General features: G+C 71.1%; 55 protein-coding genes, 1 pseudogene and 1 riboswitch. Of the genes and pseudogenes, 22 read left to right on the top strand and 34 right to left on the bottom strand.

The annotated features are described in order from the left end of the window. Window positions 1–40: 40 nt before the first annotated feature. From Ari01nite_RS30890 to Ari01nite_RS30880, 3 genes are all read right to left on the bottom strand, one after another. A complete protein-coding gene (locus Ari01nite_RS30890) occupies window positions 41–466 on the bottom strand; it encodes a hypothetical protein (protein ID WP_203785875.1) in 426 nt (141 codons plus the stop codon). Between the two features lie 321 nt (window positions 467–787). Continuing rightward, the gene (locus Ari01nite_RS30885; RefSeq protein WP_203785743.1) at window positions 788–1,573 is read right to left on the bottom strand and encodes a TIM barrel protein; all 786 of its coding nucleotides are present in this window, start codon (window positions 1,571–1,573) and stop codon (window positions 788–790) included. Next, entirely contained in the window at window positions 1,570–2,568 is a 999-nt protein-coding gene (locus Ari01nite_RS30880; RefSeq protein ID WP_203785742.1) for a Gfo/Idh/MocA family oxidoreductase, read from the bottom strand. The genes Ari01nite_RS30885 and Ari01nite_RS30880 overlap by 4 nt, the downstream gene beginning before the upstream one ends. Window positions 2,569–2,642: 74 nt before the next feature. On the opposite strand from Ari01nite_RS30880, the gene Ari01nite_RS30875 reads away from it, so the two are divergent. Beyond that, on the top strand, window positions 2,643–3,644 hold the full coding sequence (locus Ari01nite_RS30875) for a LacI family DNA-binding transcriptional regulator (RefSeq protein ID WP_203785741.1): 1,002 nt from the start codon (window positions 2,643–2,645) through the stop codon (window positions 3,642–3,644). 248 nt (window positions 3,645–3,892) lie between these two features. Here the strand turns inward: Ari01nite_RS30875 and Ari01nite_RS30870 are convergent, their stop codons facing one another. From Ari01nite_RS30870 to Ari01nite_RS30850, 5 genes are all read right to left on the bottom strand, one after another. Beyond that, on the bottom strand, window positions 3,893–4,840 hold the full coding sequence (locus tag Ari01nite_RS30870) for a tyrosine-type recombinase/integrase (RefSeq protein WP_203785740.1): 948 nt from the start codon (window positions 4,838–4,840) through the stop codon (window positions 3,893–3,895). Window positions 4,841–5,103: 263 nt separating this feature from the next. After that, window positions 5,104–5,817 (bottom strand): SDR family oxidoreductase, encoded by a 714-nt coding sequence (locus Ari01nite_RS30865; RefSeq protein ID WP_203785739.1) that lies wholly within the window; start codon window positions 5,815–5,817, stop codon window positions 5,104–5,106. A gap of 64 nt (window positions 5,818–5,881) precedes the next feature. Further along, window positions 5,882–6,961, bottom strand: a complete 1,080-nt coding sequence (locus Ari01nite_RS30860; RefSeq protein WP_203785738.1) for an alkene reductase — start codon at window positions 6,959–6,961, stop codon at window positions 5,882–5,884. A 67-nt stretch (window positions 6,962–7,028) separates the two neighbouring features. Further along, window positions 7,029–7,787, bottom strand: a complete 759-nt coding sequence (locus Ari01nite_RS30855; RefSeq protein WP_203785737.1) for an alpha/beta fold hydrolase — start codon at window positions 7,785–7,787, stop codon at window positions 7,029–7,031. Between the two features lie 254 nt (window positions 7,788–8,041). Beyond that, window positions 8,042–8,626 carry a TetR/AcrR family transcriptional regulator gene (locus Ari01nite_RS30850; RefSeq protein WP_203785736.1) on the bottom strand — a complete coding sequence of 195 codons (585 nt, stop codon included), beginning with the start codon at window positions 8,624–8,626 and terminating at the stop codon, window positions 8,042–8,044. A 130-nt stretch (window positions 8,627–8,756) separates the two neighbouring features. Here Ari01nite_RS30850 and Ari01nite_RS30845 point away from each other — a divergent pair, with 130 nt between their 5' ends. Continuing rightward, the gene (locus Ari01nite_RS30845; protein WP_203785735.1) at window positions 8,757–9,758 is read left to right on the top strand and encodes an NADP-dependent oxidoreductase; all 1,002 of its coding nucleotides are present in this window, start codon (window positions 8,757–8,759) and stop codon (window positions 9,756–9,758) included. Window positions 9,759–9,856: 98 nt separating this feature from the next. Here Ari01nite_RS30845 and Ari01nite_RS30840 read toward each other — a convergent pair whose 3' ends face one another. From Ari01nite_RS30840 to Ari01nite_RS30800, 9 genes are all read right to left on the bottom strand, one after another. Further along, entirely contained in the window at window positions 9,857–12,901 is a 3,045-nt protein-coding gene (locus Ari01nite_RS30840; protein WP_203785734.1) for a Tn3 family transposase, read from the bottom strand. A 243-nt stretch (window positions 12,902–13,144) separates the two neighbouring features. After that, the gene (locus tag Ari01nite_RS30835; protein ID WP_203785733.1) at window positions 13,145–14,353 is read right to left on the bottom strand and encodes an ABC transporter permease; all 1,209 of its coding nucleotides are present in this window, start codon (window positions 14,351–14,353) and stop codon (window positions 13,145–13,147) included. Beyond that, complete coding sequence (locus tag Ari01nite_RS30830; protein WP_203785732.1) at window positions 14,350–15,030, bottom strand: ABC transporter ATP-binding protein; 681 nt, start codon at window positions 15,028–15,030, stop codon at window positions 14,350–14,352. Before Ari01nite_RS30830 ends, Ari01nite_RS30835 begins: the two co-directional genes overlap by 4 nt. Beyond that, window positions 15,020–16,327 (bottom strand): peptidoglycan-binding protein, encoded by a 1,308-nt coding sequence (locus Ari01nite_RS30825; RefSeq protein WP_203785731.1) that lies wholly within the window; start codon window positions 16,325–16,327, stop codon window positions 15,020–15,022. The genes Ari01nite_RS30830 and Ari01nite_RS30825 overlap by 11 nt, the downstream gene beginning before the upstream one ends. Then, window positions 16,317–17,300, bottom strand: coding sequence for a hypothetical protein (locus Ari01nite_RS30820; protein ID WP_203785730.1), 984 nt, complete (start codon window positions 17,298–17,300; stop codon window positions 16,317–16,319). The genes Ari01nite_RS30825 and Ari01nite_RS30820 overlap by 11 nt, the downstream gene beginning before the upstream one ends. A gap of 22 nt (window positions 17,301–17,322) precedes the next feature. Next, on the bottom strand, window positions 17,323–17,733 hold the full coding sequence (locus tag Ari01nite_RS30815; RefSeq protein WP_203785729.1) for a hypothetical protein: 411 nt from the start codon (window positions 17,731–17,733) through the stop codon (window positions 17,323–17,325). A gap of 97 nt (window positions 17,734–17,830) precedes the next feature. Next, window positions 17,831–18,589 (bottom strand): AfsR/SARP family transcriptional regulator, encoded by a 759-nt coding sequence (locus tag Ari01nite_RS30810; RefSeq protein ID WP_203785728.1) that lies wholly within the window; start codon window positions 18,587–18,589, stop codon window positions 17,831–17,833. Window positions 18,590–18,978: 389 nt separating this feature from the next. Next, window positions 18,979–20,184: a chymotrypsin family serine protease gene (locus Ari01nite_RS30805; protein WP_203785727.1), complete on the bottom strand. Its 1,206-nt coding sequence runs from the start codon at window positions 20,182–20,184 to the stop codon at window positions 18,979–18,981. A gap of 24 nt (window positions 20,185–20,208) precedes the next feature. Further along, window positions 20,209–21,066, bottom strand: coding sequence for a dihydrodipicolinate synthase family protein (locus tag Ari01nite_RS30800; protein ID WP_203785726.1), 858 nt, complete (start codon window positions 21,064–21,066; stop codon window positions 20,209–20,211). Between the two features lie 166 nt (window positions 21,067–21,232). On the opposite strand from Ari01nite_RS30800, the gene Ari01nite_RS30795 reads away from it, so the two are divergent. From Ari01nite_RS30795 to Ari01nite_RS30765, 7 genes are all read left to right on the top strand, one after another. Continuing rightward, window positions 21,233–22,237 carry a LacI family DNA-binding transcriptional regulator gene (locus Ari01nite_RS30795; protein WP_203785725.1) on the top strand — a complete coding sequence of 335 codons (1,005 nt, stop codon included), beginning with the start codon at window positions 21,233–21,235 and terminating at the stop codon, window positions 22,235–22,237. Next, on the top strand, window positions 22,234–23,481 hold the full coding sequence (locus tag Ari01nite_RS30790; protein ID WP_203785724.1) for an extracellular solute-binding protein: 1,248 nt from the start codon (window positions 22,234–22,236) through the stop codon (window positions 23,479–23,481). The genes Ari01nite_RS30795 and Ari01nite_RS30790 overlap by 4 nt, the downstream gene beginning before the upstream one ends. 1 nt (window position 23,482) lies before the next feature. Beyond that, window positions 23,483–24,370: a carbohydrate ABC transporter permease gene (locus Ari01nite_RS30785; protein WP_203785723.1), complete on the top strand. Its 888-nt coding sequence runs from the start codon at window positions 23,483–23,485 to the stop codon at window positions 24,368–24,370. Next, complete coding sequence (locus tag Ari01nite_RS30780) at window positions 24,357–25,184, top strand: carbohydrate ABC transporter permease (RefSeq protein ID WP_203785722.1); 828 nt, start codon at window positions 24,357–24,359, stop codon at window positions 25,182–25,184. The genes Ari01nite_RS30785 and Ari01nite_RS30780 overlap by 14 nt, the downstream gene beginning before the upstream one ends. A 10-nt stretch (window positions 25,185–25,194) precedes the next feature. Continuing rightward, window positions 25,195–26,700, top strand: a complete 1,506-nt coding sequence (locus tag Ari01nite_RS30775; RefSeq protein ID WP_239163175.1) for a glucoamylase family protein — start codon at window positions 25,195–25,197, stop codon at window positions 26,698–26,700. Further along, on the top strand, window positions 26,697–28,790 hold the full coding sequence (locus tag Ari01nite_RS30770) for a GH39 family glycosyl hydrolase (protein ID WP_239163174.1): 2,094 nt from the start codon (window positions 26,697–26,699) through the stop codon (window positions 28,788–28,790). The genes Ari01nite_RS30775 and Ari01nite_RS30770 overlap by 4 nt, the downstream gene beginning before the upstream one ends. A 143-nt stretch (window positions 28,791–28,933) precedes the next feature. Continuing rightward, window positions 28,934–29,341, top strand: coding sequence for a GNAT family N-acetyltransferase (locus tag Ari01nite_RS30765; RefSeq protein WP_203785721.1), 408 nt, complete (start codon window positions 28,934–28,936; stop codon window positions 29,339–29,341). A gap of 49 nt (window positions 29,342–29,390) precedes the next feature. Here the strand turns inward: Ari01nite_RS30765 and mycP are convergent, their stop codons facing one another. Beyond that, complete coding sequence (gene mycP, locus Ari01nite_RS30760) at window positions 29,391–30,587, bottom strand: type VII secretion-associated serine protease mycosin (protein ID WP_438872250.1); 1,197 nt, start codon at window positions 30,585–30,587, stop codon at window positions 29,391–29,393. Between the two features lie 113 nt (window positions 30,588–30,700). Continuing rightward, a riboswitch (adenosylcobalamin (AdoCbl) riboswitch) is annotated at window positions 30,701–30,847 on the top strand. 7 nt (window positions 30,848–30,854) lie between these two features. On the opposite strand from mycP, the gene Ari01nite_RS30755 reads away from it, so the two are divergent. From Ari01nite_RS30755 to Ari01nite_RS30745, 3 genes are all read left to right on the top strand, one after another. Next, a complete protein-coding gene (locus Ari01nite_RS30755; RefSeq protein WP_203785719.1) occupies window positions 30,855–31,058 on the top strand; it encodes a CbtB domain-containing protein in 204 nt (67 codons plus the stop codon). Further along, window positions 31,049–31,801, top strand: coding sequence for a CbtA family protein (locus tag Ari01nite_RS30750; protein ID WP_203785718.1), 753 nt, complete (start codon window positions 31,049–31,051; stop codon window positions 31,799–31,801). Before Ari01nite_RS30755 ends, Ari01nite_RS30750 begins: the two co-directional genes overlap by 10 nt. A 266-nt stretch (window positions 31,802–32,067) precedes the next feature. After that, on the top strand, window positions 32,068–32,226 hold the full coding sequence (locus Ari01nite_RS30745; protein ID WP_203785717.1) for a hypothetical protein: 159 nt from the start codon (window positions 32,068–32,070) through the stop codon (window positions 32,224–32,226). Here Ari01nite_RS30745 and Ari01nite_RS30740 read toward each other — a convergent pair. Beyond that, entirely contained in the window at window positions 32,213–32,350 is a 138-nt protein-coding gene (locus tag Ari01nite_RS30740) for a hypothetical protein (protein WP_203785716.1), read from the bottom strand. The genes Ari01nite_RS30745 and Ari01nite_RS30740 overlap by 14 nt on opposite strands. A gap of 254 nt (window positions 32,351–32,604) precedes the next feature. Between Ari01nite_RS30740 and Ari01nite_RS30735 the strand changes: the two genes are divergently transcribed. The 3 genes from Ari01nite_RS30735 to Ari01nite_RS30725 are packed head-to-tail and all read left to right on the top strand — an operon-like array spanning window position 32,605 to window position 34,675. Then, a complete protein-coding gene (locus Ari01nite_RS30735) occupies window positions 32,605–33,204 on the top strand; it encodes an ArsR/SmtB family transcription factor (RefSeq protein ID WP_203785715.1) in 600 nt (199 codons plus the stop codon). Between the two features lie 2 nt (window positions 33,205–33,206). Then, the gene (locus Ari01nite_RS30730) at window positions 33,207–33,848 is read left to right on the top strand and encodes an SRPBCC family protein (protein ID WP_203785714.1); all 642 of its coding nucleotides are present in this window, start codon (window positions 33,207–33,209) and stop codon (window positions 33,846–33,848) included. A 14-nt stretch (window positions 33,849–33,862) separates the two neighbouring features. Continuing rightward, window positions 33,863–34,675 (top strand): alpha/beta fold hydrolase, encoded by an 813-nt coding sequence (locus Ari01nite_RS30725; protein ID WP_203785713.1) that lies wholly within the window; start codon window positions 33,863–33,865, stop codon window positions 34,673–34,675. Here the strand turns inward: Ari01nite_RS30725 and Ari01nite_RS30720 are convergent. Further along, window positions 34,672–34,992, bottom strand: coding sequence for a class I SAM-dependent methyltransferase (locus Ari01nite_RS30720; protein ID WP_239163194.1), 321 nt, complete (start codon window positions 34,990–34,992; stop codon window positions 34,672–34,674). The genes Ari01nite_RS30725 and Ari01nite_RS30720 overlap by 4 nt on opposite strands. Before the next feature lie 297 nt (window positions 34,993–35,289). On the opposite strand from Ari01nite_RS30720, the gene Ari01nite_RS30715 reads away from it, so the two are divergent. The 3 genes from Ari01nite_RS30715 to Ari01nite_RS30705 all read left to right on the top strand — a co-directional run bounded on the left by Ari01nite_RS30715 (window position 35,290) and on the right by Ari01nite_RS30705 (window position 37,904). Continuing rightward, the gene (locus Ari01nite_RS30715; protein ID WP_239163173.1) at window positions 35,290–36,495 is read left to right on the top strand and encodes a coiled-coil domain-containing protein; all 1,206 of its coding nucleotides are present in this window, start codon (window positions 35,290–35,292) and stop codon (window positions 36,493–36,495) included. A gap of 513 nt (window positions 36,496–37,008) precedes the next feature. After that, window positions 37,009–37,194 carry a hypothetical protein gene (locus tag Ari01nite_RS30710; protein WP_203785712.1) on the top strand — a complete coding sequence of 62 codons (186 nt, stop codon included), beginning with the start codon at window positions 37,009–37,011 and terminating at the stop codon, window positions 37,192–37,194. 371 nt (window positions 37,195–37,565) lie between these two features. Then, a complete protein-coding gene (locus Ari01nite_RS30705; protein ID WP_020517072.1) occupies window positions 37,566–37,904 on the top strand; it encodes an RNA polymerase-binding protein RbpA in 339 nt (112 codons plus the stop codon). A 59-nt stretch (window positions 37,905–37,963) separates the two neighbouring features. Here the strand turns inward: Ari01nite_RS30705 and Ari01nite_RS30700 are convergent, their stop codons facing one another. The 9 genes from Ari01nite_RS30700 to kdd form a co-directional block, all read right to left on the bottom strand. Then, window positions 37,964–38,485, bottom strand: a complete 522-nt coding sequence (locus Ari01nite_RS30700) for an FxsA family protein (RefSeq protein ID WP_203785711.1) — start codon at window positions 38,483–38,485, stop codon at window positions 37,964–37,966. A gap of 55 nt (window positions 38,486–38,540) precedes the next feature. Then, a complete protein-coding gene (locus Ari01nite_RS30695) occupies window positions 38,541–39,329 on the bottom strand; it encodes a polyprenol monophosphomannose synthase (protein ID WP_203785710.1) in 789 nt (262 codons plus the stop codon). Continuing rightward, window positions 39,326–40,936, bottom strand: coding sequence for an apolipoprotein N-acyltransferase (lnt, locus tag Ari01nite_RS30690; RefSeq protein ID WP_438872249.1), 1,611 nt, complete (start codon window positions 40,934–40,936; stop codon window positions 39,326–39,328). Before lnt ends, Ari01nite_RS30695 begins: the two co-directional genes overlap by 4 nt. A 445-nt stretch (window positions 40,937–41,381) precedes the next feature. Continuing rightward, window positions 41,382–42,662 carry a glutamate mutase L gene (locus Ari01nite_RS30685; RefSeq protein WP_203785709.1) on the bottom strand — a complete coding sequence of 427 codons (1,281 nt, stop codon included), beginning with the start codon at window positions 42,660–42,662 and terminating at the stop codon, window positions 41,382–41,384. After that, window positions 42,659–43,024: a 3-aminobutyryl-CoA ammonia lyase gene (gene kal / locus Ari01nite_RS30680; RefSeq protein ID WP_203785708.1), complete on the bottom strand. Its 366-nt coding sequence runs from the start codon at window positions 43,022–43,024 to the stop codon at window positions 42,659–42,661. The genes Ari01nite_RS30685 and kal overlap by 4 nt, the downstream gene beginning before the upstream one ends. After that, complete coding sequence (gene kamE / locus Ari01nite_RS30675) at window positions 43,021–43,755, bottom strand: lysine 5,6-aminomutase subunit beta (RefSeq protein ID WP_203785707.1); 735 nt, start codon at window positions 43,753–43,755, stop codon at window positions 43,021–43,023. Before kamE ends, kal begins: the two co-directional genes overlap by 4 nt. Continuing rightward, window positions 43,752–45,314, bottom strand: a complete 1,563-nt coding sequence (gene kamD, locus Ari01nite_RS30670; RefSeq protein WP_203785857.1) for a lysine 5,6-aminomutase subunit alpha — start codon at window positions 45,312–45,314, stop codon at window positions 43,752–43,754. The genes kamE and kamD overlap by 4 nt, the downstream gene beginning before the upstream one ends. Before the next feature lie 14 nt (window positions 45,315–45,328). Continuing rightward, window positions 45,329–46,867, bottom strand: a complete 1,539-nt coding sequence (locus Ari01nite_RS30665; RefSeq protein WP_203785706.1) for an amidohydrolase — start codon at window positions 46,865–46,867, stop codon at window positions 45,329–45,331. A 5-nt stretch (window positions 46,868–46,872) separates the two neighbouring features. Then, window positions 46,873–47,901, bottom strand: coding sequence for an L-erythro-3,5-diaminohexanoate dehydrogenase (kdd, locus tag Ari01nite_RS30660; protein ID WP_203785705.1), 1,029 nt, complete (start codon window positions 47,899–47,901; stop codon window positions 46,873–46,875). A 117-nt stretch (window positions 47,902–48,018) separates the two neighbouring features. Here kdd and Ari01nite_RS30655 point away from each other — a divergent pair, with 117 nt between their 5' ends. Then, complete coding sequence (locus Ari01nite_RS30655; RefSeq protein ID WP_203785704.1) at window positions 48,019–49,374, top strand: KamA family radical SAM protein; 1,356 nt, start codon at window positions 48,019–48,021, stop codon at window positions 49,372–49,374. Between the two features lie 67 nt (window positions 49,375–49,441). On the opposite strand, the gene Ari01nite_RS30650 is transcribed toward Ari01nite_RS30655, so the two are convergent. Next, window positions 49,442–49,633 carry a CsbD family protein gene (locus tag Ari01nite_RS30650; protein WP_203785703.1) on the bottom strand — a complete coding sequence of 64 codons (192 nt, stop codon included), beginning with the start codon at window positions 49,631–49,633 and terminating at the stop codon, window positions 49,442–49,444. A gap of 128 nt (window positions 49,634–49,761) precedes the next feature. Here Ari01nite_RS30650 and Ari01nite_RS30645 point away from each other — a divergent pair, with 128 nt between their 5' ends. Further along, window positions 49,762–50,472 carry a class I SAM-dependent methyltransferase gene (locus Ari01nite_RS30645; protein WP_203785702.1) on the top strand — a complete coding sequence of 237 codons (711 nt, stop codon included), beginning with the start codon at window positions 49,762–49,764 and terminating at the stop codon, window positions 50,470–50,472. A gap of 609 nt (window positions 50,473–51,081) precedes the next feature. Here Ari01nite_RS30645 and Ari01nite_RS30640 read toward each other — a convergent pair. Both Ari01nite_RS30640 and Ari01nite_RS30635 read right to left on the bottom strand, forming a co-directional pair. Further along, window positions 51,082–51,522 (bottom strand): annotated as a pseudogene (locus tag Ari01nite_RS30640) (Lrp/AsnC family transcriptional regulator); the annotation flags it as partial. A gap of 28 nt (window positions 51,523–51,550) precedes the next feature. Next, on the bottom strand, window positions 51,551–52,684 hold the full coding sequence (locus Ari01nite_RS30635; protein WP_203785701.1) for an acyl-CoA dehydrogenase family protein: 1,134 nt from the start codon (window positions 52,682–52,684) through the stop codon (window positions 51,551–51,553). A 49-nt stretch (window positions 52,685–52,733) separates the two neighbouring features. Between Ari01nite_RS30635 and Ari01nite_RS30630 the strand changes: the two genes are divergently transcribed. Next, window positions 52,734–53,648 (top strand): 5'-3' exonuclease, encoded by a 915-nt coding sequence (locus tag Ari01nite_RS30630; protein ID WP_203785700.1) that lies wholly within the window; start codon window positions 52,734–52,736, stop codon window positions 53,646–53,648. On the opposite strand, the gene Ari01nite_RS30625 is transcribed toward Ari01nite_RS30630, so the two are convergent. Then, the gene (locus Ari01nite_RS30625; RefSeq protein ID WP_203785699.1) at window positions 53,637–54,494 is read right to left on the bottom strand and encodes an alpha/beta hydrolase; all 858 of its coding nucleotides are present in this window, start codon (window positions 54,492–54,494) and stop codon (window positions 53,637–53,639) included. The two genes, Ari01nite_RS30630 and Ari01nite_RS30625, sit on opposite strands and share 12 nt — an antisense overlap. A 19-nt stretch (window positions 54,495–54,513) precedes the next feature. After that, window positions 54,514–54,990: a GNAT family N-acetyltransferase gene (locus tag Ari01nite_RS30620; protein WP_203785698.1), complete on the bottom strand. Its 477-nt coding sequence runs from the start codon at window positions 54,988–54,990 to the stop codon at window positions 54,514–54,516. A 60-nt stretch (window positions 54,991–55,050) separates the two neighbouring features. Between Ari01nite_RS30620 and Ari01nite_RS30615 the strand changes: the two genes are divergently transcribed. After that, the coding region (locus Ari01nite_RS30615; RefSeq protein WP_203785697.1) for a TetR/AcrR family transcriptional regulator at window positions 55,051–55,590 on the top strand (540 nt) is incomplete at its 3' end.

Here is a 55,590-nt window from a genome sequence, read left to right as displayed (position 1 = left end):
GGGCACCGTAGCCCAGCGTGCGCGGCGCGGCAGCCGCTTTTCACCAGCGCTCACGTTGCCCGCTGAGGTTGCGGCTGGCCCATCGTGCTACCTGGCGGCGGCCTCGGAGCCGGACCACGACCACGTCGTGTCCTCGTTGTTCCAACAGCGCCGCCACCCGCTCTCCCGGTCCGCCCTGCGTACGCCACGCCCAGCGGACCACATGCTCAGGATCGGTGAACACGGTCCAGAGCGACGGCTCGACGTTGCCGTTCCACAGTTGCCGGCGCTGAATGCGCCGCGCGAGGCTGCGCCCGACGACCTGGCGCATCACCAGGCCGCGGGGATGGTCCAGCCACAACACGCAGTCGGCTCGGCTGTGCAGGATGTCGCCGAGCTTCGCGGTGTACTGCCACTCGGTGGTTCCCGCGACCAGCACCCGCCTGGGCCGGCCGGGCAAAGTGTCGTTCCACGTCAGCAGCGGCACGACGACAGCTTAGAGACCTTCCGGCTTCGAGATCTCCCGCCCAGGTGGCGCAGCAGGGCACTGTGGGCGCCGGCCATGTCGACAATCCCAACCGCGCTGGGACGGTGGTCCGTCCTCGGCAGCTGTTCGGGTCGCCGGGGCATAACAAATCGCTCATCGACAGTGAGAGACCGATCTGGGCCGCCCGTAGTTTCCAGCGAAAAAACAACGCTAAGAAGTCGACGCGTGGTGGGGTGTCTCGTTGGGTCGGTGCAGCGGTTGGCAGCAGTGTGAGTCTGTCCGTCATCCTGGATCGGCTTCGGTGGCCGGTCGGGTCGGTGCCTATTGGTACGGGTCGAAGGCTCCGCGGAATCGCTGGAGTGCGGTCTGGGTATCGGCGGAGGCCCAGCCTTCGAGCGCCACGACGCCGTGGTACCCGAGTCGTCGCAGAGCGGCGGCTATCGCCGGGTAGTGGATCTCGCCGGTGCCGGGCTCCTGCCGCCCAGGCACGTCAGCGACCTGGATTTCCCCCACGAACGGCAGGGCGCGTTCGACGAGCTGGATGAGGTTCCCTTCGCCAATCTGCGCGTGGTAAAGGTCGAGGTTCAGCCGTAGGTGCGGGCTGCCGACGGCTTCGACCAGGGCGACGGTGTCGGCGGTCCGAGCGAACGGTGTGCCGGGGTGATCGACGACGGTGTTGAGGTTCTCCAGCGTGAACATCCGGCCGGCGCGTTCGCCGAGCGCGGCGAGCCTGGTCAGGGTCCGGGCGGCGGTGAGCCACATCCGGGGTGTCACCACGGCCGCCGGCACGACCGGCAGGCCGCGGTCGTCCAGGCCGGTGCCGTGGATGTTCAGCCGCGGGCAGTTGAGGCGCTCGGCGACTTCGAGCGACTGTTGTGCGGTGCGCAGCAGCTCGTCGGCGCCGTCCGGGTCGGCGAGGGTGCCGGTGAGGTATCCGGTCATGGAGGAGATGGTGGCGCCAGACTTGACCAGCGCGTCGATGTCCTTGCCGGCCCAGCTCCACATCTCGGCCTCGAAGCCGAGCTGCGCGATGCGGGTGACCCGTTCGGGAAACGGCAGGTCGAGAAAGACCATCTCGGCGCAGACCGCCAGCCGGTAGCCGGTCACGCGGTCACCCGAACGGGCCGGCCGGTGCTGGCCGATTCCGCGGCGGCCAGCGCGATCGCGAGGGCGGCGCGGGCGTCCTCGCCGGTGACCGGCGCGGGTGTTCCGGTGCGCACAGCGGCGGTGAACGCGGCCAGTTCGGCGACGTAGGCGCCGCCGAACAGCTCCTGGTCGCTGTGCATCGTGGCGACGGTGCGCCCGGCCGGCCCGGAGTAGGTCATCGCGGTACGGCGCGCGTCGCCGACGGTGGCGGCACCGGCCGACCCGAAGACCTCAGCGCGGACGTCGTGACCGTAGCTGGTCGCGAAGCACGCCTCGGCAAAGCCCACCGCGCCGTTGTCGAAGCAGACCATGACCGCGGCGGTGTCGCGCAAGCCGCGGTCACGCCAGCCGGGCTCGACCAGCGCGTCCGCGCTCGCGTAGACCTCGACCGCGGTGGCGCCGGGGTTGAGGAAGCGCAGCACGTCGAAGTCGTGGATCAGCGTCTCGAAGAAGATCGTGTCCGGTGGTACGCGGGCGGGGTCGAAGCCGCCTGGGTCGCGGGTCAGCGAGCGCAACAGCCGCGGTGTGCCGACCTGCCCCGCGTCCAGCAGGGCTCGGGCCGCGGCCCAGTCGGGGGCGAATCGGCGCTGGAACCCGACCTGCAGCACCACGCCGGCGTCGCGGGCCGCGGCGATGGCACGGTCGGCGTCGGCCAGGCTCAGCGCCATCGGCTTCTCGCAGAACACGTGCTTGCCCGCCCGCGCGGCCGCGACGACCAGATCGGTGTGCAGCCGGGCGGGCGCGGCGATCACGACAGCATCGACCTGCGGGTCGTCGCAGACCTGCGCGGCGTCGGTGTAAAACCGGTCCGGTTCGAGTTCCTTGCCGCCGCCCAACGGATCGGCTACCGCGACCAGCCGGGCGTCGGGAAGACGCCGGCTCACCGTCTCGCCGTGGAACAGGCCCATCCGGCCCGCTCCGATCAATGCGACACCCACTGCACTGGAACGTTCCATAGGCCGAGCCTGCGAGACGCAGTCGTGCCACGTCAAGGGTTGGCGCTGGAACGTTCCATACCTATGGTGTGCACATGGCGAACACGCAGGCCCGGCCCACCCTCGCCGATGTGGCGGCCCGCGCCGGAGTGTCCAAGTCGCTGGTGTCGCTGGTGATGCGCGGCGAGCCGGGCGCTGGCACCGACACCCGCCGCCGGGTTCGTGAGGCCGCCGACGAGCTGGGCTACCAGCCGGACAGCCGGGCGCGGCTGCTGCGTAGTGGCCGCAGCCGGCTGCTCGGCGTGGTCTTCGGCATCCAGCACGCCTTCCACGTCGACCTGGTCACCGCTCTCTACACCGCGGCCCGCGACCGCGGATACGAGCTCGCGCTCAGCGCCGTCACCCCCGACCGCGACGAGGCCGAGGCCACCGCCGGCCTGCTGCAGGACCGGTGCGAGGCGCTGATCATGCTCGGCCCGCAGACACCCGCCCCCGCGCTGGCCCAGATCGCGACGCGGCTGCCGGTCGTGGTCCTGGCCCGCGGTGTCCGCGGTCTCGATGTGATCCGCACCGCCGACGCCGACGGACTGCATCAGGCCGTCGACCACCTGGCCCTCCTCGGCCACCAGCGCATCGCGCACATCGACGGCGGCCGCGCGCCCGGCGCCGCGGACCGGCGGCGCGGCTACCGCGAGGCGATGCACGCCCACGGCCTGAGACGCCACGTGCAAGTCGTGCCGGGTGGCCTCACCGAGACCGACGGGGCAACCGCGGCCCACACCCTCCTCGACGACAACGAGCCACCTACGGCCGTCACGGTCTTCAACGACCGCTGCGCGACCGGCGTGCTCGACGTGCTCGCCCGGGCCGGCGCGCGCGTGCCGGACCAGATCAGCGTCGTGGGCTTCGACGACAGCCACCTCGCCCGCCTGGCCCACATCAACTTGACCACGATCGCCCAGGACGTCCCGGCCATGACGGAACTCGCCGTGGCCCGGGCCGTCGACCGCATCAACGGCGTCGCGGTCGCCCACCCTACGAGCGTCGTTGCCCCTCATCTCGTCGTTCGAGGAACGACCGGGCCGCCGCCGGCCTGATCTCGAGCCGCCGAACATGTATGCCGCGCGAACCCAGTTCACCAGCCGTCCCGGAAACGAGGGTTTGCGGGACGGGTCTGGTCGGTGCTCGCGGCCGCCGTCGTTTCCGCAGGGGCGCCCGTAGTTTCCAGACCAAAACAACGGTAAGCAGTTGATCTAGGCACTCAGCTGGGGCGCAGCTCCTCAAGATGAGGTCCCTGGCAGCAAATTCGGCCGTTCTCGGTGATCTCGGTACGTGGGACGCCAGGTCAGCGCCGGTGCCGCCGGTGGTGCTCGTCGTTCTCGGCGGTGATCCGGGCGGAGGTCTCCTCACCGAGCTGCACGTAGATCCCGAGCGTGGCCAGGTGCCGGTGACGAGACTTGGCCTGGAGCTCGGCGGCGCTGCGGCCCTTGGCGGCCAGGTGGGTCAACCCAGAGTGGCGCAACTGGTGGAGCGTGTACCCGGCGCCGTGCGGATCGTGGAGCTTGGACGCCTGCTTGAACAGGTACTCGGCGCGCGGGTAGGACAGCCGGCCCCGGCCGGTGTCCGGGCAGATGTCGCGCAGGGCTGGCGCGCGGTGCCCGGCGGCGGGTGCGCGCCGGTCGGCTAGGAACACCGGCCCGGCGGTGCGACCGGTCAGCAGCCGGGGCAGCAGGCGGGCGGTCGGGGTCTCCCAGTGCACGTAGGCGCGAGCGCCGCCCTTCTCGGTAACCAGGGCGCGGCGGAACTCCATGTCGAGGTCGGGCACGTCCAGACCGAGGATCTCCTCGGCGCGGGCGCAGGTCTCGTAGAGCATCCGCCACAGCACCCGCTCCCGCAGCGGGTTGCGGTCATCGGTGAACAGCCGGTCGAGCCGGGCGCGGGGGACGGCCTTGTCCCGGGAACGGGTGACCTTACGGCGTTCCAGGCGCCGGCCGGGGTCGGTGGTCAGCCAGTCCTGGCGGCGGCAGTAGGCGGTGAACGAGGTCAGCGCGGACAGGTGCTTGTTCCAGGTGTTCGCGGCGCCCTGGTCCCAGCGGACCATCGTCTGCTCGTAGAGCTCCGGGGTGAGCGCGGCCACCGGTAGCTGATCCCCGGCGGTCTCGCGCAGCCGGCGCATCGTCTCGGTGTAGGTGGCCCGGGTACCCGGATCGTCGCGGAACCGGTCGAGGAACGCGTCGACGGCGACCACGAGAGCCACCGGACGCCGGGCGGTCGGCAGCGGGATCACGGACACCTCGGCGACCTCTTCCGGTGATGTGACACAGAATGTGGCCGAGTCGCCCTCGCCGCGGCGGGGGCGTTCCGCAGGTGGTGACGGGTGGATCGTCGGCTCTGTGACAGAGAATATGGGATTCTCTGTCACAGGTTGGAACGGGCGCCCCCGCCGCGCCGGGTCAACTGCTGCTTCGCATCGTTTGCTGGCAGCTATCGGTTGCCGGGGTGGGACGAGGAGGCCTTGGTAAGCGGGTGGTGGTGGCTTCCCCGTCCCGGGCGGTGCTAGTTCGTGATGGCGAGCTGCGGGTAGACGACCTCGAGCGGGGCGCTGAGGCCGGCTTTGAGCTGCACGGAGGTGTCGTCGGCGAGGACCTCGTAGCCGCCGGCTTCGACGGTGTCGAGGACCTGGGTGACCAGGTCGGCGGGGTCGAGTTTGGGGTCGGTGGTGTGGGCGGCCATGGCGGTGTCGACGTAGCCGACGTGGACGCCGACGACCTGGACGCCTGCGGGCTTTAGTTCCAGGCGCATGGAGTTGGTCGCTGACCACAGGGCCGCCTTGGTGGCCGAGTAGATGCCGGCGGCGGCGTACCAGGACAGGGCTGAGTGAATGTCGATGATCGCGGTGTTCCCGGCCTTGGCCGACAGGATCGGTGCGAACGCGCGGGCGAGGAAGAGCGGGCCGAGGAAGTTGGTCTCGACGTTGCGGCGGATTTCTTCGTCGGTGTGGGTGAGGATGCCGGGGGTCGACACCGTCGCGCCGGCGTTGTTGATCAGGATGGTGACGTCCGGCGCCGCCGCGACGGCGGCCTTGATCGACGCCGGGTCGGTGACGTCGAGGGTGAGCGGCACGATCCGCTCGTCGTTCCAGGTGCGGGGGTTGCGGGCGGTGGCGTACACCTTCGTCGCGCCGCGGGCGAGGGCGTCGCGGACGAAGTGGCCGCCGATACCGCCGTTGGCGCCGGTGATGAGGACGACGGCGCCGTCGAGTGAGGTCATGGTGTGTTTTCCTTTGTTCTTGTCACGGGTCGAGGATCGATCGGGCTTGAGGGCCTCGGTGGAGTCAGGTTTCGGTGAGAGCCGGGTAGTCGGTGTAACCGGCCGTGCCGCCGCCGAAGATGGTGGCCGGGTCCACCTCGTTGAGGGCGGCGCCGGTGCGCAGCCGCTCGACGACGTCGGGGTTCGCCAGTGCGAATCGTCCGAGCGGTGCGATGTCGGCGAGGCCTCCGTCGATGTCCGCCGCGATCTGCTCCCGCTCGCGGCCGTACCGGACCACGAGCAGCGCGGCCGGCCAGGTGTCGCGCAGCGAGCGCAGTAGTTCGTCGTCTCCGAGGTGATGGACGTGGAGGTAGACGAGACCCAGTTCGGCCAGCTCACCCACGAGATACCGGTACTGGGCGCGGACCGCCTCGGTGTCGCCCTCGTCGAGTCCGCCGAGGGGGAAGGCCGGGGAGATGCGGATCCCAGTGCGGTCGGCGCCGATCTCCTGCGCGACGGCCTTGGCGACCTCGATGACGAACCGGGCCCGGTTCTGCACCGATCCGCCGTATTCGTCGGTGCGCTCGTTCGCGTTCGGGGAGAGGAACTGGTGCAGGAGGTATCCGTTGGCGGCGTGGATCTCCACCCCGTCCGCGCCTGCGGCGATCGCGCTGGCCGCGGCATCACGGAACTCACCGATCACGTCGTGGATCTCCGCCGTGCTCAGCTCCCGCGGCACCGGAGTCTTCTGTGGACCTGTCGCGGTGAACATGTCCTGGTCGGCCGAGATCGCGGAGGGCGCCACCGGCTGGCGGTGATGCGGCGTGTTGTCCGGGTGGGACATCCGGCCCACGTGCATCAGCTGGATGAACAGGTGCCCGCCGTTGTCGTGCACCGCGTCAGCGACCGGTTTCCAGCCGGCGATCTGCTCCGGGGTGTAGATACCCGGGGTGTTCAGGTACCCCTGGCCGTCCTCGGACGACTGGGCACCCTCCGTGATCACCAGGCCCAGGGAAGCGCGCTGGCCGTAGTAGTCCGCGGCGTGCTCTCCCGGGGTGCCGTCGGCGTTGGCGCGGCTGCGGGTCATCGGCGCCAACGCGAGCCGATGCGCAAGCTGGAGTCTGCCCAGGGTGAACGGTTGCCACAGAGCGGAGGACGAGGTCATAGCGGGGGGTCCTTTGCGGGATCGGACGGTCATCCTCAGCTCGGTGATGCCATCGGGGTGGGGGTGGTCAGCGGGCCAGGAAGGCCAAGGCCGTGGCGGTGAAGGCGGCATGGTGCTGGAAGATGCCGCCGTGCCCGGCGTCGGGGTAGAGGACGAGTTCGCTGTTCGGCAGCCGGTCGGCCAGGTCGACGGAGTTCGCGGTGGGCACCATGACGTCGTGTTCGCCGTTGGCGACCAGGGTGGGCTGATGGATCAGGGAGAGGTCCGCGGCTCGGGCCCGGCCCCACCGGCTGACGGCGCGCAGCTGTGCCCGGTAGGTGCCCAGCGAGACGGGGGTGTCCCGGTCCTGGGTGCGTTCCTGTAGCCGGGCGAGGAACTCGTCCGCGGCGCGCCGCCCGTTCGCTGTCCGGGTGAAGAACAGGTATGTCTTCGGGTCCCGGCGGGCCAGAGCACCGCGTAGCAGGGCCAGGTTCGACAGGCGCGTCACCTCGGTGATGCCAATGCCGCCTGCCGGGCCCGTGCCGGCGAGGATCAGCTTGCGGACCAGGTGCGCTTCCCGTTGGGCGATCACCTGGGCGACCATGCCGCCGAGAGACAGGCCCAGCAGGTCCACCTGCTGGTGGCCCAGCGCGCGGATGAAGGTCACCGCGTCGCGTGCCATCGCCTCGATGCTGTTCGGCGTCTCGCCGGTGGTGGCTCCGACCCCGCGGTTGTCGAAGGCGATCACCTGACGACCGGCCGCGAGCCCGTCAACCACCGCGGGGTCCCAGTTGTCCAGGACCGCGGCCAGGTGCGGCAACAGGATCAACGGAACGTCACCGGGCACGCCGAGCACGCGATAGGCCCAGGTGACACCTCCGGCGGTCAGTGTCCGTGTCGGGACAGTTCGGTAACCGGCGCTAATGCCCCCGGTGGGGCCGGACGAGATTGTCATGAGCGTGTCCTCCGTGTGCTGATCGCGCCGGTGACAGCCGAAACCGTCGTCACCCTGGGTTAAATTATGACCATACTTCAATAGTGGTGCAAGGGTGCCGGATCGCACACCTACCGAAGCGCGGCGATCCGACGGCCCTGTGGCAGTTAGTGCTCCGGGGTCGCGAGCAGGGCGGAGATGGCTCGCACTCCTTCGGCGAGCACCGTCTCGGAGTCCTGCGGGTCGTCGATCGCCCGGGCGAGCTGCAACGTCCCGACGAGGATCGCGATGCACCCCAGAGCCTGGCGCCGCCCGGTCCCGGGGGCGCCCGGCGCCATCAGCGTGGCCAGGTCGTCGGCCACGCCGAGGATGCCGGCACTGTAGGCCCGGCGGATCTCCGGCGAGCTGCGGGCCACTTCGTCGAGCAGGGCTCCCGACGGGCAGCCACTTTCGGCGTCGTCGCGGTGCTCGGGTGAGAGATACGCCCGCACGAAGCGCGCGAACCCGTCCGGCTCGTCCGCGAGCTGCCGCAACAGCGCCTGCTGCTCCTGGAGCTGATCGGTGATGGTCGCAGCGATCAGGGCGTCCTTGGACGCGAAGTGTGCGTAGAAGGCGCCGTTGGTCAACCCGGCGTCGGCCATCAACGTCGTCACGCCGGAGCCATCGAGGCCGTCCTTCTTCAGGCGTCGGCCGGCGCTCTTCACGATGCGCCGCCGCGTCGCCTCCTTGTGCTCCGTGCCGTAGCGCGCCACGGTTCCTCCCTCGCCCGACGGGTGCTGCATGTCATGTTCCAACCCTTTAGGATTACGACCATACTACAATTGGCTCAGCGAACCCTGTAGCGCCCGTCACCTGCACCCACGACCTCACCCGGAGAACGCCATGAAGGCATACGTCATCGACCGCTACAACAAGAAGCCGAACCTCCGGCTCGCCGACCTGCCCGAGCCCGGAGTCGCCGCCGACGAAGTCCTAGTCCGTATCCACGCGGCCGGCGTCAACCAGCTCGACACCAAGATCGCGGAGGGGGAGTTCAAGCTCATCCTGCCCTACCGCCTGCCCCTGGTCCTGGGCAACGACCTCGCCGGTGTCGTCGTCCGGGTCGGCGCCGGGGTCCACGCCTTCGCGCCCGGCGACGAGGTCTACGCCCGTCCCGACAAGGACCGGATCGGCACCTTCGCCGAGTTCCTCACCGTCAGCCAGGACGACCTGGCACTCAAACCGGCCAACCTCACCATGGCCGAAGCCGCCTCGCTGCCCCTGGTCGCCCTGACCGCCTGGCAGGCGCTCGTCGAACGCGCGAACCTGCGACCCGGCCAGAAGGTACTCGTCCAGGCCGGCTCTGGCGGGGTCGGCACCATCGCCATCCAGCTCGCCAAACACCTCGGCGCGACGGTGGCCACCACCGCGAGCGCCAAGAACGCCGACTTCCTCAAAGATCGGGGCGCGGACATCGTCATCGACTACCGCACCCAGGACTTCGCGACGGTGCTCGAGGGCTACGACGTCGTCCTGGACAGTCAGGGCCCCAAGAGCGTGGCGAAGTCGATGAGCATCCTCAAGCCCGGCGGCAAGGTCATCGGCATCGCCGGCCCTCCCGACCCGGAGTTCGCCCGCGAGATCGGGGGAAACCCCGTCCTCAAGATCGCCACCAGCCTGCTCAGCCTGCAGACCAGACGCACCGCCGCGAAGCTCGGTGTCGACTACTCGTTCCTGTTCATGCGGGCCAGCGGCAAACAGCTCAGCGAGATCACCACCCTCGTGGAGAACGGGACCATCCGCCCGGTCGTCGACCGCGTCTATCCGTTCGCCTCCACCCCGGAAGCCCTCGCCCACATCGCGAAGGGCGCCGCCCGGGGAAAGATCGTCATCTCGATGACCTGATCGCCGCCACGGCATCCCGAACGACGCCACGGCAAACCCCTCCCGGGCGGTCCATCGGGAACGCAACGTCTACGCAGCCCCACCCGACAAGATCATTATCAGTGCTGACCGTTGTACCGATCTTCGCCAACCCCATACCCGGGCAACCGCAGGGGCCGGTAACCGTCGGTGTCGAGCTGGGCGAGTTCACCGTCGATGTCGACGGAATGGGTGCCGTAGAAGTGCACGTTCTCGTGGTGGGTCGGCCAGATGTGCGCCAGGACCTCATCGTCGACGTCGCGGCCGCCTCTACGCAGGGCGGCCACGCCGAGGCCGTGGTACTCCGTGGACCAGCAGACGATCGCGTTGGTCGCCAAAGTCAGACACCACATCTGCTCGGTCTGCTGCTCGTGGTGCCGGCGCCGCAGCGCTCCCTCGCCGGCGTAGGCCAGGGAGCGGCGCAGGGCGTGCAGGTTCTCGCCCTTGTTCAGCTGCCGGGAGATCCGCCGCCGATAGGTCTCGTCGGCCAGGTACCGGGCCGCGTAGACCGTGCGACGCAGCGCCCCATACTCCTTGATCGCGCTGGTCAGCGCGTTCTGCTGCCGCTTCGAGGAACACAGCTTCCCAACCACCAGCGCCGCGGTGGCGTGCCCGCCCTGCACGGACGCGGCGACGCGCAGCAGGTCGTCCCACATGTCCGTGATCAGGTCCAGGTTCAGCCGCCGGGTCAGCAGCGCCCCGGCGCGCGGATACCGGTCCAGGAAGTCGGCGCGGGGCCCGGTCCGGTACAGGGTGATCTTCCCGAGGTCCCGGATCCGCGGCGAGAGTTGCTTGCCGACCAGGTCGAACAGGGCGAAGTTGGCCAGGGTCGCGCCGTGGGTGTCGGTGGCGTGCTCGAAGACCGGCAGGTCGGTCTCGTTGCCCAGCAGCCCGTCGAGGACGTAGTGCGACTCCGGCGCGGTCGCCACGATGACCTTCGTGTCGAAGGTGGAGTGCTGGTCGGAGACGTGGGTGTAGGTGGAGACGCCCTGCCCGCGGGCGAAGTACCGGGACAGGTGGCGGGCGGTGATGGACTTGCCCTTGACCGGGAACCGCTGCCCGTCCGACGACGAGAGGGTTCCCGACCCGAACGCCCGGGTCAGCGGCAGCCGGTGGTGGTAGTTGACCACCGCGGCGTTGGCCGCCTCCAGGGTCTCCGGCCGGAAGTACCACTCGGCGGTCCAGGCGAGCACGTCGTACGGCACCCCGCAGGACTCGGCCATCGCGGACAGGCCCATGTTCGTGGCCTCCGCGATGATCACGTACATCAGGTTGCGCTTGAGCTCGGCAGGCCGGGCGACCTTCCCACCGGCATGCATCAGATGATCGGTGAACCCGGTCCGCGCGTCCACCTCCACCAGCACCGACGCGATCGGCACCCGCGGCAGCATCCCCGCCAACTCCGTGCGCAGCGCGTCGGCCTCGGCCGGTACGTCCTCGGCGGTCAGCGGCGGGATGATCAGCTCGCCGTCGTCGGTGAGCCGGACCTCGCCCGGATTGCCCTTCGCCAGCTGGGTCTCCAGGTCGACCAGGACGGTGTGCAGCTCGTCGCCGGCCTGGGCGAGCGCGTCGGCGGCCTCGACCGGTTTGCCGACCAGATGACAGAACTCCACCTTCTGCGGCGCCCACGCCTCCGGAGTGAGCAGGAACGACGCCGGATCGGCGTACCGGCGCGAGCCCGGCACGAAGATGTCGCCGGAGCGCAGCCCGTCGCGCAGGCCGACCAGCACGGCCAGCTCCCAGTACCGGCGGTACGCGGTGACGTCACCGGCCTGCTCCGCGGCGACCAGGTAGCCGGCCCACTTCGTCGGCACGAACCCGACCGGGGCGCTCGACGGGACCTTCCGGGCGCCGGTGGCGTACAGCCCGGTCAGGATGCTCACGGCCTGCAGCAGCTGCTCGGTTCCCGGGCCGCCGGCGAACTCCACCGCGGCGAGCACGGCCGGGGCGAACTGGCGCAGGTACGACATCGACGCGTCGAGCATGCTGAGCTGGCCATGGTCGCGCGGCAGCCGCTCGCGGCGCTCGGCCCACGCGGCGCGCATCCGGTCCATGCCGATCGTGGTGCGCAGCACGGTGCCGATCTGCTCGTCGCCGATCGCGGTGTCGAGCACGATGGTCAGGATCTCGTCCAGCAGGGCCTGCCGGTTCTCGCCGCCCTTGGCCCGCTCGGCCAAGGCGTCGGCGACCTTCTGCTTCGCCGCCGCCTCCCGGCCACTGACCGCCTGGTCGAACAGCAGCAGCGTCTCGTCGAGCACGTCGACGGCCGACTGAGCCAGCAGCGTGAGCAGGATCGGGTACCGGCGTTCCGGCTCGCGCCGCTGCAACGCCTGCCCGGTCAACCGGCGACCGACCCCTGCCAGGAACCGGCGCCGTTCGGCCGGGAGCATCGACAGGTCGAGGGTGTGCGCGTCGAGGCGGCGCAGGTAGGCCAGCTTCTCCAGCTCCGCCTTGACCGCCGCCGGGCTCGACGAGGTCGGTCCGATGCCCAACCAGGCCAGCGGGGTGCGGCCGAGGTAGGCATCCGGCACCAGCAGCAGATCCAGCTCGTCGCGCCGGCGCGGGGTGAGTAGATGCGCCACCCGCGTCCACGTCTCCTCCCGGGCCCGGGCCCGAGCAGTGGCCACATGCTCCAGCAGGTGCACCACGCCCGGCCGCACCACCCGCGACGAGATCAGGTACTCACACGCCAGCCGGAACAGCAACTTCGGCGAGTCATGCTCCATCGCCCGGGCGAACAGGAACTCGTCCAACTCCTTCCACCCGCCGGTGTCCACCGTCCGCCACCCGGCGTACCCGACGACCTCGCGCAGATGATCGGTGCGGGTCTGCTCCCGCTCGCCGTACCCGCGCAGCTCACCCATCGCGATCCCGAGCCGCTGCGACAACCGGCCCACCGCTGCCGCCGGCGCCGCCAGCACATCGTCAGGTACGAACCCCAGCCACGGCAGCGTGCTCAACTGCACCGCCACACCCAGCACGTTCCGGCCGGTCCGGAACTTCCGCAGGAACGCCTCATCCGCGCTGGTCAACGTGAAATGCCGGATCAACTCTGCCCGACCCAGCTCCGGGAACCCCCGCAGCCGCGCCAACTCATCCTCGGAGAACACGTCCCGCGTCGCCACGATCCACCCACCCGAGCATCGACCGGCACCAAACGGACCGGAACGCTACCGGGCCACCCACGAAGCTGATCAATGGGCCTTAGCGTTGGTTTTTCGCTGGAAGCTACGGGCGGCCCGATCTGCGCACAACATAAGAGTCATTATGGTGTAGCTGCTTTCGGGCCCGTCCCAGGATTATCGGATTGTCGTTATTGGTAATCCGATAATTCCCCGGCAGTGCGGCGGTGACCCGGGCTTTCTCAATCAGCGGCGCAGCGCGTCCGCGGGTTCGATCCGGCTGGCCCGCCACGCGGGGTAGAGCCCCGCCAGCAGCCCGGTGACGGCGCCGACCAGCGGCGCCGGCAGCACGGTGGCCGGTTGCAGGATCGGAGTCCAGTCCCGCAGGGACGCGACGGCCACCACGGCGCCGACGCCGAGACTGGTGCCGAGCAGGCCGCCGACCAGGCCCAGCGTGCCGGACTCGGCCAGGAACTGCACGGCCACGTGCCGCCGCCGGGCGCCGAGTGCCCGCCGCAGGCCGATCTCGCCGACGCGTTCCAGGACGGCCACCAGCGTGGTGTTGGCGATCCCGACGGCGCCGACGACCAGGCAGACCGCGGCCAGCGCCAGGAACAGGGTGCCCAGGTCGGTACTGACGCCTTCGCGCAGCGACTGCGGATCGGGCGGGACCGCGACCGTGAACAGGTTCGGCGTCTCGGGCCGCAACGCGAGCGGTGCCTCCGCACCGACCTGCCGGGCCGCGCCGATGTCCGTGTCGATGAGCGCCTGAACCTGCACGCCGCTGCCCGCCTCCGGCAGTCCCCAGACGACCTCCGCCGTGCCGGCCGGGACCACGACGCTCAGCAGCGTGTCGGCCCGGCGTTCCACGTCGTCGACGATCCCGATGACCGAGAAGGCGATCCCGCCGATGAAGACGGCGGGCTGGTTGTCCACCCAGGTGATCCCGAGCCGGCTGGCCGCGCCGGAGCCCAGTACCACGACGCGCTCGTTGCGCTCGTCGTGCCAGGAGCCGAAGAACCGGCCGGTCATCAGCCGGGCGTGGATCGCCCGCAGGTAGCCGGGCGAGGCGGCCAGCACCTTCAGGTCCTCGCCGGGCTCCTGGTCGGTGGGGCGGTGCGCGGTCAGCCGGCCGCCTTCGGCGACCTCCCAGAAGACCCCGGCGCTGCGCACCCCGTTCAGCCCGAGCAGTCGCTGCTCGGCGTCGTCCGGGAAAGCCGGGCCACCGCCCGGGACGTCGGCCGCCTGCACGGTGACCTCGGTGGCGACCAGCGCGGTGAAACGTCCGCTGATCTGCCCGCCGACGGTGCTGGTCAGGCCCAGCACGGTGACGAACGCGGCCACGCCCAGCAGGGTGCCCAACACGGTGAGGCCGGCCCGGCCGGGCCGGGCGAGCATGCCCGCGACGGACTCGTCGACGAGGTCCCGCACGCCGAACCGGGTCGGCCGGATCACCGCAGCACCCCGTCCTTGATGAACACGGCCCGCTGGGCCCGCCCAGCCACCTGCGAGTCGTGCGACACCATCAGCACCGTGAGACCGCCGGCGTTCAGCTCGTCGATCAGCGCGAGCACCGCCTGCGCGTTGGTGCTGTCCAGATTGCCGGTCGGCTCGTCGCACAGCAGCATCGAGGGCCGGTTCACCAGCGCCCGCGCGATCGCGACCCGCTGCGCCTCGCCACCGGACAGGTGCCCTGCCATGGCGTGCGCCCGATGGGTGAGACCCACCCGCTCCAGGGTCTCCAGCGCCAGCCCGGCCCGGGCCCGGCGGCTCACCCCCGTGTAGATCAGCGCCAATGTCACGTTCTCCAGCACCGACCGGTGCCGCACCAGGTGGAAGGACTGGAAGACGAAACCGATCCGGCGGCCGCGCAGGGCGGTGCGGTCCCGCTCGCGCAGCCCGGCGGTGTCGATGCCGTCGAGCCGGTAGACGCCGCTGTCCGGCCGGTCCAGCAGGCCCACCACGTTCAGGAAGGTCGACTTGCCCGATCCGGACGGGCCGATCACGGCCACGTATTCGCCCGCGCCGATCAGCAGGTCGGCACCGCGGAGCGCCCGCACCGGCGGCGGCCCCGCATAGCTACGGGTCACCCCGGCGAACTCGACGACCGGCGGAACCTCCTCAGTTTCCATCGCCACCGCCCGTGGTCTGCGGTTCGGGCGCTTCGCCGCCGGTCGTCATCCGCTCGCCGACCAGGACCCGGTCGCCCTTGCTCAGCCCGTCGGCGGTGACCTGGACGAAGCCGCCCGAGGAGGCACCGGTCCGCACCGTGACGGGTTCGCGCCGGTCGCCGTCGACGATCCGGAGCACCTGCGTCGAGCCGTCGGCTGCCGAGAACACCGCCGACACCGGTACGACCAGCACCGCCTCGCCGGTGGTGGCGGCCGTGACGGTGAGCCGGACGTCCTCCCCCGCGAAATCCATGGGGATCGCCTTGGTGCCGCGCACCTCAATCGGATGCCCGTTCCCCTGCTCACCGCCGCCCCCGGCCGCGCTGCTCTGCCGCAGTTCGCCGATCGTGCCCACCTTGCCGGGCACCTTCTCGTCGCTGGTCTCGTTATAGATCTCCACGGGCATCCCGGTCTCGACCAGTTCCCGGTCGGCGGGTACGAGATTGCCCCGGACGACCAGTCCGCCGAGCGACAGGGTCAGGATGGACCCGTCCACCTCGGCGCCGAGTCCCTTCTTGACCGCGGTCACCTGTGCCGGGAACGTGGCGATGTAGACCAGCTCGCTCATCGGCACGTAGACCTCGAATTCGGGCTCCGGGGCGGTGGTGCCGGTCTCAGTGGCATCGGTCTTCACCGCCCGCAGCGGCGGGTCGTAGTCCCGCGCCCGGTACATCTGGCGCAGCACCCGCTGGGTCGAGGCACCGAACTCGCCCCGCTCGTCGGTGATCCGGTAGCCCAGGCCGCGCAGCGCGGACTGCAACTGCTCCACGTCCGGCCCCTTCATCCCCGGGCCGATCTCGCGGTACGGCGGGATGCGGCCCCGCAACCCGATGACCGGGCGCCCGGAGATTTCGGCCAGCACGCTCCCGGAGCCGATGTTGTCGCCGGTCGCGACGACCTTGCGGGTGATGACGGACCGGCCGTCACCCAGCACCGGCTTGACGTCGACCGCGCGCTCCGGCGCGACCGTGCCGCGCAGCACCACGGTCTGCTTCAGGACCCGCTCCGCCACCGGCACGGTGATCATGGTCGGCGGTGGTGGCGCGGCCTCGGACGCCACCTGCTGGGGCGACTTGATGAACGTGGAGGCGAACAACCCGCCGCCCGCCATCAGCACCGCCCCGGTCAGCAGCCCGAGCAGGAACCGGCGCCGCCCGCGCAACGGCGCCGGCGGCGCGACCGGCTCCGCGGCCGGAAGTTCCCGGGTCACCGGATCGGTCGCGCCGTCGACGTCCGCCTCGGCACGGCTAGCGCCCACCCAGCACCGCCGCGGCCTTCTTCAGCGCCTCGTCGGTCTTGCCGCGGACGCTCGCCAACCGCTCGGCGTTCTTGTCGACGGCCTGCTGCTGGTAGGCGACCAGGACGGCGGTCAGCGCACCGACATAGTTGATCTTCTTCTTGCAGCGGACATCCGCCACCGCCGTGTTGATCTCGGCCCGGGAAGCCGGGGCATCGTCTTGCTTCCACCACCGCCGGTCGTCCTGGGCGTCCTCGAACTTGTCGTACCGGTAGCCGCTCTCGGCCATACAACTGCTCCACCGGGCATTCAACTCGGTGGCGCGCTTGTCGGCCAGAGAGCGTTGCGTCGCGTCGTTCCAGATCATCTGAACCCACATCGTGTCGCCCGGATCCCAACCGATCTTGCGGCGACCCTCGCCGAAGCAGCCTCCCTCGGGAATGTCGCCGTTGGATTTCTGCCCGTCCCCATCGCCCTGCAGGACGCGGGCCTGCTCATCGGTGAGCTGGACGCCGCGCTTCTTGTCCGGGTTCTGCCCATCGCCGGCCGTGGCCGGGTCCGGGTGATATCCGAACTTGGCGGCATTCACCTCGTCGACGAAGCCCAGCCGGTTCGTCCGGTCCCTGAACCAGGCCAGAACCGGCCGTTCACCGGGATCCCAGGCGATGCCGTACCGCTTCATGCAATCGCTGGCGAGCAGGGCCGACGCGTACTGGAGATCGGACATCTGGTCCGCGGTGGCTACGTACTGGTCGAGGGGCAGGAGCGCTTTGTTCAGGTTGGAAACGGTGGGCGAGGCCGTGACCACCGGGATCTCCGCCTCGGCGGAAGCCCTCGACGACGACTGCGGGGCCGGCCCGGAACAACCTGCCGCGGCACCCAGAGCTCCGATGACGACAGCGGCCGTCACGAGAACGCGTTTCACCATTGATCCACTCCTGGGAATGAGATTCGTCGTTGGCGGATGGGTAGGGCGTGCGGGCGAACACCGCACGCCCTACCTCAGCGGGATCGCGTCAGCACTCCCACCACATCGACGTGACCTGGTCGTTGTAGGAGGTGCCGGCCGCGTCGTACTTGCCGCCTCCCGGTGCCGCCCAGATTGCCCACGTGCTGTTCGTGCCGGTGTGGTTGCCCCACATGGCGATGCAACTCGTTCCGTTGTTCTGGAAAGAGGTGCCGTTGTCGTCGACCTCGGTACCGCTGGCGTTGATGAAGTAGTTGCCACGGAGGTCGCGGTCGGTGCCCTCGTAGTCCCAGATGCCCTGCGACGCGACATGGCGGGTGTTTTTGTAGATGCACCCCTCCGACGACTCGCAACTGCCGTTGAAGTTCGTGTTCGCCGAGGCGGGACCGGCGATGCCGAGCACGACGGCGGCGGACGCGAAAAACGTCGCAGCGGCCACTGCGGACCAGCGTTTGTGCATTGTCGTTCTCCTCCCGTGCGGAGCACGTGCGGCTCCATCTAGCCGAGAAGTCTCGACACCCCGGGTAAGGCGGCATGACACCCGCGCGTAGGTAACGCTATGCATGTGCGCTATTACTGAGGGCGATCAGAGCCAGGAGTTGCTCCGGCGCCCGCTCGTCGAGCAGGGCGCGCTGCAACGCCTCCAGACCGGCGGACTGAAGGCCCGTCTCCTCGACCAGGTGGTGACGGGCTCGCCGGAACGTCCCGCCGGCCGCCTCCACCAGCCGGCCGCTGAGCGCCTCGGCGACCATCAGCTGCAACCAGAAGCGCTCCCGCTCCGGGTGCAGCTCGACGAGGCTCCGCAGCCGCGGCAGCGCCAGGTCGGCCCGGCCGGACGACAGCCAGGCCTGCCCCAGCGTCTCCTCCGCCTGGCACCGCAGCTCCTCCAGGTACGCCGCCTCCGCTCGGAGTACCAGGACGTCCACCACGTCAGGCATGGCATCGGTATCTCGCCACAGAGCCAGCGCCGCCTCGGCGGCCCGGATGGCGCCCATGGCGTCGTCCGGCAACCGCTGACGCGCCTCGGCCAGCAGCGCGCGGAACATCCAGGCGTCGACCCGGCACCGCTCCGGCACGATGCGGTAACCGGCCGAGATCCGGTCGAACAGCGCGTCACCCCCGAACGCGCCCCGCAACACCCGAAGGTGCGACCGCACCATCTGCGCGGCCCGCAACGGCGCGTCGTCGCCCCACACCCGCCGCACCAGTTGCTCGGTGGTGAGCGGCCGCCCGGCCGCCACAGTCAACAGCGCGAGAACCTTGCGGCACTGCAATTGCAGCGTCACCCTGAAGCCGACGGCATCGACGATTTCCATCTGCCCCAGCAGCCGAATCTGGGGTGTGCCGACTTCCGTGCGGAATGATTCAAACTTCAACCGCCCACTCATGCAGTAACTCCTCATTGGATCCGCGACGCCGCCACGGACAAAGATCGAGATGCACAAATAGCGATCGTATCGATCAAGTGCCGCGGCGTGGGGGCGAAGTCGCTTTCCCGACCAATGCGACAACTACGATCGGGCGCCGCCCCGAATTGACCACCGTACGGAATTTCGGAACCAATCATGATCTGCCAAAATGATCACCCGCACAATTCGCCGTGAGTTGCAACTCTATTATTCAGAGGCGTTGGACGGGGAATTCGCAGCGGTTGTGTCGGTTGGCCCGGCGGCTCCCGCAGCGGGAGCCGCCGGGCGGCAGTGGTTCAGCAGATGGTCGCGTCGGAGCAGACTCGCAGGGTGCCGAGCTCCGCCTGGACGCTGCTCAGCGGGCTGAAGTAGCTGCGCTGCTGCGGCGGCACCGCGTCGTTGGGGCCGATCCCCCAGTGGATGCCGATCAGTGCGACGGTGTTCTGGTCCGCGTTGAGGATCTCGAAGACCGGGGCGCCGCTGTCGCCCAGCTCCGCCTTGTAGGTGGCCATGCTCTGGCAGAACAGGGTGGTCGGAATGGTGGTGTCGCGCGGGTTCAGGTCTACACAGGCGTTGGTCACGGTACCGGCGGTGCGGCCGGTGGTCTGGCCGACCTTCGTGACGTTGCGGCCGATCGCCGTTTCCCGGATGCCGACGATCCGGAACGTGTCGGTGCCGTTCCAGATCGTGCTGTTCAGCGGCGGGCGGGCGATGTGGCCCTGGCTGAGCCCCACGCCGGCGGTCCCGGCCACGAAGTTGGAGTCGCTCCGGCGGCATTTGCGGCCCGGCGGGCAGGCGATGCTGGCGGTGTACGCGGGGTCGGCGGTCTCGGAGCCGACCACCTTGCTGCCGTCGACCGGCTTGTTGGGCTGCCAGTATTTGCCGGAGTCCATCACGCCGGGCTGGGTCGAGCAGTGCGAGTTGGTCACGAACCCGCTCACCCCGGCGCGCTGCGCGATGAAGCCCAGGCTGCAGAACTTCTCGCCGAACCGGATCTTGAGGCCGCCGCGCAGCGGCCTGGCCTCGTCGCCGAGCGTGCGGGTGATCGGGCCGTTCCGGGTCAACCTGACCGCCGGCCGGGGCACGCCGAGACGGGCCAGCCCGGCGGTGACGGCGGGACCGTCCCGGCCGGTGTCCTCGACGCCGACCTCCAGCCGGTTGGTGCGCTCGTCGATGTCCAGCGTGGTCACGCCGGGCAGCGCCAGCAGCGCGCGGGTGGCGTCCCGCCAGGCGACCAGCTGGGCGAACGTGTAGTCGGCCCGGTGCACGAGCCGGCCGCTCGCCGCGGGCCGGGTCGACCAGACGTGGGTGGCGCCGTCGTCGTCCACGTACGAGCCGCCGAAGGTGGGCACGTCCGAATTGGCGGCCAGTTTCTGCCGGTCGAGGTCCCAGACGGGTGCGGCCGCTTCGCTCTGCGCGCTGCCGGACCCCGGTAACGCCACCACGGTCGCGGCGGTGGCGGCGGTCAACCCCGCGAGCAGTACATAGGTGAGTCGTCTCATGGGCCGCAGCGTGCGGGGTCGCCTTCACCGCATCTGCATCAGTCCTGCATCGATGGCGCCCGGACCGGCCGGCAGCAGCGGAAGCCGGACCGCGGCGGTGGGTATCCGGCCCCGCGCGGCCAGCACGCCCTTGATGACGGTGGGGTTGGGCCCGGCGAACAGGGCCGCGGACAACCGCGCCAGCCGATGGCCCAGCGGCCGGGCCGTCGCGACGTCGCCGGCCCGCCAGGCCTCGATCAGGGCGGCGAAGTCGGCGGTGCACACGTGCGCGGAGGCCAGCACCGCACCGGCCGCGCCGAGGGCCAGCAGCGGCGAGATCACCACGTCGTCGCCGCCAAGCACGGCGAAGCCCGGCGGCACGTCGGCCATCAGGTCGATCACGTCGGCGTCGATGCCGCCCGCCGACAGCTTGATGCCGGCCACGCCGTCGATCGCGGCCAGCCGGCGCAGCGCGGCCGCCGACATCGGCTGGGCAGTGCGATAGGGCACGTGGTACGCGACCAGCGGCACCGGGCTGGCGGCGGCGAGCGCGGCGAAATGCGCCAGCACACCCTCCTCGCCGGGGCGCAGGAACGGCGGGACCAGGCTGAGCGCGGCCACCACGGCCGGCCGGTCGGCGAGGATGCGCAGCTGGTCGGGGTCGTTCGCGCCGACGATCAGCGGCGCCTGCCACTCCCGGCACACCGCGGCGAGCAGGTCGAGCACGTCGCGCCGCTCCCCGGCGGAGAGCGCGGACGGCTCGGCGGTGGTGCCGAGGGCGACCAGCCCGGTGGCGCCGGCCCCGAGGGTGTCGCGGGCGAGCGCTTCGAGCGCGGAGAAGGCAACGGCTCCGCTGGCGTCGAACGGTGTGATCATCGGAACGAATAAGCCGGTCAGAAGCATGTGCTCACAGTGCGGCAAGCACACCCATAAGGTCCATTTAGTTTTTCTCGATGATTGTTAAGCACAGCTCAGCTGTCGGCCATGAACACTTTGGCGGAAGTGGCTCATGATGCACCCGCCCGGCTGCCGAGTTTCGGGGCCATGACGGCCGGGTTACGGTCCGCCGATGGCGATGAAAGCGCTTTCAAGGGCCACCATCTACCAGGTGGCCCAGCTCGCGGGCGTCTCCATCGCCACGGTCTCGCGGGCTCTGCGGGACTCCGATCTGGTCACTCAGGCGACCCGGGAACGGGTGCTGGCGGCCGCCCGGGAGCTGCGGTTCACGCCCAGCCGGCCGGCCCGGTCGCTGGCCGAGGGTCGGCACGCGGCCAACGGGATCGTGTTTCCGGACCTGGTCGGGCCGTACTACGCCGAGGTGGTGCTCGGGTACGAGGCGGCGGCCGCCGGGTTCGGCAGTTCGGTGCTGATCCTGGCGACCAACGGGCGGCCGGACGCCGAGCAGGCCGTGCGCGACCTGGCCGGCCGGGTCGACGGGCTGACCGTGATGGGGCAGACCGTCGGCGACGACGTCGTCGACGAACTGCAGGCCACCGGGTTGCCGCTGGTGCTGCTGGCCCGCGACCCGGTGCCGGGGGTGGACACGGTGCGGGCGCAGAACACCCGGACCGCCCGGGAACTGGCCGGGCATCTGGTCGCGCACGGGCACCGGAAGTTCGTGTTCCTCGGCGACCCGGGCAGCGCGCCGGACATCGCGGGTCGCTACGCGGGGGTGCAGGCCGGGTTGACCGCGGCGGGCGTCGCGCGCGCTCACCTCGTACCCCTGCCTGGTTTTGATCTTGAAGTTGGCGAAGCCGCGGACATCGGGGACGCGGACGCTGTGGTCTGCGCGAACGACGAGATCGCGCTGGGTGTGCTGCTGGCTGCCGAGCGGGCCGGTCGCCGGGTGCCCGAGGACCTGGCCGTGACCGGCTGGGACGACCTGCTCGCGGCCCGGTTCGCCGGGCTGACCACCGTCCGCCAACCCATGCGTGAACTCGGCGCGACCGCCGCGCGCTGGCTCCACCGGCGGATCACCCAGCCCGGCGCCGGCGCGAAACGGCGGATCCTGCCCACCCAGCTGGTCGTGCGACGCAGCTGCGGCTCCCACCCCCCGGAGGAGGTTGCGACATGAGAAAGCGAATGATCGCCGTCGCCGCGTGTGCGGCGCTGGCACTGGGCGGCTGCGGCCGCGACACCGGCGGCAACTCCGACACCGCCAAGGCGGTCGGCGAAGGCAAGGCCACCGGCGAGATCACCGTGTGGGCGATGGGCACCGAGGGCGAGAAGCTCGGCGAGTTCGCCAAGGCGTTCACCGCGGAGAACCCGGACGCCAAGGTCACCGTGACGCCGGTGCCGTGGGACGCGGCCACCCAGAAGCTCACCGGTGCGATCGCGGCGAAGCAGACCCCGGACGTGTCGATGATCGGCACCACCATGCAGGGCGGGCTGGCCAAGACCGGCGCGCTCGACCCGACCCCGGCCGACCTGTTCCCGAAGGACACCTACTTCCCGGGCGCCTGGGACACGACCGTGGTGGACGGCACGTCGTACGGCGTCCCCTGGTATGTCGAGACCCGCGGCATCTTCTACCGCACGGACCTGGCCGCCAAGGCCGGCTTCCCGGACGGGCCGAAGACGTGGGCCGACCTGCACGCGATGGCCGCGGCGATGAAGTCGAAGGCCGGCGCGAAATGGGGCCTGAACATCCAGCCCGGCAAGACCGGCAGCTGGCAGTCGGTGCTGCCGTTCGGCTGGTCCAACGGCGCCGAGATCACCGACGGCAGGCAGTACACGTTCGACACCCCGGCCATGGCCGAGGCGCTGACCTACTACCAGTCCTTCTTCAAGGAACAACTGGCGCCGGCGAACCTGGCGCAGGGCGCGCTCGAGCCGGCCTTCGTCAAGGGCGAGATCGGCGCGTTCATGTCCGGGCCCTGGCACGTCGGCATCATCAACGAGCAGGGCGGGGAGGGCACGTACGCGGTCGCGCCGATGCCGGTCGGCAAGTCGTCCACCTCGTTCATCGGCGGCAGCAACATCGCGGTCTTCAAGGACGCGAAGAACCGCGACGCCGCCTGGAAGTTCCTGGCCTGGCTCAGCAAGCCGGACGTGCAGGTGAAGTGGTACCAGACGGTCAGCGACCTGCCGGCCGTGCAGTCCGCGTGGCAGGACCCGGCGCTGACCGGCGACCCGATGCTCAAGGTGTTCGGCGAGCAGCTCAAGTCGGCCAAGGCGCCGCCGGCGTTCCCGACCTGGGACCAGGTGGCGGCGGCGTTCGACGTCGAGGTGGAGAAGGTCTGCGTGGGCGGTGCCGACCCGGCCGCCGCGCTCAAGGCGATCCAGCAGCAGGCCACGGCCATCGGGACCGGGGCCTGAGGTGAACCGGTGGCGGCGGGCGGTCACCGGCTGGTCGTTCGCGGCCCCGTTCACCGTGTTGTTCCTGGTGTTCGCGCTGCTGCCGGTGGTGGCGTCGCTGCTGATGAGCGTGACCGACCTGCGCGCCACCGACCTGCGCAACCCGTTCGCGGTCAACTTCGTCGGCCTGGACAACTACACCCGGCTGTTCGGCGACGCCCTGTTCCGCAAGGCCGCGGTCAACACGCTGATCTTCGTGGTGTTCGGGGTGCCGCTCACCATCGTGGTGGCACTCGCCGCGGCGAACGCGCTGAACTCGGGGCTGATCCGGTTGCGGGCACTGTTCCGGGTCGGCTTCTACCTCCCGGTGGTCACCAGCATCGTGGCCATCGCGGTGGTGTGGCGCTTCCTGCTCGACCCGGAGGCCGGCCTGGTCGACAACCTGCTGTCCCTGGTCGGCGTGGACGGCCCGAACTGGCTGGGCGACACGAGCACCTCGCTCGGCTCGATCACGGTCATGGCGACCTGGCGCAACTTCGGTTCCCTCATGATCATATTTCTGGCTGCATTGCAGGCCATCCCCCTTGAGCTGTACGAGGCGGCCACGCTCGACGGTGCCGGCCGGTGGCAGCAGTTCCGGCGTTTGACGCTGCCGTTGATGCGGCCGGTGCTGCTGTTCGGGGCGGTGATCACCGGCATCGGTTATCTCCAGCTGTTCGAGGAGCCGCTGGTGATGACGCAGGGCGGGCCGCTGTCGTCGACCCTGTCCGTGTCGTACCACATCTACAACCAGTTCGGGTTCGGCAACTACGGCTACGCGGCGGCCGCCTCGTACGTGCTCTTCGTGGCGATCGTGGCGTTGTCCGTGCTCCAGTTCCGGCTGCTGGGGGCGCGCGATGACAAGGCGTGACCGCATCGCTCAGCTCGTCCTGTACGCGATCCTGGTGGCCGGCCTGCTCGTGGTGGTGGGCCCGTTCCTCTGGATGGCGCTGTCCTCGCTGAAGCCGGAGGCCGAGATCCGCGCGGTGCCGCCGACCTGGTGGCCGCACACGTTCACGCTGGACAACTACCGGGACCTGTTCGCCCGGCTGGACTTCCCGCAGTACTTCGCGAACTCGGCGCTCGTGGCGGTGCTGGTGACGGCCGGCAACCTGCTGTTCTGCTCGCTGCTCGGCTACGCCCTGGCGAAGCTGAACTTCCCGGGCAGCCGGGCCCTGTTCCTGACCGTCCTGGGCATGCTGATGGTGCCCGGCATGGTGACGTTCGTGCCGCAGTTCGTGCTGGTCAGCAACCTGGGCCTGGCGAACACGTACGCGGGCCTGGTGTTGCCCTTCCTGGCCGGCCCGTTCGGCGTGTTCCTGATGCGCCAGTTCCTGCTCTCGATCCCCGACGACCTGATCGAGGCGGCCCGGGTCGACGGCGCCGGCGAGTGGCGGATCTTCTTCCGGGTGGTGCTGCCGCTGTGCCGCCCCGCCCTGGCCACGCTGGGCATCCTGACGTTCCTGAGCTCGTGGAACAACTTCCTGTGGCCGCTGGTCGTGGCCACCACCGACGACAAGTACACGCTTCCGGTCGCGCTCGCGCTCTACAGCATCGGGCAGAACCGCATCTACTTCGGCCTGCTGCTGGCGGGCGCGGTCGTGGTGGTGCTGCCCGTCCTGATCGTCTTCCTGGTGCTGCAGCGGCACATCCTGCGCGGGATAGCGACGACCGGCCTGAAGTGAGGAGATCGTGGTGAGACGTCTGCTCGTGCCCCTGCTGTCCTTGACCCTGGTTTTGTCCTCTGCCGGTGCGGCCGTTGCCGGCGGGCCCTCCTACGCCCGCGACACCTGGCGTTCCCTGGTCGCCATGACGTCCCCGGCAACGGGCCTGGTGGCAGACAATGTTTCAGGCGACTTATCCGTCAAGTCTCCCTATACATCGCCGACCAACATCGGCGGCTACATGTGGTCGGCGGTGGTGGCCCACGACCTCGGTCTGCTGTCCCGGCCCGAGTTGGTCCGGCGGGTCTCGCAGACCTTGGACACCCTGGCCCGCCTCGACCACCACGACGCGTCGGGCATGTTCTACAACTGGTACGACCCGCGCGACGGCTCGGTGATCACCACGTTCCCCGACGACGGCTCGACGGTGACCCCGTTCCTGTCCAGTGTCGACAACGGCTGGCTGGCGGCCGGCCTGCGGGTGGTGATGGGCGCGATCCCGCAGCTGCGCCCCGAGGCCGGCCGGATCCTGGCCGCGATGAACTTCGGCTTCTACTACAACCCGTCCGCGACCACCCCGTCCGGCACCAGCGGCCTGATCCGCGGCGGCTTCTGGGACTCGGAGCCACCGAACACCTGCTCGGTCCCGCAGAACGGCGTCTGGTTCACCTGCAACCACTACGACATCACGGTGACCGAGCCGCGCATCGCCACCTACCTGGGCATCGGCACCGGCCAGATCCCGCCGTCCGCGTACTTCGCCACCATGCGCACCCTGCCCGACAGCTGCGACTACGCCTGGCAGGAGATGCGGCCGCAGGGCTTCCAGGCGACGCACCTGGGCGTTTCGGTGTACGAGGGCTCCTACACCTACCGGGGCATCCGCTTCGTGCCGAGCTGGGGCGGCGACATGTTCGAGGCCCTGATGCCCGACCTGTTCGTCCCCGAGGCGGCGTGGGGCCCCCGAAGCTGGGGCCGCAACCACCCCGCGACCGTGGCCGCCCAGATCGAACACGGCCTGAACGACGCCGGCTACGGCTACTGGGGCTTCTCCCCGGCCTCGAACCCGTTCGGCGGCTACGCCGTCTACGGCGTCGACGCGATGGGCATGGACACCAACGGCTACCCGTCCGACGTAGAGGGCGGCCGCTACGACGCCGGCTTCGGCGACTGCCGCCCACCCGGTCCGCCCGCCGTCTACGGCGACGGCGTGGTGACCCCGCACGCGATGTTCCTGGCCCTGCCGTACGCGCGCCGCCCCGTCCTGGACGGCCTGGCGAGGCTCCGGAAGAACTTCGACGCCTACGGCCCCGGCGGCTTCTACGACGCCGTGGCCGTCCGCTCCGGAACGGTAGCCAAACGCTACCTCTCCCTAGACCAGTCCATGATCATGGGCGCCCTGGGCCGCGACGTGCTCCGCAAGTCCTTCGTGACCCCGGCGTTCGAGCGCGCCATCCGCCCGCTGCTGGCCCAGGAGACGTTCAACGTCCCGGCCGGCCAGCCGTTGCCCCAGTTGCGGGGCGGTGACGGGCGGTGACCTCCGAGGACAAGCAGCCCAGCCAGCCCGGTCGGCCCAGCCAGCCCGGTCAGCCCAGCCCAGGTGACCCGGGCGGCCCGGGCGGCCGGCTCAGCCCGGGCGGCGCTGAGGGTCAGGCGCGAGCGGACTGGGCCGCCCTCATGGGCGGCGGTGGCGCCCAGGACCGCGCCGCCGGCGAACCTGTGCGCGCCGACCTGCCGGCCCCGGGCGGCCTGACCGCGGTGCGGGGCCGCGGCCAGGTCACGCTCCGGTGGGATCCGGTCCCCGGCGCCATCGGCTACGCCGTGCACCGCGCCCCCACCGAACACGGCCCCTTCACCGTCGTCGACCACGGCGGCGGGGACGTGCTGGCCGTCCCGCACGGCCCGTATGCCGACACCACCCCGGGCCGCGGCGGCTGGTATGCGGTGGCCGCCTTGCAGACCGTCGTGGCGATCGGCCCGCTGTCCCGACCGGCCGCGACGGAGCCGACGTCGCCGCCCACCGCCTGGCCGCCCGGCCCGGCATCACCCGGAAATTCCATCCCGCACCATCCCGCACCTCCTTTCGCCACTCAGCCAATTCATCCGGAGTCTCCCTCTGACGCTGCGCCGGATCTGCCCGCGTCCCGGACATCGTTGCACCCCGGGCCGGCCCTCGACCCGTTGTCCACAACGCCACCCTTGTCCACAGACCCTGCCCCGCCCATCGTGGACATTTCCGTCACCGCCGCGGCGGAAGGCGTACCTCTCCATCGGGTTTGGCAGGACATGGTGGGTTCCGAACACCTCAGCCATCTCCTCTCCGCCGACCGGACCGGCGGCCGGGTGATCGGCGACGAGCTGCGGGAGGCACTAAGGCGGGTTCATGACGAGTTGGGCGTGCGGTCGGCGCGGGCGCACGGCATCCTCTGCGACGACCTGGGCGTCTACCGGGAGGTGAACGGCGAGCCCGGCCACGACTTCACCACCGTCGACCGCGTCTACGACACCATCCGGGAGCTCGGCATGGTGCCGGTCGTCGAATTCGGCTACATGCCGCGCGATCTGGCCGCCGATCCGTCGCGCACCGTTTTCACGTACCGCGGAATTATCTCGCCCCCGAAGGACTGGGCCCGCTGGGCGGACCTGGTCCGCGCGTTCACCCAGCACCTCGCCGACCGCTACGGCCTGGAGGAACTGCGGGAAAGCTGGCGATTCGAGGTGTGGAACGAGGCCAACCTCTCGGTGTTCTGGTCCGGGACGCCGGCCGAGTACTGGCGTCTCTACGAGGAGACCGCCCGCGCCGTCAAGGCGGTCGACCCCGCCCTGCTGGTCGGCGGGCCCGCGACGGCCGCGGTCGGCTGGATCGACGACCAGCTCCAGGTGGACGCCCCGGTCGACTTCCTGTCCACCCACGTCTACGGCACCCTGCCGCTCGACCTGCGCCCCTGGGCCGGCGGACGACCGATCCTGTGGACCGAGTGGGGCGTCACCGCCACCCACGGCAGCACGGTAAACGACAGCGTCTTCGCCGCCACGTTCCTGCTCTCCGGGATGCGCTCGGCGGCCGGCCGCCTGGACGCACTGGCCCCCTGGGTGGCGTCCGACCACTTCGAGGAGCTGGGCCGCCCGCCGCGGCTGCTGCACGGCGGCTTCGGCCTGCTCACCGTCGGCAACCTGGCGAAACCGAAGTTCTGGGCACTGTGGCTGGCGCAGCGCCTCGGCGAGACCGAACTGCCCGCGACCCTGACCGGCGACGGTGCGGGTAGTCTGGTGCAGGCATGGGCGTCCCGCCACCCCGACGGCACCCAGGCCGTTCTCGTGTGGAACGGCACCCTCGACCACGGCCGCGTGGCCGGCGCGAGCGAACTGGACCGCCGGGTGCGCCTGCAGACTGACCTGACCGCCGCGCACATCCTGCGCGTGTGGCGGGTAGACGCCGAACACGGGAACGTGGCCGCCCGCTGGCCCGCCGACCGTGATTGGCCGTCGGAGGCCGAGTGGGACGAGCTCACCGCGGCCGACGTTCTCGCCGAGGCCGAGCCGCCCCGCGCCGTCCTGCCCGGCGAGGATGTCGTGCTGCACCTGCCCAATCCCGGGATCGCCCTGCTGGAACTCCGCCCCTGTTGACCGTGCGGCTTTGTTCCTCGACGCCGGCCACGCCGCGTCACCCGCTGCCGCGAGATCGCCGACCTGGTGGCAGCGGACGGCCCCGACCGTGTGGCCTTCTGGCAACACCGCACCGAAGTGACCCGAACCTGGCAGAAGTCGCCATGTCCGTGCGGCTGAGAGTCCGTTTCCCGATCGACGACGCCCAGCTGAGCGAGTTGCACAACACCGCATTCAAAACCCCGGGCACCGTACGCCCCTGGGCCCGCCAGCTGGAACACCACGCGCTGACCTGGATAGGCGCTTTCCACGGCCCGGACCTGATCGGTTTCGTCCAGGTCGCCTGGGACGGCGGGCACCACGCCTTCCTGCTGGACACCGCAGTGCACCCCGCGTGGCAGCACCAGCGCATCGGCGCCGCCCTGGTCGAGGCGGCCACCACGGAGGCCAGAAAGGCAGGCTGCGACTGGCTGCACGTCGACTACGAACCCCACCTCACCCCGTTCTACGAACAGACCTGCGGCTTCCACCCCACCACCGCAGCCCTACGCCGCCTGTCCCCCATCCCTTGACCCCCGATCCACGCAGAAGTTTCCGGGGATGCAGCCGAGGCCGCCTCCGTCACTGTGGATCCGGCGTGGCGGGGCGCCACCCTCGCTGGCGGCCCCGGCGCATGATGAGGGCCACCACGCCCAGCAGCAGCGCCGCGACCATGCCGATGGCGCCGAACAGCATCGCCCGCTCCTCGCTGCGGGCCCGCCGGGCGGCCAGCGCCGCGGCCTCGGGATCGTTGCCGGACATCACCGCGGGCGGGCGCGGCGCCCGGGTGGCCGGGCCCAGCGACTCCGTCAGCGCCCGGTACGGATTGAGCAGGCCGTATCCGTAGTCGTCGCTCTTGTCGCCGCCGGGGGCCGGGTCGGCGGTGGCGGTCAGGCGGCGGAAGATCTCGTCGGGGGTGGCGTCCGGGAAGCGCTGTTTGATCAGGGCGACGGTGGCCGACACGAACGGGGCCGCGAAGCTGGTGCCCTGGACCACCGCGTGGCCGGTGCCCCGCCAGGCGACGGTGACGTTGTCGCCCACGGCGGCGATGTCGACGTATTTGCCGTGCTGCGAGTAGGTGGCCCGGGTGCCCTCGGCCGTGGTGGCGCCCACCCCGATCACGCCGTCGTAGGAGGCCGGGAACGGAACCGGGTTGCCGCCCTCGGCGGTCGCGTTGTTACCGGCGGCGGCCACCACGATGACGCCGGCGTCGACGGCGCGCTGGACGGCGCGTTTCACATCGGTGTTGTCGGTGGTCATCACGAGGGAGAGGTTGATCACGTCGGCGTCGGCCTGTTCGACCGCGAAGTCGATCGCGTCGGCGAACTGTTTCGGGGTGCCGCGTTCGCCGACGGCCTCGCCGTCGATCTCCTGCTGCTCGCTGATCCGGATCGGCACGATGGTGGCGTCGGGAGCCAGGCCCTGGAAGCCGGTGTCCTGGCTCGGCCCGGCCGCGATCAGGCTGGCCACCGCGGTGCCGTGGCCGACGCAGTCCTGCCGGCCGGAGTTGTCGTTGTGCAGGAAGTCGGCGCCCTTGTCGACCTTGTCGCCCAGCTGGGCGTGGTCGGCGTCCACTCCGGAGTCGATCACCGCGACCCGGACGCCGGCGCCGGTGGCCAGGGGCGCGAGCCGCTTCGGCGCGTACATCTGATCCTCGATGGGCACGCCCTTGGTGACCGGGTTTTTCGGCTCGGGCGACTCGCACACGTTGGCCGCGCGGGCCGGCACCGGCGTCAGCAGCACCGCCGACACCGCCACCGCCGCGGCTGCCACCCGCACCCACCGCATCGTGTTCCACCCCCGGTTCAAGTGATTCGGGTGGATGGTACCGAGGGGGTGCGACGGTCAGGGGGCCCGCCCGGTTGTGCCCGGACAGCGCCCGCCGCTAGGTTGTGGCTACCAAACCTGCGGCGTCGTGAGGGAAACCGGTGAGAGTCCGGTGCGGTCGCGCCACTGTGAACGGGAGATCCGTCCCGTGAGTCAGGACGCTCACGCGTCGCAGCCTGTCGAACGGGACGCGTCATCCCGCTAGGAGGTTCTCGCGCCATGCCCAAGGCTCACCCGGCACAGCCGCTCGCCACGCCTGCCGTCTCCCCCCGCCTGCTCGGCACCGCTCTCGCGGTGGTCGCCGTCATGCTGCTGCTCAGCTACCTGGTGGCGTTCGACCAGGGCGCCGTCTCGCAGAGCGGCACGTGGCTGCACGAACTCATGCACGACGGCCGGCACCTGCTCGGCGTCCCGTGCCACTGAGCGCCGGCCCGACCGCGCCCGGATACGGCGCGCTGCTGCTACGAGGCCTGCTCGCGGGCCTGATCGCCGGCCTGCTGGCGGGCGTGTTCGCCTACACGGTCGGCGAGCCCAACGTGGACGCCGCGATCGCGATCGAGGAAGCCGCGGCCGGCGGCGACCATCACGGCGACGAGGCCGCGGTCAGCCGCGACGGGCAACGCGCCGGACTGTTTCTCGCCACCGGCCTGTACGGCGCCGCGATGGGCGGCCTGCTCGCCACCGCGTACACCCTCCTGCGCCGGCGCCTGCGCACCCCGAGTGACACCCGCGCCGCCCTCGGCCTCGCCGGGGCGGCACTGCTCGGCATCGTGATCGTGCCGTTCCTCAAGTACCCGCCGAATCCGCCCGCGGTCGGCGACCCGGCCACCATCAACCAGCGCACCATCAGCTACCTGGCGCTGCTCGTGATCGGCCTGGTCGCGGTCTGGGCCGCCGTGGTCGCCGCCCGCACCCAGCAGGTCGAGTGGCGTCAGGCGGCCGGCGCCGCGGCTGCGTTCCTGGTGGTCGCCGGCATCGGTTATGCGCTGCTGCCGAGAATCGACGAGGTGGGCAGCGACTTCCCGCCGAGCCTGCTCTGGAACTTCCGGATCGCGTCACTGGGCACCCAGGCGGTGCTGTGGTCGGTGCTGGGCCTCGCGTTCGCGGCCCTGCTCACCGCCCGCCGCCCGGCCGCACAGCCACACCGCGAAGCGGTTTCCTCCTGAGGCTGAGGGGCGCCTGCGCGGGTGCCCCTCAGCAATGCGCCATGTGCGTAAAGGCGTTGGGGTTGAATGCGGCATTCATCCCCACTCAGTCCAGTTTCTTTCCGCCTCCACGTATTGCTTCCGTGTGGGGTCGGGCACGTACGGTTACGTGAGTGAGGTTGCCTCACGCAAACCTCATCAAAGCGAAACGGCACCCGTCTGTCCACGGGCGCCGTTTCCGATTCCTGCCCGAGGAGCCCTGCTCAGAGCCCACAGGAGAATCTGCCATGACCGTAACAAGAGCACCGGAAGCACACAACGGAACGTCGTCGCACCTTGCACAGTCGGTAATTCGCGGCTTGCAGGCGGTGGGCGGTTTCCTGCTGGCCGCGGCCACCTTCGTGAGCGCGTTGACCGGCCTGATCGCCCTGATCACGAGCCGCTGAGGACCTCGTCCGCCCACCCGGACACCACCGCCAGCACCGGCGCCCGCCCCGCGAGGATCTCCCCCCGCCGCAACCACAGACGCCGCAGGCCGGCGCGCAGCGCGGGTGGCCAGGCCGCCGCCACCGTCGGATGGTCCCCGTCCAGGTCCGCGCCGCCAGATGCGGCGCCGCTCCCGGGCGACGCGGCGTGGCGATCTTGAGGATGACCGTGCCGCCGGCGCGCCGCACCCGCCAGACCCCGCCGGTGACCTCGTTGGCCGTGCTGTGCGTGAGTTCCTCGGCGGTCCAGCCCGGGCGTAACAGGTGCACCCCAGCAACCTACCGCCGACCATGATTTTCGGCTGGACAAACTTTCTTTTCGGTGAGAGAGTCGTCCGCATGCACGACGTCGCCGTCATCGAGGACCCCGCCGCCGCCGAGGTCTCCCTCGACCCGATCCGCAGCCGCCTCCTCGCCGAACTCAGCAGCCCCGGCTCGGCCACCATGCTCGCCGGCAAGGTCGGCCTGCCCCGGCAAAAGGTCAACTACCACCTGCGCACGCTCGAGCAGCACGGCCTCATCCACCTCGTCGAGGAACGCCGCAAAGGCAACGTCACCGAACGCGTCCTCCAGGCCACCGCCGCCTCCTACGTCATCTCCCCCGCCGCCATGGCCGCCGTCGCCCCCGACCCCGGCCGCGCCCCCGACCGGCTCTCCGCACGCTGGCTGCTGGCCCTCGCCGCGCGTCTCGTCCGCGACGTCGGCTCCCTCATCACCGGGGCCACCAAAACCAAACAAAAGCTGGCCACGTACGCGATAGACGGCGAACTCCGCTTCGCCAGCCCCGCCGACCGAGCCGCCTTCGCCGAGGAACTCACCGTCACCGTGACGAACCTGCTCGCCAAATACCACAGCGACACCGGCCGCAAGCACCGCCTGATCGTCGCCGTCCACCCCGCCCTCGACTCGCTCGCCCCTCCCGAACAGGACACCGAATAGCCATGGGCAAGGACTTCGACATCCGCCTCGACGCCACCGTCACCGCCACCCCCGAACAGGTCTGGGACGCCATCGCCACCGGCCCCGGCATCTCCTCCTGGTTCATCGGCAGCACCGACATCGACGGCGACACCGTGCGCACCAGCTTCGGCGGCGGCGCCATGCCGGTCAGCACCATCACCGCCAGCGACCCGCCACACCAGTTCGTGCACCGCAGCGACGATCTCGCGAACGAATTCCTCATCGAGGGCCGCACCGGATCGGCCACCGTGCTGCGCACCGTCACCAGCGGCTTCCTCGCCGGCGACGACTGGGCCGACGAATACGAGGCGATGACGTACGGCACCGAACTCTTCTTCGCCACCCTCGTCGCATACCTCAACCACTTCCCCGGCCGCGCCACCACCCCGGTCACCGTGTTCGGCCCGCCCGTCACCGACTGGCCCGCCACCTGGCGCAACCTGCACGCCGCCCTCGACGAGATCGGCGGAGAGGTCTACTTCAGCAACCCGCACACCGTCGGCCTGCGCACCGAACGCGGCCTCTACCGCTTCCTGCGCGGCTTCCAAGGTCCCCTGATCGCCGCCCACGTGCTGGTCACACCCGACGACACCGACTGGAACGCCTTCCTCAACAAGCTCTGAAAGGAGCCACAGCCATGCCCACTGTGACCTCAGCCGACGGCACCACCATCGCCTACGAGACCCTCGGCAGCGGACCCGCCCTCATCCTCGTCGACGGCGCCATGTGCTACCGCGACTTCGGACCCGCCCGCGACCTCGCCGAAGCCCTCGCCGACACCTACACCGTCCACCTGTACGACCGGCGCGGCCGCGGCGAAAGCGGCAACACCCTCCCCTGGCACCCGGACCGCGAAATCGAGGACCTGGACGCCCTGCTCACCGCCGCCGGCGGCCAGGCCTACCTGTTCGGCTGCTCCTCCGGCGCCGTCCTCGCCGCCGACGCCGCCAACCGGCTCCCCGGCGTCACCCGCATCGCCCTCTACGAACCCCCGTTCATCGTCGACAACACCCGCGAACCCCGCGAGGCCACCTTCGTCACCGACACCGAAGCCCTCATCACCCGAGACGACCGCACCGGCGCCCTCAAGAAGTTCATGACCCACGTCGGCATGCCCCGCCCCATGGTCCACATCATGGCCCTGACCCCGATGTGGAAGAAGCTCAAGGCCGTAGCCCACACCCTCCCCTACGACCTGCGCATCCTCGGCGACACCGGCCGGGGCAAGCCTCTCGACCCCGCCCGCTGGGCACACGCCGGCAGCCCCGCCCTCGTCATGGACGGCGGCAAGAGCCCCCAGTACATGCGCAACGCCGCCAAAGCTCTCAGCGAGGCCCTGCCCCACGCGGACTACCGCACCCTCCCCGGGCAGACCCACATGGTCAAAGCCGCCGCCGTAGCGCCCGCCGTCAAGGAATTTCTCACCCCGTCAACGGCACGCCAGGACTAACACCGTGTGCTTCCGGATCCGGAAGCCACCATCCACCCGTATCCGCGCCTCGACGATCTCCTTTGGCAGCCCGCAGATCGACCGGCACACCGACGCAGCACCCGGGCGAACTCGGCCAGCGCCGCATCCGGATCGTCCAGGTGATACAGCATGTGATTCGCCACCACCGTGCCGAACGACGCCGCCCCTAACGGCAACCGGGCCGCGTCACAGCGCACCACCCGCGCATCCGGCACCGACCGCAGCCGCCCACACATCGCCGGCGAGAAGTCCGTCAGCGTCAGGCATGCTGAACGCCGCTCGAGCCGGCACCACAGTTCGCCCGTGCCGGCGCCTACCTCGAGCAGTTCACCCGACCGGGGCAGCCGCTCGTCTTGGTGCCGTATGCGTGCAGGGCCATCCGCGCGGTCAGCAATCTGACCGCGCGCGCCCCCACCACATTCACAAGCTTCTCCTGGTGGCTGCCGTTGATTCCGTTTTGGTTTTACCGTGCCGTGGCAACGTGGCCGAGCGCACTGCGCCTAGAGCGTCCTAGGATGGTGGGGTAACTGCGGAAAGTCGTCACGGTGTGGTGGCGCCACCCGCCGGACCTGCGGATCTAGGGTTTCTTCGCGATGAACGAGAACGGCGACGTACCCGAGAACCGTCCCTGCGCACACTGTGGACGGCCCGTCCAGCAGCGCGCCTCCGCCGGCCGCCCGTTCCGGTACTGCCGGGACAACGACGGCGAGTGCCAGCGCGCCTCCCGCAACACGCGCATGCGGCACCGCTCCTCGCCCGGCCTGGCCGGTCAGGTGGCCCGCACCTGGGAGGTGGTCGACCGCCTGGACACGCTGGTCGGCACGCTGTCCGAGGCGCTGCACTCCGAACTGTCACCGGCCGGTGTGGAGCGTCAACTGGCCGAGGTGCGCGCCGAGACCTCAGGCCAGATCGCCGCCGCCCACACCGAACGTGACGACGCCCGCCGTGACGCCGAGCGAGCCGGTTCCGCCGTTGCTGCCGCTCAGCAACTGACCGCGGCCGCCGTAGCCGAGCGTGACGAGGCCCGCCAGCACGCCGACGAATCCCAGCGCAAGGCAGCCGCCGCCCAGCAGCTGGCCGACGAGGCCACCGCCGCCCGCGACGAGGCCCGGCGTGAGGCCACCGCCGCGACCGCGTTGCGCGAGCGTGCCGAGGCCGACCGCGATGCCGCCCGCGACGAGGCCACCGCCGCCCGTGCCGAGCTGGCCGAGGCCAATCGCGACCGCGAGGCCACCGAGCGGGACCTGGCCACCGCCCTGCGCGAGTCGCAGACCATCGCCGAGCGAGCCGACCAACTTCGCGAAAACCTCAAAACCACGGAGCAAAACCTCGATGCCGTACGCCGCGAGGCCGCCGAAGCCCACAAAACCACCGACGAGGTACGCCGCGAGGCCGCAGCCGCCCAGTCCGCCGCCACCGCCGAACTGACCGCCTTGCGAGCCACCCTCCAGTCCGACCGCGACACCTTGAACCGCACCACCGAAGACCTGGCCCGAGCCACCCGGGACCGCACCGACCTGGAACGCCGCCTCGCGGCAGCCCGCGCCGACGCCGACACCGCCCGCACCCAAGCCGAGGCAGCCCAGGCCCGAGCAGCCCAACTGTCCACCCAGGTGAGCGACCTGGCCTCGGCCTTGGCCGCCCTGGGCACCCGCACCACTCCCCAGTCCCCGGTCCCAGCGCCGCCGGTCCCAGCGCCGCCGCCGGCCTCGCCCCCGGCTCCGGCTCCGGCTCCGGCTCCGGCTCCGGCTCCGGCTCAGCCAACCCGAGGCGCCGACCAGGCTCCCACCCCCGCCTGACAAGCAGCACACCCGGCAACCTACAGCCCGACCCCATCCAGTCCGACAAGTCGGAAATCTCCCGATGAATAGGTTGAAGGCTCAGGCCGGTCCGCTGGTTGGGTAGTAGGGGGTGGCGGCGTCGGGTCCGGCGGATGGCGGCGCCGGGCGGGCCGGCGCGGTGAGGCAGGCCGGCGGGACCGGGCTGGCCGCGGTGGGGCGGCGTGGTGGGGCGGCCCGGCGGGACCGGGCTGGCGGGACCGGGCTGGCAGGACCGGGCTGGCCGCGGTGGGGCGGCCCGGCAGGATCGGCTGGCCGCGGTGGGGGTTCGGTGAGATCGGGCTGGCCGGTGGGACGGGCTGGCCCGGCGGACTCGGGCTGGCTTCGGTGATGGTCGGCTCGGGTATGGGTGATCCGGCGGGTGGGGTTTGCCGTATGTCCCCTGGGGTGGTGTTGGGGAGTTGCGCGCGGTCGTCATCCTGGAGGGGTGCGGTAGGCGTCTGTCCGGTCGTCGACGTGGCGAGGAGTGATCGCATGGACCGCGAGGTGGTAACCGCCGGCACGGTGTGGGGGGTGGCCACGGGGGGATTCTTCATTCTGGCCGCGTTCCTGGTCACCTACGTGATGCTGCGGCACGGGTCGGATCCGGCGCTGGTGGCCGCCGAGTTCGAAGCCCGGCTCACCGCTGTCTGCTCGGTGGTGGTCCCGTCCGCCCAGTGAACGGGGCAGTCGCCGGGACAGTGATCACGAAGTGGGCACTGCGGGTGAAGATTGCCTTAAGTGTGCTCAGATCGCGCCACGAATGGACGAAAATTTGCGGGCGAGCTGCACCTTGGGGCCAAGATTTGCCGGGATACCGGTTGAGTGACCGACATCGCACCACCTGCAGAAGGTGTAAACCGGCGTAAAGTGGACCAAGGTCCACTTCGGTGAGGAACGGTGGTGACCGGTAAAGGCTGCGTCCGGTTACGCTCGTACCGTTAACACTGCCGTTACAACGGTGGGCCGAAGACCTGGCGACCGTGGAATCCCACGGCCGCCCCTTTCGTTACACCAACGAGAGCAGCACCACGAGCGAGGGGATTGCCATCATGGGCGAACGCATGCTGCGCGGCAGCCGTCTTGGCGCAGTCAGCTACGAGTCCGACCGCAACACCGAGCTGGCGCCCCGGCAGACCCGAGAGTACCTCTGCGTCAAGGGTCACCAGTTCGAGGTGCCGTTCGCCGTCGACGCCGAGGTGCCCACCACCTGGGAGTGCAAGTTCGACGGCAGCGTCGCCCGTCTGGTCGACGGCAGCGAGCCAGAACAGAAGAAGGCTAAGCCACCCCGTACTCACTGGGACATGCTTCTGGAACGGCGGTCGATCTCGGAGCTGGAGGACATCCTCAACGAACGGCTCCAAGAGGTTCGCACCCGCCGGGGTCGCTGACCGCAGCACGGCAACAGAAACACCCCAGGGGAACGGGTCTCCTGGGGTGTTTCGGCGTCTTAGCGCAGGACCTCGCCCTCGATGACCTCGCCCTCGATCTGCGCGGCCGGCGGGCGTACGGGCTCCTCGGGCTGCACGACGACCACCGGCTCACCACGGCGGGCCCGGACGAACCGCGGGCCGAACAGGTCGCCCGCCACCGCGGCGCCCATCTGCTTCTCGGTGTAGCGCTCCAGGCGGTGCCGGGCCAGCTGACGGCCGGGCGGCAGCAACAGGAGCAGGCCGAGCACGCCGGTGATGAAGCCGGGCATCGCCAGCAGCAGCGCACCGCCGAGACCGACCAGCGAACTGGTCACCTGACCGCCGGGCGGGCGGCCCTCCTCGGCGGCCGCGCGGAACGCCCGCCAGCCGCGGACGCCCTCGCGGCGCAGCAGCACCATGCCGGCCAGGCTGGAGACGGCGAGCAGCGCCAGGGTCCACGCGCCGCCGAGCGCGTGCAGCACGCTCAGGAACACCACGATCTCGGCGAACGCCAGCACGCTCACGGCCAGCGGCAGCAGGGCAAGTCCTCGACGGCGCATGTGTTCCTCCGGGGTGTCACGCGTACTCGATCCAGCATGACACCCCGGCGCCCGGTCACGGCCAGCTGGAACCCTGGCGCGGTTTGCGGCCGAGCCGGTTGAGCAGCTCGTCGCGGCGCGCCTGCAGGCCCCACACGGTGACCCTGAGCAGCTGTTCCTTGAAAATGTTGCCGCTCATCTTGCTGACGCCGTGTTCGCGCTCGGTGAACGTGATCGGCACCTCGGCCAGCTTGAAACCGTTGCGGTAGGTGCGCCAGGCCAGCTCGACCTGGAACGAGTAGCCGGTGGAGGCGACCGTCTCGACGTTGATCGCGTCCAGCACCGGCATCCGGTATGCCCGGTAACCGCCGGTCGCGTCCCGGAACGGCATGCCCAGCGCCATCCGGATGTAGATGTTGCCGCCGCGGGACAGCAGCAGCCGGTGCACCGGCCAGTTGTGCACGCTGCCGCCGGGGATGTAGCGGGTGCCCAGCACCGCGTCGGTCTCGCGCAGCGCGTCAAGCAGCTTGGGCAGTTCCTCGGGGGCGTGCGAGCCGTCCGCGTCCATCTCGACGACCGCGTCGTACCCCTTGTTCTTGGCCCAGGCGAAGCCGGCCTTGTACGCGGCGCCGAGGCCCTCCTTGCCGGCCCGGTGCAGCACGAAGATGTGGTCGTCGGCCTCGGACAGCTCGTCGGCGATGGCACCGGTGCCGTCCGGCGACTTGTCGTCGGCAACCAGGATGTCGACTGCCGGCACGGCCGCGCGCACCCGGCCGGTGATCAGGCGGATGTTGTCCGCCTCGTTGTAGGTCGGGATGACCACCAGTACCCGTCCCACTCCCGGGTACCCTTCCGCCTCGCTCACCGTGCCTCCGCCTTCTCTTCCCCGCCGTCGTTGCTCGTGGTGGTCCGGCGGCGTCGCAGCGTGAGCACCCCGGCCAGCGCGGCGACGGTCAGGGCGACCGCCGCCATCTCGGGCCAGTGGCCCAGGCGAGTCGCTAGCGTACGCGAGTCACCGAGACGCATCTCGCGCACCATCACCGCCGGGACATTGAAGCCGCTCGAATCGTGCACGGAACCGTCCGTGCCGACGAAAGCGGACACTCCGACCGTGGAGACCATCAGCGAGTCGCGGCCGTGCTCGACCGCCCGCAACCGCACCATGGCGAGTTGCTGACGGGCCTCGGCCTCGTTGAAGGTGGCGTTGTTGGTCTGCACGGCGAGGACCTGGGCCCCGCCCAGCACAGTGTCGCGGACGATCCCGTCGTACGCGACTTCGAAGCAGATCACGTCGCCGAGCACCAGCGGGCCGGTGCGCACCACCCCCGGGCGGTCGCCGGCCAGCATGTTCTTGACCAGGTCGACCTTGTCGGTGACCAGCCGGGCGACCGGGCGCATCGGCATGTACTCGGCGAACGGCACCGGGTGCCGCTTGATGTACTGCTGGTCGAGGTCGGGGCCGGTGCGCGGGCGCCACAGCAGGCCGGCGTTCCTGATGTCGGCCGGGTTGTCGGTGCGCAGCACGGCGCCGACCAGGATGGGCGCGCCGATCGCGTCGGCCGCCGCGGAGATCCGCTCGGCGGCGTCGAGGTTGCGCAGCGGGTCGATGTCGCTCGAGTTCTCCGGCCACACCACCAGGTCGGGCTGCTGCTGCCGGCCGGCCGCGACGTCGGCCGCCAGCTGCTGGGTGGCGCGCACGTGGTTGTCGAGCACGGCCCGGCGCTGGGCGTTGAAGTCGAGGCCCAGGCGGGGCACGTTGCCCTGCACGATCGCCACGACCTTGGTGGTGGCGCCGCCGTCGCCCAGCGGCAGCAGCAGCGGCCCGGCGGTCACCACGACGGCGGTGGCGACGTAGCCGAGCGCGGCGAGCGTGACCTGGCGGCGCCAGAGCAGCGCCAGCAGGGCGCCGCCGGCGGTGGCCACCGCGAAGGTGACCAGCGGGGCGCCACCGTACGCGGCCAGCCGCAGCGTGGGCGCGTCACCCTGGCTGAACGCGAGCCGCCCCCACGGGAACCCGCCGAACGGCGCGCGGTCGCGCAGCGCCTCCTGAGCGGTCCAGAGCAGGCCGATCAGCAACGGCCACAGCGCCCGGAAACGATCGGCCAGCGGGGACAGCCAGGCGGTGGCCAGCCCGGTCAGCCCGAGGAACGCGGCCTGGCTGGTGGCCAGCAGCGCCCAGGGCAGCCAGCCGGCCTGGGTGCTGGTCCAGTCGAGCAGCGGGTAGAACAGCACCACGCCGGCCAGGAAGCCCAGGCCGAAACCGGAGCGCGGGCGGCGGCGGTGGGTGGCGGCGGCGAGCAGGGCCACACCGGCCGGCGCCAGCCACCACAGGTCGTACGGTGGCAGGGCGAGCAGCAGCGCCGCCCCGGAGAGCACGGCCAGCAGCACGGCGACCCATCGCCGGACCGGCCGCGGCCCGTCGCCGGCCGCTGTGACCAGCGGCAAGGCGGGCGGCTGCAGCGTCAGTTCCACGGGCGGAAGGCTACCGGGCCGCGGGCGCGGCCGGAAACCGAACGAGGCGCGACCCGGGATGGGGCCACGCCTCGTCCGTGCTCCTCTGGTCACCCGGGGCACGGCCGGTGGGTCAGCGGATGGTCGCGTACGCCTTCGGACCGACCCGCCGCGGACTGGCTGCCCGTGTCGAGCCGTTGTCTACTGGCGCCGTTTCCACCCCTGCCCCCACCGCGGGCGCGATCGGTCCGCGCCGCCCCGCCGACCCCCACCCCCTGGACCTGGCTGAACGCGCGACCCCTGCGAGGACTGCGGCCAGTGGGCGAAGGGACGAAGCGAACAACTCTCGCTTGCCGTGCCTAGGACTCGAAGACCGTACGTCCGTCCCCCGCCCGCCTGTCAACCACCGGTCCCACGCTTGGGCGTGTCGCGTTCCTCGGCGTGTCATGTCCCGTACCCGATCGGGTTACAGCGTGTTCAACAGGGCGACCGCGGCCAAACGGTGATCAATGGCCAGCAGGCCGGCCGCGGCGAGGACGTACCGCTCGTCGACCACGGTCCGGGCGGCCGCCGGCGGCACCCAGCCACCGGCAATGTCAGACAGTGCGGAATCCAGGACATACGCGCCGCCGCCGTGCCGGAGCACCCCGCCCGAGCCCACCACGAGGCGGACCTCGCGCAGGTCACGCCCTTTCGTACGGGGACGGCCCGGCCCCGGAGAGTGACCCCGGGCGTGCCGTCGCAGGGCGATCACGGCGGCCGCGGCGGCCAGCTCCCGATCACGCTCCGCCGTCGGAACCTGTCCGGAATCCGGAAGTGCCAACTTCGGCAGGGTCACCTTCTCGGTTGTGGCGGCCGACACAGTTCCGGCCGCACCGGCCGCCACGCCGAGATCGCCCTCCACGGTCCGGGACCGCCAGAGGGTGCCCGCCACGTCCCGGCGCGGCCCCGACTCGCTCTCCGCGTCCGGTAGCAGGGCCGAATACACGTCGGTGGTGGCTCCGCCCACGTCGACCACGAGCACGCCGGCGCCGGTCAGGTCGGCGAGCAGTTCCACGCCGGCCAGCACCGCGTCGGGGGTGGCGGCCCGGACCAGCGACGCGAACCGGCCGCCCTTCGACAGGCGCTTGCCACCGATCACGTGCCGGAGGAAGACGTCGCGGATGGCGGCGCGGGCCGGGCCGGGGTCGAGGACGCCGATCCGGGGCAGAACGTTTTCGGTCACCGTCACGGGGACGCGGCGCCCGGTGAGCACCGCCTCGGCGTCCGCCCGGGCGTCGGCGTTGCCGGCCAGGACCACCGGCAGCCGCAGCCGGGCGGTGGCCAGCCGGCGGGCGTTGTGCAGCAGGACCTCCGCGTCGCCGCCGTCGGTGCCGCCGACCAGCAGCAGCACGTCCGGTCGCGCGGCGCGCAGCGCGGCGATCCCCCGGCCGTCCAGCGGGCCGGCCGCCACGTGCACGACCTGGGCGCCCGCCGACAACCCGACCCGGTGCCCGGCCTCCGCGGTGACGAGTTCCTCGTACCCGATCACCGCGAGCCGCAGCCCACCACCCGCCGACGAGCACACGTACCGCTGCTCCCTGGGTCTGCCCCCGACGGCCGCGACGGCGGCATCCAGCCCGGCCAGGACGTCGGTCGCGCTGGTGGTGGGCACCTCGGCCCGGGCGAGCATGGTGCCGGTGTCAAGATCAATGCGACAGGATTTGGTGTACGTGGACCCGACGTCGACGCAGACGGCGGCGGTCACGCTTTCGGGGGCACGACGACCGTACCGGAGGCCGTCACCGCGACGATCGGCTCGTCCAGGACCTCCGCGGCGGAGCCACCCGTGCCCCGGCAGACCACCCGCGACTCGAACGCGATCTGCCGGGACCGGTGGCCCATCCGGACCACGGTCGCGGTGATCTCCAGGACGTCGCCGGCCTGCACCGGGGCCCGGAACTGCACGTCGTCGTAGGAGGCGAACAGACCCTCGTCCCCGTCGAGCCGGATGCACACCTCGGTGGCGACGTCGCCGAACAGGCCGAGCGAATACGCGCCGTCGACCAGGTTGCCGGCGTAATGGGCGTGCGAGTACGGAACGTAGCGGCGATGCGTCACGGTGATCATGCGGGGCTCCCGGCAAGCGCGTGGACAAGGTACGAGGCGACCTCACGCGGGGTGGTGCCCCGCCCGAAGATCCGGTCGACGCCGAGCTCGCCGGCCATCAACTCGTCGAACCGCGGCCCGCCGACGATCAGCAGCGGCCGCTTGCCGGCCGGCAGCGCCTCACGGAAGGCCGCCGACATGGCGCGGGTGTTCTGCAGGTGGGCGTCGCGCTGGGTGACCACCTGCGAGACGAGTACGGCGTCCGCCCGCTGCTGCCGGGCAGTCTCCACCAGATCGGGCACGGACACCTGGGCGCCCATGTTGGTCACCGACAGCTCCCGGTAATACTCGAGACCCTTCTCCCCCGCGACGCCCTTGAGGTTGAGGATCGCGTCGATGCCCACCGTGTGCGCGTCCGTCCCGATGCACGCGCCGACCACGGTGAGCCGCCGCCGCAGCCGCCGCCGGATCGCGGCGTTGACCTCCTTGGGCGACAGCAGCGGGAAGTCGCGCTCGACCACCTGCACCTGCTCGGTGTCGACGAGGTGCGCCACCTTGCCGTAGACCACGAAGAACGTGAACCCGTCCCCCATCGGCTTGGCGTGCACGAGCAGCGCCGGCTCCATGCCCATCTTGCCGGCGAGTTGCAGCGCGGCCCCCTCGGCCCGTTTGTCGTGCGGAACCGGCAGCGTGAACGAAAGCTGCACCATCCCGTCCCCGGTGGTGTCCCCGTACGGCCGAATGATCGTCATCGGGCCGCCTCCAGGGCCTCGGTCACCGGGTTGTAGTAGTCCTCGTCGTGCTTTGCCACGCCGTCCAGACCCCGGCCCCGGTCGGCCGGGCGTTTCATGATGCCGAAGGTTCCGTCGGCTATCGCGTTGAGCAGCGTGTCGTCGACCATGCGTTCCAGCAGGTCCACCGCCTCGGCCAGGACCTGGTGGGCGCGCTGCTGGATGAAGCCGCCCGGGGCCGGGACGAAATCCTCGTGCAGACGGCCGGCTCCGGTCAGCACGTAGCGGACGTTCTGCAGTGCTATGTCGCGGTCGGACAGCCACGGCGTCACCACCGCCTCCGTCATCATGCCGACCAGCAGGATGCCCTGGCCGGTCAGGGCGCCGGCCAGGTTGAAGAAGCCGTCCAGCAGGTTGCCGCGGAACACGTCGCCGGTCATGTGCTTGGTGGGCGGCATCCATTTGAGCGGGGCGTCGGGGAACAGCTCGCGGGCCAGCAGCGCGTGCGCCAGCTCCAGGCGGAACGAGTCCGGCAGGTCGGGGTTGATCTCGAACGCGTGGCCCAGGCCCAGCTGCCAGTCGGCCAGGCCGGCCTCGTGCGCGAAGAACTCGTTGAGCAGCTGGGACACCGTGACGGTGTGGGCGGCCTCGACCGCGTCCGCCGTGGTCAGGTAGTTGTCCTCGCCGGTGTTGATGATGATGCCGGCCCGGGCGTGCACCTGGCGGGAGAAGCGCTGGTCGACGAAGGTGCGGATCGGGTTGATGTCGCGGAACAGGATGCCGTACATCGAGTCGTTCAGCATCATGTCCAGGCGCTCCAGGCCGGCCAGCGCGGCGATCTCCGGCATGCACAGGCCGGACGCGTAGTTGGTCAGCCGCACGTACCGGCCCAGCTCCTTGGACGTCTCATCCAGGGCCGCGCGCATCAGCCGGAAATTCTCCTGGGTCGCGTAGGTGCCGGCGAAACCCTCCCTGGTGGCGCCCTCCGGCACGTAGTCGAGCAGGCTCTGGCCGGTCGACCGGATCACCGCGATCACGTCGGCGCCCGCCCGGGCCGCCGCCTGCGCCTGCGGAATGTCCTCATGGATGTCGCCGGTCGCGACGATCAGATAGATCCACGGGCGCTGCTCCGGGTCACCGTGCCGCCTGATCAGTCTTTCCCGCTCGGCGCGGCGCCGGTCGATCACGCGCACGCCGTCGTTGGCCGCCCGGCGTGCGGCCCTCCTGGCCGCGAGGGCTTCCGCTTTCTTCGGCGGTACGACGAAACGCACCGCACCCGCGGCGGCCTTCTGGGCCAGCACCGTCACGTCGTCCACGCCCGTCGACCGCATCGCGTGGAAGACCGGCACCGCCACGCCGTGCCCCAGCCCGGCATCCTCACGGACCGCGTCGACCAGGCGGTTCACCCACGGGATGCCGTCCGGGTCGGCGCCGCGCACGCCGGCCAGGCGCAGCACGGCCCGCTCGACCGAAACGGTGGTGTGCGACCGGGCCAGATCGACCACGGGACGGCCCGCCCGGGCCGCGAGCCGGCGCGCCTTGCGCACCACCCGCGGGTCGAGATCCAGCTTCCTGGCCACGGTCATCGCTCACCTCACGCTTCGTAGATCGTCTCGCCGGCCAGGACCGTCCGGCGGCACGCCGGGCGGGCCGGGGGCTCGGCGTCCGGCTCCGGCAGCAGCACCGGCAGGCCGCCGCTGGTGCCGGCCGGGGTGTCCCAGACCGCGAACGTCGCGCCGGCACCCGGCGCCAGCACGCCCACGCCGTCGACGCCGGCGGCGCGCCAGCCGCCCCGGGTCGAGGCGGCGAACGCGGCCCGCACGCTCATCCGGTGCACCGGGTTGCGCGGCGCCGCGGCGGCCACCACCACCGACCACGGGTCCAGCGCGGTCACCGGCGAGTCCGAGCCGAACGCCAGCAGCACCCCGGTCGCGTGCATCTGACCGATCGGGTTGCTGGCCAGCGCCCGCTCCACGCCCAGGCGCTGCGCGTACATCCGGTCGGTGCCGCCCCACAGCGCGTCGAACACCGGCTGCACCGACGCGATCACGCCGAACTCGACCATCCGCGCGATCATCGCCTTGTCGATCAGCTCGACGTGCTCGATGCGGTGCCCGCCGTCGCGTACCGCCTCCACCCCGACCACCTTCGCGGCCAGCGCGAAACCCTCCAGGACCGTCGCGATGGCCGCGTCGCCGATGGCGTGGAAACCGCCCTGCACACCCACCAGCATGCAGTCCAGCAGATGCTCGGCGGCCTGCTCCGCGGTCACGAACGCCTCGCCGCAGCCACCCCCGCCGTCGTGGTACGGGTGCCGCAGCGACGCGGTCCGGGAGCCCAGCGCGCCGTCCGCGTACAGGTCGCCGGCCGCGCCGACCGCGCCCAGCTCGCGCGCCTTCGCGGCACCGCCCAGCTCACCCCAGTAGCCGAACACCCGCGGCAGTCCCTGGCCGGACAGCGCCAGCACCGACGCGAAATCCGCCTCGCTCGACGTGCCGGGGCCGGCGCACTCGTGCACCGCCGCGATGCCCATCGACGCCGCCTTCGTCAACGCCGTCCGCTGCGCCGCGGTCCGCTGGGCCGGCGTCAGGGCACCCAGCGCGACCGCGCGTACCGCATGATGGGCCTGCTCCCGCACCCAGCCGGAAGCGTCGAACCCAGCGACACCCTCCGCCGCACCCAGCAGTGACGTCGACGCGAGGGCCGAGTGCACCGAGGCCTGCGACAGGTAGACCCGGCGACCGGCCGCCGCCCGCTCCAGCTCCGCTGCACCCGGCGGGGTCTGCTCGGGCCAGGTCGACTCGTCCCAGCCGTGCCCGTGCACCACACCGTCCGCCGGGCGGGTCGCCGCGAACGCCGCCACCGCGTCCAGCAACTCGGCCGCCGACCGGGTGCCGGACAGGTCGAGACCGTCGAACGCCAGGCCGGTGTCGGTCGCGTGCAGGTGCGCGTCCACAAAGGCCGGGGTGACCAGCGCGCCGTCCAGATCCACCCGCCGGTCGGCGGACGGGGCGTCGGCGGTCGCGCCCAGCCAGGCTATGCGTCCGTCGCGGACCAGCATGGCGGTCGCCCGCGGGTCGGCGGCGGAGTAGAAGCGGCCGTCGGCGTACAGAACAGAGGGGGTTGCGTTCATGCCGGTCAGTCTCTCGCGACCCGCGCCTCGAAAAGTGCCCGGACCGCCGGGACCCGGCGCAGCAGATCGACGGCGAACTCCGCGTGACCAGGCACGTAGCCGTTGCCGATGAGCATCGTCACGTCGGCGGCCAGCCCCTCGGCACCGAGCGCCGCCGCCGGGAAGCTGGTCGCCATCGAGAAGAACACCACGGTGCCGCCGGACGCCGTGGCCAGGATCGCACCGTGCTCGCAGCCCGGCACGTCCACACACACCACGGTCACCGTCGCCGGGCCGCCCAGCGCACCGGACACGGCCGCCGACACCGCCACCGGATCGCGCGCGTCGGCCACCGCCACCACGTCCGCGAGGCCGGCCGCCCGCAGGGTCGCGGCCTCCGCCTCGGTGGGCACGATCCCGGCCGTACGGGCGCCGGCCAGCCGCGCCGCGGTCAGCGACAGCGAGCCGCTCTTGCCGGCACCGCCGAGAACCGCGACCGCCGGGGTGCCCTCGTACTCGCGCACCACCCGGTCGGTCAGCGCCGGGGCGCCGCACACGTCGAAGACGGCCAGCGCCAGCTCGGGCGGCAGGTCGTCGGGCAGCACCGCCACCACCGAGCGGGCGAACAGGACCGCGGTGCCCTCGGCCGGCACCTGCTCGGACCTGCCGTCCCAGCCGGCCAGCCCGTCGGTGATCCGCAGCGGCGTCAGGGTCAGCGACACCAGGGTGGCCACCCGGTCGCCCGCCTTGACCGGCAGCGGCGACGCCGGGCCGACCGCGTCGACCACGCCGATCAGCATGCCGCCCGAACCGGTCACCGGGTTGTGCATCTTGCCCCGGGCCGCGACGATGCCGAGCACCTCGGCGCGGACCGCGTCGCCGTCGCCGCCGTGCTTGTCGGCCAGCTGACGGAAGCTCGCGGCATCCAGATTGAGGCGTTCCACCCGGATCCGCACCTCGTCCGCGGCGATCTCCGGGCGGGCGTCCAGGCGCCACGCCGCCTGCGGCAGCACCCCGGCCGGCTCGAGCACCCGGCGCAGCCCGACCTCATCCATCACAGAAACCCCATCTTCCCCTGATCATGTCGTCACACCGTAAATCCTACGGCCTATCTGTTTCTAGACCGGAAATTATCCAGTACGGTGGGAGCTCCCCAACGTGTGGAGGTCCCGATGACCGCGCCCGCCGGCCAGCCGTACGACTACCGGCGCCGACCCCTGGCCGAGCCGGACTGGACCCGGTTCCCCGGCTGGGGCGACGTCACCGCGGCCCAGTGGGAGTCCGCGCAGTGGCAGCGGGTCAACTGCGTGAAGAACGTGAAGCAGCTGCGCGCCGTCCTGGGCGACCTGCTCGACGAACGCTTCTACACCGACCTGGAGACCGACCAGCAGCGCCTGGCCACCATGTCGATGCTGCTCCCGCCGCAGATGCTCAACACCATGGTGCCCGACCGGGTCCCGGACACGGACGCCTTCTACGCCGACCCGATCCGGCGCTACATGCTCCCGGTCGCCACCGACCGGCACCTCGACTGGCCGTCGCACCCGCACGCCACCCGCGACTCGCTGCACGAGCACGACATGTGGGTGGCCGAGGGACTCACCCACCGCTACCCCACCAAGGTGCTGGCCGAACTGCTCGCGACCTGCCCGCAGTACTGCGGCCACTGCACCCGGATGGACCTGGTCGGCAACAGCACGCCGGCGGTCGACAAGCTGCGGTTGTCCCTCAAACCCGTGGACCGGTACGACGCCCACCTTTCGTATTTGAAGGCCCATCCCGGGGTGCGCGACGTGGTCGTCTCCGGCGGGGATGTGGCGAATGTCCCGTGGCGCCAGCTCGAGGCGTACCTCATGGGCCTTTTGTCAGTGCCGACCGTGCGCGACATCCGGCTGGCGACCAAGGCCCTGGCGGGGCTGCCTCAGCACTGGCTGCAGGACGACGTGGTGGAGGGCCTGCACCGGGTCGCGATCACGGCGTCCCGGCGCGGCGTCAACCTCGCGGTGCACACCCACGTCAACCACGTGAACTCGCTGACCCCGCTGGTGGCCAAGGCGGCGCAGACCCTGCTCGACGTGGGCGTGCGCGACGTGCGCAACCAGGGCGTGCTCATGCGCGGGGTGAACGCGACCACCGCCGACCTGCTCGACCTGTGCTTCGCGCTGCAGGGCGAGGCGGGCATCCTGCCGTACTACTTCTACATGTGCGACATGATCCCCAACGCCGAGCACTGGCGGGTGCCGGTCTGGTACGCCCAGCAGTTGCAGCACGACATGATGGGCTACCTGCCCGGCTACGCCACCCCGCGGATCGTCTGCGACGTGCCGTTCGTCGGCAAGCGGTGGGTGCACATGGTGTCCGAGTACGACCGCGAACACGGCATCTCGTACTGGACCAAGAACTACCGCACCTCGATCGAACAGGACGACGACGAGGCGCTGAACAAGCTGTTCGCCTACTACGACCCGATCGACACGCTGCCGCAGTCCGGCCAGGACTGGTGGCAGAAGCAGATCGCGTCCGACTGAGCCGTTTCTCCTCTGGGGTGCAAAGGGCCGGCCCGGGACACCGGGCCGGCCCTTTGTCTGTCTCGATTTAGCTGAACGCGTCCCGGACGTTCTTACCGGCGTCCTTGACGTGCTCACCGGCCTTGCGGGCCTCGGCGGCCGACTCCTGCGCCTGCCCCTCGGCCACGAGCCGCTCGTTGTCGGTGGCACGGCCGACGGCCTGCTTCGCCTTGCCGGTCAGCTCCTCGGCCTCGTTCTTGACCTTGTCAGTGAAGCTCATCGTCAACCCTCCATGGCTCTTGACTTCTCTCAGATTGGTGCCCGAAGGGCTCGTTCCTGAAACAAATCGCTCCCCTTTCGCCAGGGCCGTGGCACACACCGCGTAGAGCATCCTAGGATACTGGGTTTATGAATGATCATGCGAAGTCGTTCGGTCCGGTGGCGGCGACCTACGACCGCGGGCGGCCCGGCTACCCCGCGGCCGCCCTCGACTGGTTGCTGCCCGAGGGCCGGCGCCGGGTGGTCGACCTGGGTGCCGGTACGGGAAAACTCAGCCGCTCGTTGTGGGCTCGCGGGCTGGCGGTGACCGCGGTGGATCCCAGCCCCGAGATGCTGGCCGTGCTGTCCAGCGCGGTGCCGGCCGCGACCGCGGTGGTCGGCTCGGCGGAATCCATCCCGCTCCCCGACGCCTCGGCCGACGCGGTGCTGGTCGCGCAGGCGTGGCACTGGGTCGATCCGGTGCGGGCGGTGCCCGAGGTGGCGCGCGTCCTCGCCCCCGGCGGCCGGCTGGGTCTGCTGTGGAACATCCGCGACGAGACGTGCGACTGGGTCCGCCGGCTGGGCGAGATCATCGGGAGCGAGCCGCGGGAGGAGACGGTGGTGGGGGCGCCGTTCGGTGCGGTTTCGACGGCGCGGTTCGCGTGGACCTCGACGCTGGGGGCGGAGACCCTGATGGATCTGGTGGCTTCCCGGAGCGGGGTGATCCTGCTGCCGCCGGATGAGAAGGCCGCGGTGCTGGGCGAGGTGCGAAGGCTGGTGGCCACGCATCCGCAGTTGGTGGGGAGGACGGAGTTTTCGCTGCCCTATGTGACGGAGTGCGTGCGGGCGGATCTGGGGTAGGGCGCGGCCCTGACTCCGGCTGCCGCCGGGGCGCTGGGTGGGCGTGGCACTGGGCCGTAGGTGGTCGGGGCCGGGTGCCGCCCGGCTCGGCCGGAGGGATGCGGCGAGCGGCGGGCCGCGGGTGGTCCGGGTGGCGGCCGCCCGGCACTCGGCGTACGGGGTCCGGGTGGCGGCCATGGCACGGCCGTGGGAGGTCGGGGTGGCTGCCGCCCCGCGTGCCAGGAGTGTGGAACAGCAACTCGGCAAGTCGTCGGGCTCGGGTGCGTTCCTTTCCCAGCTGGAGCCCGACCCGCGGACGACCGTCACACCGCCTTGGGCGTCCTAGGAAGCTAGGTTTGGACGGAGGCTGGGCAGCGGGCCGGGCGGAGGAGCGCTGAGCTGCGCGGGGTGCGCTGGGCGGAAACGGGCTGGGCGGAAACGGGCTGGGCGGAGGGTCCGGCGGTGGACCCGTTGGGCGGAGGCGGGCTAGGCGGAAGGCCCGGCGGTGGACCGCTGCGCTGCGGCCGGATGGGCGGTGGAGGGATGGGCGGTGGAGGGATGGGCGGCGGAGCGCTGCGCTGCGGCGGTCTGGTCGGAAGGCTGGTTGGCCGGTGGGGTGGCCGGTGGGGTGGTCATGCGCGGGGGGCGGTTTTCGTAGGGGGTGGAGAGGACGACCGTGGTGCGGGTGGTGACGTTGGCGGCGGTTCGGATTTCCTGTAGCAGGCGTTCCAGGTCTGCTGGGCTCGCCACCCGTACCAGGAGCATGTAGAAGTCCTCGCCGGCCACCGAGTAGCAGGAGTCGATCTCGGCCAGGTGGGACAGGCGGTCGGGGGCGTCGTCGGGCTGGGACGGGTCGAACGGGCGGATCGCCACGAAAGCGGTCAGCGGCAATTCCAGGGCCTCGTACGAGACCCTGGCGGTGTAGCCGGAGATCACGCCGCGCTGTTCCAGGCGGCGGACGCGCTGGTGCACGGCGGAGACGCTGAGGCCCACTCGTTCGGCCAGGTCCGTGTAGGACAGGCGGCCGTCCGCGGTCAGGGCGGCGACAATCGCGCGGTCGATCTCTTCCACGGCGTCACCCTACTTGGCGGCGTGACAGTTACAGGGAGCGGCTGATCACCAGGCGCTGGATTTGGTTGGTGCCCTCGACGATCTGCAGCACCTTGGCCTCGCGGAACCAGCGCTCGGCGGGGTGGTCGGCCACGTAGCCGTAGCCGCCCAGCACCTGCACGGCGTCGGTGGTGACCTTCATGGCCACGTCGGTGGCGAACAGTTTGGCCTTCGCGGCCTCCACCGAGAACGGGCGGCCGGCGTCCTTCAACCTCGCCGCGGCGAGCATCAGGGCGCGGGCGGCGGAGACCTGGGTGGCCATGTCGGCGAGCATGAAACCGATGCCCTGGAACGCGGCGATCGGCTTGCCGAACTGGGTGCGCTCCCTGGCGTAGGCGGCCGCGTAGTCGACGGCGGCCTGGGCCAGGCCGACCGCGCAGGCGGCGATGCCGAGGCGGCCGGCGTCCAGCGCCTCCATGGCGATCCGGAAACCGCTTCCGGCCGCACCGACCAGGCGGTCGGCGGGCAGGCGCAGCTCCTCGAGGACCACCTGGGCGGGCGCGGACGAGCGCAGGCCCATGGTGCGTTCCGGCTTCTGCGGGTGCAGGCCGGGCGTGCCGGCGTCGGCCAGCAGGCACGAGATGCCCGTCGCGCCGGGGCCACCCGTACGGCAAAAAATGTTGTAGAAATCGGCCTGCCCGGCGTGCGTGATCCAGGCCTTGACGCCGGTGACCAGCCAGTCGTCGCCGTCGGGCACCGCGCGCGTGGTCAGCGCGGCCGCGTCGGAACCGCCCTGGGGCTCGGAGAGGCAGTAGGCGCCCAGCAATTCGCCGCCGAGCAGATCGGGCAGCATCTTGCGCTGCTGCTCGGAGCCGTGGGCGTACACCGGATAGCAGGACAGGGTGTGCACGCTGACGGCTTCCGCAATGGCCAGCCAGGATCCGGCGAGCACTTCCAAAACCTGCAAATAGACCTCGTACGGCTGACCCGCCCCGCCGTCGGACTCGGGATACGGCAGGCCCAACAGCCCGCTGCGGCCCAGGGTGCGCAAGACCTCGCGGGGAAACTCGCCGCGGGCCTCGAAGTCGGCGGCCTTCGGGGCGAGCTCGCGGGTGGCCAGGTCGTGGGTGAGATCGAGGAGGTCGTGGGCTTCCTCGGTGGGCAGGATGCGGTCAACCGTCACCCGCCCATCTTAACGATCGTTTGGGTCGGATGGGGGACGCTAGTGTGTCTTGGTGACCGGACAGCCCTTACTCGCCGTCGACGCGCCCAGCCTCTACTTTCGCGCCTTTCACGGCATTCCGGAGAAGGCGGCGCAGACCAGTGCCGGCGAGGCCGTCAACGCGGTGCGCGGGTTCATGGACATGCTCGCGCAGCTGATCCGCACCCGGCACCCGGACCGGATCGTGTGTGCGCTCGACGCCAGCTGGCGGCCGGCCTGGCGGGTCGCGCTGGTGCCGTCGTACAAGGGGCACCGGGTGGCGCACGGTGACGTCGAGGAGGTGCCGGCCTCCCTCGAACGGCAGGTCCCGATCCTGCTCGAGGTGCTGGCCGCGGTCGGCATTCCGGCGTTCGGCGTGGACGGGTACGAAGCGGACGACGTGCTCGGCACGCTGGCCGCGACGCAGCCGGGGCCGGTGGAGGTGGTGTCCGGCGACCGCGACCTGTTCCAGCTGGTCGACGACGAGCGGGGCACCCGGCTGCTGTACTGCGGGCGGGGCGTGGCCAAGCTCGAGGACGCCGACAACGCGCTGGTCGAGGCCAAGTACGGCGTCCCGGCCCGGTGGTACGCGGACTTCGCGGCGATGCGCGGCGACCCGAGCGACGGCCTGCCGGGCGTGCCGGGCGTCGGCGAGAAGACGGCCGCCCGGCTGGTCGCCCGGTACGGCGGCGTGGAGGAGATCCTGGCCGCGCTGGACGACCCGGACGCCGGGTTCGCGCCGGGCGTGCGCACCAAGCTGGCCGCTTCCCGCGACTACCTGCTCAAGGCGCTGCCGGTGTGCCGGGTCGCGCTGGACGTCAAGCTGCCCGGCTTCGACCCGGCCCTCCCCCGCTCCCCGCAGGATCCGGACGCGCTGCTGGCCCTGGCCGAGCGGTGGAACCTGGCCGGCTCGGCCCGGCGCCTGGTGGACGCGCTAGCCGGGTAGCGACCGGCCGAGGAACTCCAGGCCGTCGGCGACCAGCGGGGTCAGGTCGCCGCCGGTGAAGCAGTGGTCGGCGCCGGGCACGATCTCCAGCTCGACCGGGGCGCCCAGCGACTCCAGCAGCTCGTGCAGCTCGCGGGTCTGTCCGTCGGGCACCACCCGGTCGTCGTCGCCGTGCACCAGCAGCAGCGGCGGGGCGGCCGCGGTCGCGTACGTGACCGGGCTGGCGGTGGCCGCCTCCTCGGGCAGCAGTTGCACCGGGCCACCGATCAGGCGGCTCTCCGGCGACTCGGGCGCGTTGTGGTCGAGCGGGCTCTGCGGATGGTTCTGCGCGTCCATGCTGAGCAGGTTGCTGGGCGCGTACCAGAGAACCCCGGCCTGCACCGCGTCCGGGCTGCCGGCGGTGCCGGTCAGCGCCACCAGGGCGGCCAGGTGCCCGCCGGCCGACTCGCCCCAGACCGCGAACCGGTCCGGGTCGAGGCCCAGCGGCTCGGCGTGGTGCCGCAGCCAGCGCACCGCGGCCTTCACGTCGTGCAGCTGGGCCGGGAACACGGCCTCGCCGCTGAGCCGGTAGGTCACCCGGGCGAGTGCGTAACCGGCGGCGATGATCCGGTCGCCGATCCGGGCCGGCGCCAGCTCCGGCGACTCGCGCTTGTTGGTGCCGGACAGCCAGGCACCGCCGTGGATCCAGATGATCAGCGGGCAGGCGCCGGTGGCGGCGGCCGGGCGGAACAGGTCGAGGGTGAGCGGGCGGAAGCCCTCCGGCGAAGCGACGATGGCGTCCCGCCAGCAGACTACGCCGTCCTCGGTGCGCGGCTCGGGCGGCGAAAAAGGGCTCAGTGGCTGCATGGCTACCGATTGTGCGCGCTCAACCGAGATCCAGCTCGTACGTCTCGGCGATCAGATCGGCGCCGAAGTCCCGGTGCGGGCGGCCGTCGACCAGCCGGAAGCCCCGCTTGAGGTAGATGGACCGGGCCGCGACCAGCGCGTCCAGGGTCCACAGCCGCATCCGGTCGTAGCCGCTGCGGCGGGCGAACTCCACGCACGTGTCGACCAGCCGGCCGCCGAGCCCGTGGCCGCGGGCGGCCGGGTCGAGCAGCAGCAGCCGCAGCACCGCGGCGCCGTCGTGCCCGTCGACGCAGAAGACGCTGCCCACCCGGCGGCCGTCGATCTCGGCGATCCAGGCTGATTCCCGTTCCGGGTCGTGCTTCGCGGCGTAGTCCGCCACGATCTGCGCCGCGAGCGCCTCGAAGTGGCCGTTGAAGCCGTACTCCGCGGCGTACATCTCGCCGTGTGCCTTGATCACCCAGCCCAGGTCGCCGGGCTGTCCCACCTCGCGAATCATCGCGGCCTCCCCCTGATCCCGCCAACTGAAACGACTGTTTCAGTTAGGCATACTAGCGGCATGGCGACGGCGCGGCGCAACGAGCTATTGGACCTGGCATACGGCTACGTCACCGAGCACGGGCTGGCCGATCTGTCGCTGCGCCCGCTCGCCGCCGCCATCGGGTCCAGCCCGCGGGTGCTGCTGTTCCTGTTCGGCAGCAAGGACGGGCTGGTGCGGGCGCTGCTCGACCGGGCACGGGAGGACGAGCTCACGCTGCTCGCCGGCGCGCACGGCGAGGGCCTCGCCGCGGTCGGCGAGACCCTGTGGGGCTGGCTCAGCGACGAACGGCACCGCCCGCTGCTGCGTCTCTGGGTGGAGGCGTACGCGCGGTCGCTGCTCGACCGCGACGGCCCATGGGCGGGTTTCGCGGCCGCCACCGTGGCCGGCTGGCTGGACGTGCTGCGGCGCGCGCAGCCCGAGGCCGACCGCGACACCGAGGACGGCCTGGCCCGGCGCACCGCGGTCCTGGCCGTGCTGCGCGGCGCCACGTTCGACCTGCTCGCCACGGGAGACCTCAAGCGCACCACGGCCGCCGTGCGGCTCCAGTTGTCCGCCGCC

The sequence above is a fragment of the Paractinoplanes rishiriensis genome, assembly GCF_016862375.1.
Lineage (GTDB): Bacteria > Actinomycetota > Actinomycetes > Mycobacteriales > Micromonosporaceae > Actinoplanes > Actinoplanes rishiriensis.
Note: the sequence above shows the minus strand (reverse complement) of the source record. Positions and strands in the feature narration are given on the sequence as shown.

What these genes read in the sequence shown, in the direction of transcription:
- Ari01nite_RS30880 (WP_203785742.1), bottom strand. Translation starts at nt 2,568, where the DNA reads ATGGAACGTTCCAGTGCAGTGGGTGTCGCATTGATCGGAGCGGGCCGG.
- Ari01nite_RS30875 (WP_203785741.1), top strand. Translation starts at nt 2,643, where the DNA reads ATGGCGAACACGCAGGCCCGGCCCACCCTCGCCGATGTGGCGGCCCGC.
- Ari01nite_RS30865 (WP_203785739.1), bottom strand. Translation starts at nt 5,817, where the DNA reads ATGACCTCACTCGACGGCGCCGTCGTCCTCATCACCGGCGCCAACGGC.
- Ari01nite_RS30860 (WP_203785738.1), bottom strand. Translation starts at nt 6,961, where the DNA reads ATGACCTCGTCCTCCGCTCTGTGGCAACCGTTCACCCTGGGCAGACTC.
- Ari01nite_RS30845 (WP_203785735.1), top strand. Translation starts at nt 8,757, where the DNA reads ATGAAGGCATACGTCATCGACCGCTACAACAAGAAGCCGAACCTCCGG.
- Ari01nite_RS30830 (WP_203785732.1), bottom strand. Translation starts at nt 15,030, where the DNA reads ATGGAAACTGAGGAGGTTCCGCCGGTCGTCGAGTTCGCCGGGGTGACC.
- Ari01nite_RS30815 (WP_203785729.1), bottom strand. Translation starts at nt 17,733, where the DNA reads ATGCACAAACGCTGGTCCGCAGTGGCCGCTGCGACGTTTTTCGCGTCC.
- Ari01nite_RS30810 (WP_203785728.1), bottom strand. Translation starts at nt 18,589, where the DNA reads ATGGAAATCGTCGATGCCGTCGGCTTCAGGGTGACGCTGCAATTGCAG.
- Ari01nite_RS30805 (WP_203785727.1), bottom strand. Translation starts at nt 20,184, where the DNA reads ATGAGACGACTCACCTATGTACTGCTCGCGGGGTTGACCGCCGCCACC.
- Ari01nite_RS30800 (WP_203785726.1), bottom strand. Translation starts at nt 21,066, where the DNA reads ATGCTTCTGACCGGCTTATTCGTTCCGATGATCACACCGTTCGACGCC.
- Ari01nite_RS30795 (WP_203785725.1), top strand. Translation starts at nt 21,233, where the DNA reads ATGGCGATGAAAGCGCTTTCAAGGGCCACCATCTACCAGGTGGCCCAG.
- Ari01nite_RS30790 (WP_203785724.1), top strand. Translation starts at nt 22,234, where the DNA reads ATGAGAAAGCGAATGATCGCCGTCGCCGCGTGTGCGGCGCTGGCACTG.
- Ari01nite_RS30780 (WP_203785722.1), top strand. Translation starts at nt 24,357, where the DNA reads ATGACAAGGCGTGACCGCATCGCTCAGCTCGTCCTGTACGCGATCCTG.
- Ari01nite_RS30765 (WP_203785721.1), top strand. Translation starts at nt 28,934, where the DNA reads ATGTCCGTGCGGCTGAGAGTCCGTTTCCCGATCGACGACGCCCAGCTG.
- Ari01nite_RS30755 (WP_203785719.1), top strand. Translation starts at nt 30,855, where the DNA reads ATGCCCAAGGCTCACCCGGCACAGCCGCTCGCCACGCCTGCCGTCTCC.
- Ari01nite_RS30745 (WP_203785717.1), top strand. Translation starts at nt 32,068, where the DNA reads ATGACCGTAACAAGAGCACCGGAAGCACACAACGGAACGTCGTCGCAC.
- Ari01nite_RS30735 (WP_203785715.1), top strand. Translation starts at nt 32,605, where the DNA reads ATGCACGACGTCGCCGTCATCGAGGACCCCGCCGCCGCCGAGGTCTCC.
- Ari01nite_RS30730 (WP_203785714.1), top strand. Translation starts at nt 33,207, where the DNA reads ATGGGCAAGGACTTCGACATCCGCCTCGACGCCACCGTCACCGCCACC.
- Ari01nite_RS30725 (WP_203785713.1), top strand. Translation starts at nt 33,863, where the DNA reads ATGCCCACTGTGACCTCAGCCGACGGCACCACCATCGCCTACGAGACC.
- Ari01nite_RS30715 (WP_239163173.1), top strand. Translation starts at nt 35,290, where the DNA reads ATGAACGAGAACGGCGACGTACCCGAGAACCGTCCCTGCGCACACTGT.
- Ari01nite_RS30710 (WP_203785712.1), top strand. Translation starts at nt 37,009, where the DNA reads ATGGACCGCGAGGTGGTAACCGCCGGCACGGTGTGGGGGGTGGCCACG.
- Ari01nite_RS30705 (WP_020517072.1), top strand. Translation starts at nt 37,566, where the DNA reads ATGGGCGAACGCATGCTGCGCGGCAGCCGTCTTGGCGCAGTCAGCTAC.
- Ari01nite_RS30700 (WP_203785711.1), bottom strand. Translation starts at nt 38,485, where the DNA reads ATGCGCCGTCGAGGACTTGCCCTGCTGCCGCTGGCCGTGAGCGTGCTG.
- kal (WP_203785708.1), bottom strand. Translation starts at nt 43,024, where the DNA reads ATGATCACCGTGACGCATCGCCGCTACGTTCCGTACTCGCACGCCCAT.
- kamE (WP_203785707.1), bottom strand. Translation starts at nt 43,755, where the DNA reads ATGACGATCATTCGGCCGTACGGGGACACCACCGGGGACGGGATGGTG.
- Ari01nite_RS30665 (WP_203785706.1), bottom strand. Translation starts at nt 46,867, where the DNA reads ATGAACGCAACCCCCTCTGTTCTGTACGCCGACGGCCGCTTCTACTCC.
- kdd (WP_203785705.1), bottom strand. Translation starts at nt 47,901, where the DNA reads ATGGATGAGGTCGGGCTGCGCCGGGTGCTCGAGCCGGCCGGGGTGCTG.
- Ari01nite_RS30655 (WP_203785704.1), top strand. Translation starts at nt 48,019, where the DNA reads ATGACCGCGCCCGCCGGCCAGCCGTACGACTACCGGCGCCGACCCCTG.
- Ari01nite_RS30650 (WP_203785703.1), bottom strand. Translation starts at nt 49,633, where the DNA reads ATGAGCTTCACTGACAAGGTCAAGAACGAGGCCGAGGAGCTGACCGGC.
- Ari01nite_RS30645 (WP_203785702.1), top strand. Translation starts at nt 49,762, where the DNA reads ATGAATGATCATGCGAAGTCGTTCGGTCCGGTGGCGGCGACCTACGAC.
- Ari01nite_RS30625 (WP_203785699.1), bottom strand. Translation starts at nt 54,494, where the DNA reads ATGCAGCCACTGAGCCCTTTTTCGCCGCCCGAGCCGCGCACCGAGGAC.
- Ari01nite_RS30620 (WP_203785698.1), bottom strand. Translation starts at nt 54,990, where the DNA reads ATGATTCGCGAGGTGGGACAGCCCGGCGACCTGGGCTGGGTGATCAAG.